This window comes from Limnohabitans sp. (genome assembly GCF_046052825.1).
In the GTDB taxonomy this organism is placed as follows: domain Bacteria; phylum Pseudomonadota; class Gammaproteobacteria; order Burkholderiales; family Burkholderiaceae_C; genus Limnohabitans.
This window is the reverse complement of the sequence record NZ_JAVLFP010000076.1, coordinates 1-43,746: the sequence shown is the minus strand read 5'-3', so window position 1 is coordinate 43,746 and position 43,746 is coordinate 1. Positions and strand designations below refer to the sequence as shown.

The 43,746-nt window shown below is 58.4% G+C and carries 39 protein-coding genes; 22 read left to right on the top strand and 17 right to left on the bottom strand.

Annotated elements, in window-relative coordinates:
• On the bottom strand, positions 1 to 2,359 hold a 2,359-nt coding region (gene xdhB / locus ACKWJN_RS12955), incomplete at its 3' end, for a xanthine dehydrogenase molybdopterin binding subunit (RefSeq protein ID WP_408597535.1).
• A complete protein-coding gene (gene xdhA / locus ACKWJN_RS12950; RefSeq protein ID WP_408597533.1) occupies positions 2,360 to 3,835 on the bottom strand; it encodes a xanthine dehydrogenase small subunit in 1,476 nt (491 codons plus the stop codon).
• Between the two features lie 141 nt (positions 3,836 to 3,976).
• Here xdhA and ACKWJN_RS12945 point away from each other — a divergent pair, with 141 nt between their 5' ends.
• Complete coding sequence (locus tag ACKWJN_RS12945) at positions 3,977 to 4,795, top strand: PPK2 family polyphosphate kinase (protein WP_408597531.1); 819 nt, start codon at positions 3,977 to 3,979, stop codon at positions 4,793 to 4,795.
• Positions 4,796 to 4,833: 38 nt separating this feature from the next.
• On the opposite strand, the gene uraH is transcribed toward ACKWJN_RS12945, so the two are convergent.
• Positions 4,834 to 5,187, bottom strand: coding sequence for a hydroxyisourate hydrolase (uraH, locus tag ACKWJN_RS12940; protein WP_108302393.1), 354 nt, complete (start codon positions 5,185 to 5,187; stop codon positions 4,834 to 4,836).
• Between the two features lie 107 nt (positions 5,188 to 5,294).
• On the opposite strand from uraH, the gene ACKWJN_RS12935 reads away from it, so the two are divergent.
• The 5 genes from ACKWJN_RS12935 to ACKWJN_RS12915 all read left to right on the top strand — a co-directional run bounded on the left by ACKWJN_RS12935 (position 5,295) and on the right by ACKWJN_RS12915 (position 11,767).
• Positions 5,295 to 5,963, top strand: coding sequence for a GntR family transcriptional regulator (locus ACKWJN_RS12935; protein WP_408597529.1), 669 nt, complete (start codon positions 5,295 to 5,297; stop codon positions 5,961 to 5,963).
• A 14-nt stretch (positions 5,964 to 5,977) separates the two neighbouring features.
• Entirely contained in the window at positions 5,978 to 6,952 is a 975-nt protein-coding gene (gene puuE / locus ACKWJN_RS12930) for an allantoinase PuuE (protein WP_408597527.1), read from the top strand.
• A gap of 20 nt (positions 6,953 to 6,972) precedes the next feature.
• Positions 6,973 to 8,754 carry a 2-oxo-4-hydroxy-4-carboxy-5-ureidoimidazoline decarboxylase gene (gene uraD, locus ACKWJN_RS12925; protein ID WP_408597526.1) on the top strand — a complete coding sequence of 594 codons (1,782 nt, stop codon included), beginning with the start codon at positions 6,973 to 6,975 and terminating at the stop codon, positions 8,752 to 8,754.
• A gap of 27 nt (positions 8,755 to 8,781) precedes the next feature.
• Entirely contained in the window at positions 8,782 to 10,074 is a 1,293-nt protein-coding gene (locus ACKWJN_RS12920) for a M20 family metallopeptidase (RefSeq protein ID WP_408597524.1), read from the top strand.
• 205 nt (positions 10,075 to 10,279) lie between these two features.
• Positions 10,280 to 11,767: a nucleobase:cation symporter-2 family protein gene (locus ACKWJN_RS12915; RefSeq protein ID WP_408597522.1), complete on the top strand. Its 1,488-nt coding sequence runs from the start codon at positions 10,280 to 10,282 to the stop codon at positions 11,765 to 11,767.
• An 87-nt stretch (positions 11,768 to 11,854) separates the two neighbouring features.
• Here the strand turns inward: ACKWJN_RS12915 and ACKWJN_RS12910 are convergent, their stop codons facing one another.
• Genes ACKWJN_RS12910 through ACKWJN_RS12900 form a run of 3 tightly spaced genes read right to left on the bottom strand, consistent with a single transcriptional unit; the run spans position 11,855 to position 14,111 of the window.
• Positions 11,855 to 12,676 carry a substrate-binding domain-containing protein gene (locus tag ACKWJN_RS12910; RefSeq protein WP_408597520.1) on the bottom strand — a complete coding sequence of 274 codons (822 nt, stop codon included), beginning with the start codon at positions 12,674 to 12,676 and terminating at the stop codon, positions 11,855 to 11,857.
• Complete coding sequence (locus tag ACKWJN_RS12905) at positions 12,673 to 13,377, bottom strand: ATP-binding cassette domain-containing protein (RefSeq protein WP_408597519.1); 705 nt, start codon at positions 13,375 to 13,377, stop codon at positions 12,673 to 12,675. Before ACKWJN_RS12905 ends, ACKWJN_RS12910 begins: the two co-directional genes overlap by 4 nt.
• On the bottom strand, positions 13,374 to 14,111 hold the full coding sequence (locus tag ACKWJN_RS12900) for an ABC transporter permease (RefSeq protein ID WP_408597517.1): 738 nt from the start codon (positions 14,109 to 14,111) through the stop codon (positions 13,374 to 13,376). Before ACKWJN_RS12900 ends, ACKWJN_RS12905 begins: the two co-directional genes overlap by 4 nt.
• A gap of 60 nt (positions 14,112 to 14,171) precedes the next feature.
• Here ACKWJN_RS12900 and ACKWJN_RS12895 point away from each other — a divergent pair, with 60 nt between their 5' ends.
• The 5 genes from ACKWJN_RS12895 to ACKWJN_RS12875 all read left to right on the top strand — a co-directional run bounded on the left by ACKWJN_RS12895 (position 14,172) and on the right by ACKWJN_RS12875 (position 19,167).
• On the top strand, positions 14,172 to 15,302 hold the full coding sequence (locus tag ACKWJN_RS12895) for a substrate-binding domain-containing protein (protein WP_408597515.1): 1,131 nt from the start codon (positions 14,172 to 14,174) through the stop codon (positions 15,300 to 15,302).
• Positions 15,303 to 15,309: 7 nt separating this feature from the next.
• Complete coding sequence (gene selD, locus ACKWJN_RS12890) at positions 15,310 to 16,389, top strand: selenide, water dikinase SelD (RefSeq protein WP_408597513.1); 1,080 nt, start codon at positions 15,310 to 15,312, stop codon at positions 16,387 to 16,389.
• A gap of 116 nt (positions 16,390 to 16,505) precedes the next feature.
• A complete protein-coding gene (locus ACKWJN_RS12885) occupies positions 16,506 to 17,045 on the top strand; it encodes a TRAP transporter small permease subunit (protein WP_408597511.1) in 540 nt (179 codons plus the stop codon).
• Between the two features lie 13 nt (positions 17,046 to 17,058).
• On the top strand, positions 17,059 to 18,579 hold the full coding sequence (locus ACKWJN_RS12880; RefSeq protein WP_408597509.1) for a TRAP transporter large permease subunit: 1,521 nt from the start codon (positions 17,059 to 17,061) through the stop codon (positions 18,577 to 18,579).
• Between the two features lie 60 nt (positions 18,580 to 18,639).
• Positions 18,640 to 19,167 carry a hypothetical protein gene (locus ACKWJN_RS12875; protein WP_408597508.1) on the top strand — a complete coding sequence of 176 codons (528 nt, stop codon included), beginning with the start codon at positions 18,640 to 18,642 and terminating at the stop codon, positions 19,165 to 19,167.
• A 73-nt stretch (positions 19,168 to 19,240) separates the two neighbouring features.
• Here ACKWJN_RS12875 and ACKWJN_RS12870 read toward each other — a convergent pair whose 3' ends face one another.
• From ACKWJN_RS12870 to ACKWJN_RS12855, 4 genes are all read right to left on the bottom strand, one after another.
• A complete protein-coding gene (locus tag ACKWJN_RS12870) occupies positions 19,241 to 20,320 on the bottom strand; it encodes a TRAP transporter substrate-binding protein (protein ID WP_408597506.1) in 1,080 nt (359 codons plus the stop codon).
• Between the two features lie 163 nt (positions 20,321 to 20,483).
• Positions 20,484 to 22,346 carry a 1-deoxy-D-xylulose-5-phosphate synthase gene (dxs, locus tag ACKWJN_RS12865; protein WP_408597504.1) on the bottom strand — a complete coding sequence of 621 codons (1,863 nt, stop codon included), beginning with the start codon at positions 22,344 to 22,346 and terminating at the stop codon, positions 20,484 to 20,486.
• A gap of 4 nt (positions 22,347 to 22,350) precedes the next feature.
• The gene (locus ACKWJN_RS12860) at positions 22,351 to 23,265 is read right to left on the bottom strand and encodes a polyprenyl synthetase family protein (protein WP_408597503.1); all 915 of its coding nucleotides are present in this window, start codon (positions 23,263 to 23,265) and stop codon (positions 22,351 to 22,353) included.
• Between the two features lie 11 nt (positions 23,266 to 23,276).
• Complete coding sequence (locus ACKWJN_RS12855; RefSeq protein ID WP_408597501.1) at positions 23,277 to 23,519, bottom strand: exodeoxyribonuclease VII small subunit; 243 nt, start codon at positions 23,517 to 23,519, stop codon at positions 23,277 to 23,279.
• Between the two features lie 169 nt (positions 23,520 to 23,688).
• Between ACKWJN_RS12855 and ACKWJN_RS12850 the strand changes: the two genes are divergently transcribed.
• Genes ACKWJN_RS12850 through ACKWJN_RS12840 form a run of 3 tightly spaced genes read left to right on the top strand, consistent with a single transcriptional unit; the run spans position 23,689 to position 26,598 of the window.
• Positions 23,689 to 24,822, top strand: coding sequence for an aromatic ring-hydroxylating oxygenase subunit alpha (locus ACKWJN_RS12850; protein ID WP_408597499.1), 1,134 nt, complete (start codon positions 23,689 to 23,691; stop codon positions 24,820 to 24,822).
• A gap of 3 nt (positions 24,823 to 24,825) precedes the next feature.
• Entirely contained in the window at positions 24,826 to 25,722 is an 897-nt protein-coding gene (locus tag ACKWJN_RS12845) for a DMT family transporter (RefSeq protein ID WP_408597497.1), read from the top strand.
• Positions 25,723 to 25,740: 18 nt separating this feature from the next.
• Complete coding sequence (locus ACKWJN_RS12840; RefSeq protein ID WP_408597495.1) at positions 25,741 to 26,598, top strand: sulfurtransferase; 858 nt, start codon at positions 25,741 to 25,743, stop codon at positions 26,596 to 26,598.
• Positions 26,599 to 26,657: 59 nt separating this feature from the next.
• Here ACKWJN_RS12840 and ACKWJN_RS12835 read toward each other — a convergent pair whose 3' ends face one another.
• Both ACKWJN_RS12835 and polA read right to left on the bottom strand, forming a co-directional pair.
• Positions 26,658 to 27,467 (bottom strand): ZIP family metal transporter, encoded by an 810-nt coding sequence (locus tag ACKWJN_RS12835; RefSeq protein ID WP_408597493.1) that lies wholly within the window; start codon positions 27,465 to 27,467, stop codon positions 26,658 to 26,660.
• A 21-nt stretch (positions 27,468 to 27,488) separates the two neighbouring features.
• Positions 27,489 to 30,293: a DNA polymerase I gene (polA, locus tag ACKWJN_RS12830; RefSeq protein WP_408597491.1), complete on the bottom strand. Its 2,805-nt coding sequence runs from the start codon at positions 30,291 to 30,293 to the stop codon at positions 27,489 to 27,491.
• A gap of 100 nt (positions 30,294 to 30,393) precedes the next feature.
• Here polA and ACKWJN_RS12825 point away from each other — a divergent pair, with 100 nt between their 5' ends.
• Positions 30,394 to 31,365, top strand: coding sequence for a homoserine kinase (locus ACKWJN_RS12825; RefSeq protein ID WP_408597490.1), 972 nt, complete (start codon positions 30,394 to 30,396; stop codon positions 31,363 to 31,365).
• Positions 31,366 to 31,367: 2 nt separating this feature from the next.
• Positions 31,368 to 32,144, top strand: coding sequence for a BPSS1780 family membrane protein (locus tag ACKWJN_RS12820; RefSeq protein ID WP_408597488.1), 777 nt, complete (start codon positions 31,368 to 31,370; stop codon positions 32,142 to 32,144).
• Positions 32,145 to 32,153: 9 nt separating this feature from the next.
• Here ACKWJN_RS12820 and ACKWJN_RS12815 read toward each other — a convergent pair whose 3' ends face one another.
• Positions 32,154 to 34,511, bottom strand: a complete 2,358-nt coding sequence (locus tag ACKWJN_RS12815; protein ID WP_408597486.1) for a UvrD-helicase domain-containing protein — start codon at positions 34,509 to 34,511, stop codon at positions 32,154 to 32,156.
• Positions 34,512 to 34,668: 157 nt separating this feature from the next.
• On the opposite strand from ACKWJN_RS12815, the gene ACKWJN_RS12810 reads away from it, so the two are divergent.
• The gene (locus ACKWJN_RS12810) at positions 34,669 to 35,646 is read left to right on the top strand and encodes a GMP reductase (RefSeq protein WP_408597484.1); all 978 of its coding nucleotides are present in this window, start codon (positions 34,669 to 34,671) and stop codon (positions 35,644 to 35,646) included.
• Positions 35,647 to 35,701: 55 nt separating this feature from the next.
• On the opposite strand, the gene ACKWJN_RS12805 is transcribed toward ACKWJN_RS12810, so the two are convergent.
• Both ACKWJN_RS12805 and ACKWJN_RS12800 read right to left on the bottom strand, forming a co-directional pair.
• Positions 35,702 to 36,565, bottom strand: a complete 864-nt coding sequence (locus tag ACKWJN_RS12805) for an alpha/beta hydrolase (RefSeq protein WP_408597482.1) — start codon at positions 36,563 to 36,565, stop codon at positions 35,702 to 35,704.
• Positions 36,562 to 38,724 carry a TonB-dependent receptor plug domain-containing protein gene (locus tag ACKWJN_RS12800; RefSeq protein WP_408597481.1) on the bottom strand — a complete coding sequence of 721 codons (2,163 nt, stop codon included), beginning with the start codon at positions 38,722 to 38,724 and terminating at the stop codon, positions 36,562 to 36,564. Before ACKWJN_RS12800 ends, ACKWJN_RS12805 begins: the two co-directional genes overlap by 4 nt.
• 73 nt (positions 38,725 to 38,797) lie before the next feature.
• Between ACKWJN_RS12800 and minC the strand changes: the two genes are divergently transcribed.
• From minC to minE, 3 genes are read left to right on the top strand one after another with little or no spacing between them, the layout of a single operon-like run.
• Positions 38,798 to 39,541: a septum site-determining protein MinC gene (gene minC, locus ACKWJN_RS12795; protein ID WP_408597479.1), complete on the top strand. Its 744-nt coding sequence runs from the start codon at positions 38,798 to 38,800 to the stop codon at positions 39,539 to 39,541.
• Between the two features lie 41 nt (positions 39,542 to 39,582).
• A complete protein-coding gene (gene minD, locus ACKWJN_RS12790; RefSeq protein ID WP_408597478.1) occupies positions 39,583 to 40,398 on the top strand; it encodes a septum site-determining protein MinD in 816 nt (271 codons plus the stop codon).
• Between the two features lie 7 nt (positions 40,399 to 40,405).
• Positions 40,406 to 40,660 carry a cell division topological specificity factor MinE gene (gene minE / locus ACKWJN_RS12785; RefSeq protein WP_100147037.1) on the top strand — a complete coding sequence of 85 codons (255 nt, stop codon included), beginning with the start codon at positions 40,406 to 40,408 and terminating at the stop codon, positions 40,658 to 40,660.
• Between the two features lie 81 nt (positions 40,661 to 40,741).
• Here the strand turns inward: minE and ACKWJN_RS12780 are convergent, their stop codons facing one another.
• Positions 40,742 to 40,912 carry a hypothetical protein gene (locus tag ACKWJN_RS12780; RefSeq protein ID WP_199172976.1) on the bottom strand — a complete coding sequence of 57 codons (171 nt, stop codon included), beginning with the start codon at positions 40,910 to 40,912 and terminating at the stop codon, positions 40,742 to 40,744.
• 99 nt (positions 40,913 to 41,011) lie between these two features.
• Here ACKWJN_RS12780 and ACKWJN_RS12775 point away from each other — a divergent pair, with 99 nt between their 5' ends.
• Positions 41,012 to 41,620 (top strand): hypothetical protein, encoded by a 609-nt coding sequence (locus ACKWJN_RS12775; RefSeq protein WP_408597476.1) that lies wholly within the window; start codon positions 41,012 to 41,014, stop codon positions 41,618 to 41,620.
• Complete coding sequence (locus tag ACKWJN_RS12770) at positions 41,617 to 41,742, top strand: hypothetical protein (RefSeq protein ID WP_408597475.1); 126 nt, start codon at positions 41,617 to 41,619, stop codon at positions 41,740 to 41,742. The genes ACKWJN_RS12775 and ACKWJN_RS12770 overlap by 4 nt, the downstream gene beginning before the upstream one ends.
• 57 nt (positions 41,743 to 41,799) lie before the next feature.
• Here the strand turns inward: ACKWJN_RS12770 and ACKWJN_RS12765 are convergent, their stop codons facing one another.
• Positions 41,800 to 43,593, bottom strand: coding sequence for a DEAD/DEAH box helicase (locus ACKWJN_RS12765; protein WP_408597474.1), 1,794 nt, complete (start codon positions 43,591 to 43,593; stop codon positions 41,800 to 41,802).
• Positions 43,594 to 43,746 lie beyond the last annotated feature (153 nt).

Sequence of the window (43,746 nt, the reverse complement as noted above, 5' to 3'; positions counted from 1 at the left end):
GATCTACACGAGCCTTATCGTCGGCAGCGTCAGATGTGTATAAGAGACAGGGCGTAGCCGGTGCGCTCATGTGAACCACGGTTTTGTGGTCGGCACTGGCACTGACCGCATCACGCAGCGCAAAGAACGTTGAGAGCGCCAACATCAAAGGTGGCTCGCCCACAGCTTTGGAGTTGAACGGTGTGGGCTTGAGGTTGCTGCCATCAAACAGCGTCACATTGAAGTGCTCTGGGATGTCGCCGGCCACCGGAATTTTGTAAGTGCTGGGGCCATGCGTGAGGAACTTGCCCTTCTTGTCCCAAATGCACTCTTCCATAGTCAGCCAGCCCATGCCTTGCACATAGCCACCTTCAATCTGGCCTTTGTCGATGGCAGGGTTGATGCTCTTGCCGGCATCGTGAACGATGTCGACGGCTTTGACCCAATACTCGCCTGTGCGGGTGTCAATTTCTACCTCACTGACAGATGCGCCGTAGCAGTAGTAGTAGAAGGCATGGCCAGTGAGCGTGGCAAAGTCGTACTTAATTTCGGGCGTCATGTAGAAGCCTGTGACAGACAAGCCAACACGGTCCATCCAAGCTTGCTTGGCCACAGCCGTCCACTCTACAGACTTGCCGCCGCCATGTGCCATGCTGTTGGCGAAGGTGACGTCGCTTTCTTGGCAACCCAAAATGTTGGCCGCCACCGGCGCTAAGCGTGCTCGCATTTGCGCAGTGGCATTCATGATGGCTGCACCATTGATGTCGGCGCCGCTTGAAGCAGATGTTGCAGATGCGTTAGGCACCTTCTGTGTGTCGGTGCCTGTCACGCGCACAAATTTAATGTCAATGCCCAAACCATCGGCACAGACTTGCGCCATCTTGGTGTTGAGGCCCTGGCCCATTTCGGTACCGCCATGGTTGCAACTGACTGAGCCGTCCATGTAGATGTTGAGCAAGGCGCCGCCTTGGTTGAGCATGGTGGCGGTGAAGCTGATGCCAAACTTCAAGGGCACCAAAGCCAAGCCGCGCTTGCGCTTGGTGTGGGCCTGGTTGAAAGCGTTCACGCTGGCACGGCGCTCGCGGTACTTGGATTCGGCTTCCACTTGGTTGACCACTTGGTCGCCCACCCAGTCTTCGATCAACTGGTTGTATTGCGTGGTCATGGTGGCAGGGTTGCCCGAAATGGCCGGGTCTTGGTACATGTTGAGCTTGCGCACATCCAGCGGGTCTTTGCCCAAGGTGTTGGCGATTTGCTCAATCACGGTCTCAATGCCAAACATGCCTTGCGGGCCACCAAACCCACGGAAAGCGGTGGCACTTTGGGTGTTGGTTTTGCAGCGGTGGCTGATGAGTTGCAGGTTGGGGATGTAGTAGCAGTTGTCGATGTGCAAACACGCACGGTCGTTCACCGGGCCGGAGTAGTCGGTGCTGTAACCGCAACGCGACAACAAGGCAATGTCGGCACCCAAGATGCGGCCATCGTTGTCAAAGCCCACGTGGTAATCGATGCGGAAGTCGTGACGCTTGCCAGTGATGGTCATGTCGTCGTCGCGGTTGACGCGCAGCTTGACGGGCTTTTGCAGCAAATGGGCGGCCAGCGCAGCGCTCTGGCTGAAGATGCTGGCATTGCCCTCTTTGCCACCAAACGCACCGCCCATGCGACGGCAAATCACTTCGACGTCGTTGGTGGTGAGGTTCAGTGCCGCAGCGGCTTCGCGCTGGTTGCCATCGGGGTGCTGGGTTGACGAATACAAGGTGAGCTGGCCGTCTTCACGGGGCACCGCATAGGTGATGTGGCCTTCGAGGTAGAACTGCTCTTGCTGACCGGTTTCGGTGCTGCCTTTGAGCTGGTGCGGTGCCTTGGCAATCGCATCCGCCGCGTTGCCACGGGTGATGCCCTTGGGCGGCATGACAAACGCTTGCGCGGCCATGGCCTCGTCGATGGTCAAGATGGGCGTGAGTTCTTTCACCTGCACCTTGGCTTTTTTGGCGGCTTCACGTGCGTACAACATGTCGCGCGCCACTACCACCGCCACGGCTTGGCCAATGAACTCGACCTTGCCCACGGCCAAGAACGGATCGTCGTGGTTGATGGGGCCGCAGTTGTTTTCACCCGGAATGTCTTTGGAGGTGTACACCGCCACCACGCCGTGTTCTTTCAAAATGGCGGCACGGTCAATGCCGTCGCCGATCAACTCGCCATGCGCCACCGGCGACAAGATGAGGGCGGCGTACAAGGTGCCCGCCAACTCAGGAATGTCGTCGGTGTAGGTGGCCGAGCCCGTGACGTGCAGGTGTGCCGACTCGTGGATGACGTCGGTGCCTTGTTGCACACCCGAGGCGGGCAACAGGTTTTTGAGGTTGATAGGAGCATTCATTTACGCCACCTCCGAGGTTTGTTCTTCGATGAAATCCAGCACCAAGTTGCGCGCCACCAGTGAGCGGTAAGCCCACGTGGCCCGCAAGCCGTCACGTGCCACAAAACTAGCCGCAATGGCAGCATCCAGTTCAGCAGCACTGACGCTGGCGGGTGTTTTGCCCTCCAGCACCGCTTCGAGCTTGGGCGCACGGCATGGCGAGGGTGCCAAGCCGTTGTAAGCCAGTTTGACGCCGCTGAGCTTGCCGTCTTTGAGGCTGTAGCTGATGGCAGCGCAGGTGGCCGAAATGTCTTGCTCAAAACGCTTGCTGACCTTGTGCGCACGGAACACTTGGCCTGCGACAGGCTTGGGCAAGTCAATGGCTTCGATGAACTCGCCCGGCTGCAACACGTTTTGCTTTTGCCCGGTGTAGAACTGGTCCAGCGCCACGTTGCGGGTTTTGTTGCCACGGCGCAGCACCAAGCTGGCACCCAGCGCCATCAAGCACGGCATGGTGTCGCCAATGGGTGACCCGTTGGCGATGTTGCCCGCCAAGGTGGCGGTAGAGCGAATGGGGGGCGAACCAAAGCGACGCAGCACCTCGGCAAAGTCGGGGTAAGCCTCGGCCACCAGGGTTTCAACCTGCGTCAGCGACACCGCAGCGCCAATGCGCCAGGCCTTGGGGGTGTCGGCCACTTGGCGCAGCTCTTGCACGTTGCCCAAGTACATGATGTGGTCCGGGCGGCTGAACTGTTTGTTCACCTGCAAACCCACCTCGGTGCTGCCTGCCAGCAAGGTGGTGGTGGGGTGCTTGACCAAGTAGTCGGACACCTCGGCCAAGGTGGCGGGCGAGACGAACTCGTTGCCCTTTTTGGTACGCACCACGGGCTGCACGATGATGTCGCCGTCCAGGCTCAAGGTGGGTGTGGCGGCGCGCTTGATCTCTTGCAACAACGGCACATCGGCGCTGTCGTCCACTTTCAAAGCGGTTTTCTTTTCACAGGCTTTGACCGTGGCGTCGATGATGGGGGTGTAACCCGTGCAGCGGCACAGGTTGCCACTGAGCGCATCGGTGATTTCTTGGCGTTTGGGGCTGGTGTTGGTTTGCACCAAATTGACCAAACTCATCACGATGCCAGGGGTACAGAACCCGCACTGAGAGCCATGACAGCCCACCATGGCTTCTTGCACCGGATGCAAGGAGCCGTCGGCTTTTTTCAGGCTCTCCACCGTCTTGACCGATTTGCCATCCAAAGCGGGCAACAACTGGATGCAGCTGTTGACGGGCACATAGTTCACGCCCGTGCCTGCGGCGTTGAGCTCGCCCACCATCACCACACAAGCGCCGCAATCGCCCTCGGCGCAGCCCTCTTTGGTGCCCTTGCGGTGCAGTTGCTCACGCAGGTAGTCCAGGACGGTGGTGGTGCGGCGCACACCTTGGGCTTCGACGATTTGGCCGTCGAGCACAAATCGCACGGTGTTGGTGACTTGGGTCATGGTGGGTGGGGAAGCTAAAAAAATATCGCCAGATTTTAGTGACCTGCACCCCGAATTCGGGGCAGGTATGCCGCTTGGTATACAAATAAATCAGATCCACAGCGCACTAAATAGCTAAATAGACCGCCCTACACTGATGCGATGGAACACAAAGACTATTCTTCTTGGCGCGTCAAACCCAACAGCAGTCTCAAGCTGCGCGATATCGAGACTTTGCCCGCGCCCACAGACTTGCCCACCGAGGAGGCATGGCAAAGCAGCATGCGCAAACTCGGGGACAAGCTCAACAAGCTACAAGGCACTTTGCATGCGGGCAAAAGCCAAGGTTTGTTGTTGGTTTTGCAAGGCATGGACACCGCAGGCAAAGACGGGGTGATTCGCAGTGTGTTCACCCACATCAGCCCTTTGGGCGTGCGTGCTGAGGCTTTTGGCGCGCCCAGCGACTTAGAAAAAAGCCACGACTTTTTGTGGCGGATTCATCCCAAGACACCTGCCTTGGGTGAGATGGTGATCTTCAACCGCAGCCATTACGAAGACGTGCTGGTCACACGCGTGCGCGGCTGGGTGAAAAAAGACACCTGCGAGAAACGGTTTGATGACATCAAGCACTTTGAGAGCCTGTTGGCTGATTCGGGCATCACGGTTTTGAAATGCTATTTGCACATTTCCAAAGCAGAGCAGAAAAAACGTTTGCAAGCTCGCCTGGACGACCCCCACAAACACTGGAAGTTGCAACCCTCAGACTTTGACGATCGCCAACTCTGGCCCAAGTTTGCCGAGGCCTATGAAGACGCGCTCTCAGCCACCAGCACACCCAACGCGCCTTGGTATGTGGTGCCTGCCGACTCCAAGCCCTACCGCGACTTGTTTGTGGCAGACCTGTTGGTACAAACCTTGGAAAGCATGAAGCTGGAAATGCCCAAGCCTTTGTTTGACCTCTCCAAAGTCAAGCTGGACTGAGCGATCGAAACAGAGCGGCCCAGTTGTCCCTTCCCGACTCAAGACCCCCGATACGTCGAGTAACTCCAGGGGCTGACCAACAAAGGCACGTGGTAATGCTGGTCGGTGTGGGCCACACCGAAGTCCAGAATCACTTGGTCTAGGAAGTTGGGTTCTGGCAAAGCCACGCCCTTGGAGGCGAAGTAACCCTTCACGTCAAACACCAGTCGGTAGGTGCCCTTCTTCAGGCTGTCGTTGTCATACAGCAGGCCATCTGGGTTGCGACCATCGTGGTTCAGGGTGAACGATTTCACCAAGCTGGCTTGGCCATTGGCAGTGGTAAACATTGACACCTGCATGCCTGCGGCGGGGCCACCGTGCATGGTGTCTAAAACGTGTGTGCTCAATCCCATGTGTCGCTCCAAAAAAGAGATGGCAACCAAAACGGTTGACTGAAAGTGTATACAGTTTTGGTGTTTGAAGCTATCATTGAACGACAACGACCTTGCCGGAGACTCTCATGGACAGCTCAACCGCCACCCGAAGCATCGTGGATGCGATGACCAAAGCCATCGTGGAACACCGCCTGCACCCAGGCACCAAACTGGCCGAGCAAAAGCTGGCCGATCACTTTGGCGTGTCACGCACCTTGGTGCGTCAGGCCTTGTTTCAGTTGGCACAAAAACGCCTGATCCGCATGGAGCCCGCACGCGGCGCCTTTGTGGCCACCCCTTCCTCTGAAGAAGCGCGCCAAGTGTTTGCGGTGCGCCGCATGCTTGAAGCCGAGATGACGCGCAACTTCGTGCGTCACGTCACGCCAGCCCAAATCAAAGCCCTCAAAGAACACGTGGCAAAAGAAAAAGCCGCGGTGAGCAGCGGCGATGTGCCGGGTCGCACCGACTTGCTGGGTGACTTTCATGTGCGCATGGCCGAATTGATGAACAACCAAGTGCTGGCCCAAATGCTGGGCGAGTTGATTTCACGCTGCGCGCTGATCACGCTGATGTACCAAAGCACCCATGCCGCGGAACACTCGGCCGAAGAGCACGCCGAGATCATCAAAGCCATTGCCGCCAAGGACGAGAAGTTGGCCGTGCGCTTGATGGACGAGCACCTGCGACACGTGGAAGAAAACCTCACCCTCGACCGCAAAGTGCCCAGCAACGACATTGCCATGGCCTTGGCTTGAACTGGAAGCTCCCTATGTCTAACCCCCACGCCGTTTACAACAGCACCGCCCCCTACCCTCGCGACTTGGTGGGCTATGGCCGCACCCCCCCGCACGCCCAATGGCCGGGCCAAGCCCGCGTGGCGGTGCAGTTTGTGTTGAATTACGAAGAAGGCGGCGAGAACGCCACGCTGCACGGCGACGCGGGCAGTGAGATGTTCTTGAGCGAGATGTTCAACCCACCGAGCTTTCCAGACCGCCACCTGAGCATGGAAGGTATTTACGAATACGGTTCACGCGTGGGCGTGTGGCGCATCTTGCGCGAGTTTGAAAAACGCGGCCTGCCCTTGACGGTGTTTGGCGTCAGCATGGCGTTAGAGCGCCATCCCGAACTCACGGCTGCACTGGTCGAGATGGGGCACGAGATTGCCTGCCATGGCTTGCGCTGGATCAATTACCAAACCATCGACGAGGCCACAGAGCGTGCGCACTTAGAGCAGGGCATTGCCATCATCGAGCGTTTGACGCACACCACCCACGGCAACTCGATCCACGGCGCAGGTTGGTACACCGGACGCGACAGCCCCAATACACGCCGGCTGGTGCTCGACCATGGCGGCTTTGCGTACGACAGCGACTACTACGGCGAAGACCTGCCGTTTTGGATGCAAGTGCAAAAAAGCAATGGCGACATTGCCCCCCACTTGGTGGTGCCTTACACCCTGGACTGCAACGACATGCGCTTTGCCTTGCCACAAGGCTTTAGTCAGGCAGAAGACTTCTTCATCTATTTGCGTGACACCTTTGATGCGCTCTACGCCGAAGGCGAAGACGCCCCCAAGATGATGAGCGTGGGCATGCACTGCCGCTTGCTGGGCAAGCCCGGGCGCATCGTGGCGCTGCAAAAGTTTTTAGACCACATCGCCAAACACGACCGTGTGTGGGTGGCGCGGCGCATCGACATTGCCCGCCACTGGAAGCAAGTGCACCCCTACCCAGCCCACGTCTAACCGCATCCGCAGGACACCCCATGAGCACCACGCACATCACGCTGAACCAGATCAACACCCTGCCCCGCGCAGAGGCTGCGGCCTTGCTGACGGGTTTGTACGAACATTCAGATTGGATAGCCGAACAAGCCCTCGACGCGCGCCCTTTTGCGTCTGCTGCCGCGCTCAAACACGCCATGGTCGAGGTGCTCAACCGCGCGGGCCGTGAGCCCCAAGTGGCCTTGGTGCGTGCCCACCCCGAATTGGCTGGCAAAGCCATGGTGACCCAAAGCCTCACCGCCGAATCGACTCACGAACAAAGCAAAGCGGGGTTGACCGACTGCACCCCCCAAGAATTTGCGCACATCCAACAGCTCAACGCCAGCTACAACGCCAAGTTTGGGTTTCCCTTCATCCTGGCGGTGCGTGGCCCACGCGGTGCGGGCTTGACGCGCCAGCAAATCATTCAAACCTTCGAACGTCGCTTGGACAACCACCCCGACTACGAATTGGCTGAGTGCTTGCGCAACATCCACCGCATTGTGGAGATTCGCCTCAACGACAAACTCGGCTACCAACCCACACTCGGCCACGAGGTGTGGGACTGGCACGAATGGCTGGCCCAATTCAGCGATGCAGACGACGCGCTGACCGTGACCTATCTGACCGATGCCCACCAGAAATGCGCCCGCACGATTGAACTGGGGCTTCAAGCCTGCGGCTTTGACGATGTGCGCATTGACGCGGTGGGCAACGTGGTCGGCATCTACAAAGCAGCCACCGAGAACGCCAAAACCTTGATGACCGGCTCGCACTACGACACGGTGCGCAACGGCGGTAAGTACGACGGACGCCTGGGCATTTTTGTGCCCATGGCCTGCGTGCGTGAACTGGCCCGCGCCAAGCAGCGCCTGCCCTTCAACCTGGAAGTGGTGGCCTTTGCAGAAGAGGAAGGACAACGCTACAAAGCCACCTTCTTGGGCTCGGGTGCGCTGGTGGGCGACTTCAAACATGAGTGGCTGGACCAAGCCGATGCCGACGGCGTGACCATGCGCCAAGCCATGCAACACGCGGGCTTGAAAGTGGCAGACATCCCCAAGCTGGCCCGCGATGCATCGAAGTACCTGGGGTTTGTGGAAGTGCACATCGAGCAAGGCCCGGTGCTCAACGAGCGCGACCTGCCACTGGGCGTGGTGACCTCGATCAACGGCAGCGTGCGCTTTGTGGGTGAAGTGGTGGGCGTGTCCTGCCACGCAGGCACCACCCCCATGGACCGCCGACGCGATGCCGCAGCAGCCGTGGCCGAACTGGCCCTGTACGTGGAGCAACGCGCTTTGCGCGACCGCGGTGCTGACGGCCAATGCAACGCCGTGGGTACCGTGGGTTTGCTGACGGTGCCCAATGGGTCCATCAACGTGGTGCCAGGACGCTGCCAGTTCAGCTTGGATTTGCGCGCCCCCACCAACGGCCAACGTGACTTGCTGATGCGCGATGTGCTTAACGCCTTGCAAACCATTTGCACCCGCCGTGGCGTGCACTACACGCTGGAAGAAACCATGCGTGCCAGCGCCGCGCCCAGCGCCCCAGCGTGGCAAGCGCGCTGGGAAGCCGCCGTGCAAGCGCTGGGCGTGCCCTTGTTTCATCTGCCCAGCGGCGCTGGCCACGACGCCATGAAGCTGCATGAGGTGATGCCCCAGGCCATGCTGTTTGTGCGCGGCCAAAACGCAGGCATCAGCCACAACCCACTAGAGAGCACCACCAGCGACGACATGCAGTTGGCCATCGACGCCTTCATGCACTTGTTGCACAACACCCGCGCCTGAGACCTCAGCCTGCACAACGAGACACCCATGACCGACCACAACCACAACGCCGCCTACGCCCAACTCGATGCTTGGATCGACGCCCACTTTGACGAACAGGTGAAGTTCTTGCAAGCCTTGGTGCAAGTGCCCACCGACACTCCACCCGGCAACAACGCGCCCCATGCAGAGCGCACCGCAGAGTTGCTGCAAGGCTTTGGCTACGTCGCCGAAAAACATGCCGTGCCCAGCGACGAGGTGAAGGCCTATGGCTTGGAGAGCCTCACCAACCTCATCGTGCGCCGCACCTTTGCCGAAGGCGGCAAAACCATTGCCCTCAACGCGCATGGCGATGTGGTGCCACCTGGCGAAGGCTGGACCCACAAGCCCTACGGCGGCGAAATTGAGAACGGTGCCATGTATGGCCGCGCCACCGCTGTGAGCAAAAGCGACTTCTCCACCTTCACTTTTGCCACACGCGCTTTGGAATCTCTCGGTCTGCCTCAAGAACCAGAAGGGCAGCCGCTGGTGCAGCTGCGTGGCGGCGTAGAACTGCACTTCACCTATGACGAAGAGTTTGGCGGCGAAAAAGGCCCCGGCTGGTTGCTGGCCCAAGGCCTCACCAAGCCAGACCTCATGATTGCCGCAGGCTTTAGCTACCAGGTGGTGACCGCGCACAACGGTTGCCTGCAAATGGAAGTCACTGTGCAAGGCGAAATGGCGCACGCCGCCATTCCCGACAGCGGCACCGACGCGCTGCAAGGCGCGGTGCACATCTTGAATGCGCTGCACGCACTCAACGCCGGTTACTTGAGCACCACCTCCAAGGTGGAAGGCATCACCCACCCCTACCTCAACGTGGGCCAAATCAGCGGCGGCACCAACACCAACGTGGTGCCGGGCAAAGTGGTGTTCAAACTTGACCGCCGCATGATTCCCGAAGAAAACCCCGTCGAGGTGGAAGCGTCGATTCGCCAAACCATCGAAGACGCAGCCGCTTCATTCAACCCACCGCGCGGCGGCAAACACCTCAAAGTGGACATCAAACGCCTGTTGCTGGCCAAAGCCATGGTGCCACTCGCAGGCAACCAACCTTTGGTGGACGCCATCCAAAAACACGGCGAACAACTGTTTGGCGAGCCCATCCCTGCGGTGGGCACACCGCTGTACACCGATGTGCGTTTGTATGTGGAGCGCGGCATTCCAGGCGTGATTTACGGCGCAGGCCCACGCACCGTGCTGGAGAGCCACGCCAAACGCAACGACGAACGTGTGATGCTGGAAGATGTGCGGCGCGCCACCAAAGTGGTGGCGCGGACGTTGTTGGATTTGCTGAGTTGAGCGATCAAACACCGCAAAAAAACACGGCCCTCATGGGCCGTATTTTTTTGAGCTTCGGTCGGCTTTTCGCAAAACCGCAACGAACGAATGATTGGTTACAAGCTCTCACTGCTCCATTTATTCTTTCCGTCTAGGGTTTTCAGCTAGCCAAATCACATACAAAACTGTATACAGTTTGCGCCACAACGACCTATCAGGAGTTTTTATGACCCAAACCACCCACCCCGTTGATGAACGCTTGCCCACCGGCAAGTTGGCAGCACTCGGGTTGCAACATGTGCTGGTGATGTACGCCGGTGCCGTGGCGGTGCCTCTCATCGTGGGCCGCGCTTTGAAGCTCAGCCCCGAGCAAGTGGCGATGTTGATCTCAGCCGACTTGTTTGTCTGCGGCTTGGTCACCCTCATTCAGTCTTGGGGAGCCACACAGTGGTTTGGCATTCGACTGCCGGTGATGATGGGCGTGACGTTTGCAGCGGTGGCACCCATGGTTTCCATGGCCAACGCCAACCCGGGTGACATAGGCGCGCAGTTGATTTTTGGCGCCATCATTGGCGCGGGTTTTATATCGATCTTGATTGCGCCCATCGTCAGCCGACTGTTGCGGTTTTTCCCGCCAGTGGTGACAGGCACCATCATTGCTGTGATTGGCATCAGCCTGATGCGCATTGGTATCAACTGGATTTTTGGCAACCCGTTTGGCCCCACAGCGCCTTCAATCGTCAACCCAGAGCACGCCAAATGGTTGGCCGATGCAGCCGCTGCTGCATCAGCACCGGGTTCTGTTGTGCCCGCTGTGCCCAAGGGCCTGGCCTTGGTGGCACAAGTGCCCAACCCCAAATATGCAGACCTCACAGGCGTGGGCATTGCCGCACTGGTGCTTGCTTCGATTTTGTTGATCGCCAAGTACGCACGCGGCTTCATTGCCAACATCTCGGTGCTGTTGGGCATCGTCATCGGTGGCGTGGTGGCCACGGCCTTGGGCCTGATGAATTTCGACAAGGTGGGCAAAGCTGCTTGGTTTGATGTGGTGCTGCCCTTCCAGTTCGGCATGCCCGTGTTTGACCCGGTGCTGATCTTGACCATGACGCTGGTGATGATCGTGGTGATGATCGAGTCGACCGGCATGTTCTTGGCCTTGGGCGAAATGACCGACCGTGACGTGGACCGCGCGGCACTGACGCGTGGTTTGCGCACCGACGGTTTGGGCACCTTGATCGGCGGCATCTTCAACACCTTCCCTTACACCAGCTTCTCGCAAAACGTAGGACTGGTTGCCGTCACGGGCGTGAAGAGTCGCTTTGTGTGCGTGGCCGGTGGCATCATCTTGATCGTCTTGGGTGTCATTCCCAAAATGGCGGCCTTGGTCGAGTCACTGCCAACCGTGGTGTTGGGTGGCGCAGGCTTGGTGATGTTTGGCATGGTGGCGGCCACCGGCATTCGCATCTTGGGCGGCGTGGACTTCAAGAACAACCGCTTCAACAGCTTGGTGGTGGCCATCTCGGTGGGCATTGGCATGATTCCGTTGATTGCACCCAACTTCAAGCAATGGATGCCGCACAACCTGCACCCGCTGATTGAGTCGGGCATCTTGTTGGCGTCTCTCTCGGCTGTGTTGTTGAACCTGTTCTTCAACGGGGCCAGCCAAGACGACTCAGCCGCCATCGAGGCTGCACGTCAAGCCGACAGCCATTGACCGTGTCGCGCAGCCGCCTCTGAGCGGCCTGCAAAAAAGCCCGCGATTTGATGCGGGCTTTTTAACTGGAGCGCTCACGCGCTGGCGTTACTTGTTGGCGTTGGGAAAGAACAAGGTTTCGCCCCCCACTTTGTAGCTGGCAATGTTGGCTTGGCCAGCAGGCGAGATCACCCAGTCGACAAATTTTTGCGCCAAGTCAGCTTTGACATGCGGGTACTTGGCGGGGTTGACCACCATCACCCCGTATTGGTTGAACAACTGTTTGTCGCCCTCGACCAAGATTTGCAAGTCTTGTCGGTTTTTGAAGCTCAACCAGGTGCCACGGTCGGTCAACACATAGGCCCCTAAGGACGACGCCATGTTGAGCGCAGGGCCCATGCCACAACCACATTCTTTGTAGCCCGCACCTTTGGCCTCAACCCCTGCTTGCTTCCAATAACGCAATTCGGCAGCGTGGGTGCCGCTTTTGTCGCCACGCGAAATAAAGGGCGCTTGCGCAGACGCCAATTTTTGCAAGGCCGAGGCAATGTCTTTGCCGCGTGTCTTGGCTGTGTCGTTGGCGGGGCCCACCAGCACGAAGTCGTTGTACATGACGGGCCAACGTTTGACAGAAAAACCATCGGCCACAAATTTTTCTTCGGCGGCTTGGTCGTGCACAAACAGCACGTCGGCGTCCCCCCGACGGCCCATGTCCAAGGCTTGCCCCGTGCCCAAGGCGACCACTTTGGCATCGATGCCCGTGGCTTGTTTGAAGGCCGGCAACACATGGGCAAACAAACCCGATTGCTCGGTAGAGGTGGTGGAGGCCATCACGATGGACGGCGCGCTTTGGGCCAAGGCTTGGCTTGCACACAGTGCGCCAGCCACGTAAAAGGCAATCCACCCTCTGAGATGTGAACGACGGGTCATACCAACTCTCCTTTTAAAAACAAATGGGCTTCGGGGTGGCTGTGCACCAGCGATTGGTTAAAAAAATGATCGACTGGCAAGTCGGCCAGAACTCGGCCAGCTTCAAGGTAAATCACGCGCGTGGCCAACCGTTTGACTTGGCCTAAGTTGTGGCTGCTGAACAGCAAAGTGGTGGAGGTGTTGGACACCCAATCGGCGATCAAGCGCTCGACATCGCGCTTGGCATGCGGGTCCAGGCTAGAGGTGGGTTCGTCCAACAACAACAGGTCCGGCTGCAAGGCCCAGGCCCTGGCCAAAGCCAAGCGCTGTTGCTGCCCGCCCGACAGGGTGCGGGCCGAGCGATGCGCCACGTCTTGCAAGCCCACCCGTTGCAAAGCTTGTGCAGCCAGTGTGTGGGCGGCGGTCCACGGGGTGCCTTTCAACCACAAGCCCCAGACCACAAAGCGCAACACACTGGTTCGAAGCATATGGGGTCGCTGGAACACCATGGCTTGACGGGCAGCAGCTTGTGCCTGCACTTGGCCCATGGAAGTAAGCAGCAAACCATGGGCCACACGCAACAAGGTGCTCTTGCCTGACCCATTGGCGCCGACCAAGGCCACGCGCTCGCCGGGTTGAACCGACAGGTGCACGTCACGCAACGCAGCATGCACACCAAACTGCACAGTGACATGGTGCAAAGACAAGACAGGATGGGTCACAGGGCCACCGCCTGGACTGGACTGCTGTGCGAACCGTCCACCGCTTGACGCCACCGCCGCAAGGCAGAAATCCCAAGGTTGAGCACCAGCACCACGGCCAGCAGCACCAGCCCCAAGGCCAAGGCCAGCGGCAAATCGCCTTTGCTGGTTTCGAGCGCAATGGCCGTGGTCATGACGCGGGTGAAGCCTTCGATGTTGCCGCCCACCACCATGACAGCACCGACCTCTGACACAGCACGACCGAATGCCGCAATCAGCACGGTAAGCAAGGCATAACGCTCGTCCCAAGCCAACAACAAACTCCGCAGCCAGGTTTGCGCCCCCAAGGATTGCAATTGTTCGCCGTGGTTGCGCTCGGCATCTTCCACGCATTGGCGCGTCAACGCGGTGACCACCGGCAGGACCAACACCGCTTGCGCCAGCACCATGGCTTTGAGGCTGAACAACCAACCCAAGAAACCCAAGGGCCCGCTGCGTGACAACAACAAATACACCAGCAAGCCCACCACCACCGACGGCAAAGCCAACAAGGTGTTGAGCACCGTCAGCAAGGTGTCCCGCCCAGCAAACCGCGCCACGCCCAACCAGGCGCCCAAGAACACACCGGCTGTGCAGGCCACGCTGCAAGCCAGCAGGCTGACCCACAGCGAGCGGCCCACGATGGACCACAGCACGGGGTCCCAATGAAAGAGGAGTTGCAGCGCAGATTCAACGCTGCCAGAGAAAGAATTCATATCGCTTTAAAAGTTGCGCTATCGTAGTGAGGCTCTTCAAACCTCGCCATATGTAGTCTCGTGCATAGCATCCAACTCCACTACACACTCAACCGCCGTGACGCAAACCCACAGGCACACGACAACGCTTTGCTGCGTCACCCTTTGATGGCGCTGCTGCAAGCGGTGGCCCAGCGTGGGTCTATTTCTGCAGCGGCGCGTGACCTGGGTTTGTCTTACCGCCATGTGTGGGGCGAGCTCAAGCGATGGGAAGAGGTGATGGGGCAAGAGCTGATTGTTTGGGAAAAAGGGCAGTCGGCCAAACTGACTGAATTTGGGGCCAAGTTGATGTGGGCCGAGCGCCAAACACAGGCCCGACTGGCCCCGCAAATTGAAGCACTGCGCGCCGATTTAGAACGCACGTTTGCGGTCGCGTTTGACCCCAAGGCCCATATGCTGACGCTGTATGCCAGCCATGACGATGCACTGCCCCGCTTGCGTGAACACGCCTCCAGCGCCGGGCTGCACTTGGACATTCGCTTTTGTGGCAGTGTGGACGCGATCCGCGCCCTCAATGAAGGGCGCTGCACGCTGGCAGGGTTTCACACCCAAACGCACATGGGCGTGGGCACGCACACACAGCAGGCCTACCAGCATCTGCTGCAACCCGGTTTACACAAGATCATCGGATTTGCCAGCCGCACCCAAGGCTTGGTGGTGCCCCCCGGCAACCCTTTGCACCTGCACAGCTTGGCCGATGTGGTGCGAACCCAAGCCCGCTTTGTGCAACGCAGTTTGGGCACCGGCACACGCGTGTTGTTGGATGATTTGTTGCAGAAAGCCCAGCTCGGCAGCGCACAACTCAATGCCCAGCCGGACGATGAGCCGTCGCACACGGCGCTGGCCGAAGCCATTGCAGCGGGTCGTGGCGATGTGGGCTTGGGGCTAGAGAGCACCGCGCGTGCCAGGGGCTTGGGGTTTGTGGCACTGACGCAAGAGCAATTTCATTTGGTGTGTTTGAAGTCGGCTTTAGACACACCTGCGACGCAGGCGCTGCGGCAGGTGCTGCAAACCACCGAGTGGTTGGCGCAGCTCAACACCTTGGCGGGGTATCAAAGCGAGCACAGTGGGGAGGTGCAGTCGCTGCGGGCCTTGCTGCCCTGGTGGACCTTCAAACGCGCCAAAAAGACGAGCCCAAAGCACGCCGGATAATTGGGGCATGGTTTCTTCCTTGCCCTCCCCCTCTATCCCTTCAGTTCCCCGCCTGAGTTCGCTGTCCCACGGCGGCGGCTGTGGCTGCAAGATTGCGCCCGCTGTGCTGCGCGACATCTTGCAAAGCATGCAACACAGCACCGGCTTTGTGATGCCACCGCAACTCTTGGTCGGCATTGAAACCGCCGACGATGCGGCGGTCTACCAACTCAACGACGAGCAAGCGCTGATTGCCACCACCGACTTCTTCATGCCCATCGTGGACGACCCGTATGACTTTGGGCGGATTGCTGCGACCAATGCCATCAGCGATGTGTATGCCATGGGCGGTACCCCCATCATGGCGCTTGGCTTGGTGGGCATGCCCGTCAATGTGTTGCCCGTCGCCACCATCGGGCGCATCTTGCAAGGCGGTCAAGATGTGTGTCACGCGGCTGGCATTCCGATTGCAGGCGGACACACCATTGACTCGGTGGAGCCGATTTACGGCTTGGTGGTGATGGGCTTGGTCCACCCCTCTCAGGTCAAGCGCAACAACGGCGCCCAAGTGGGCGATGTGTTGGTGCTGGGCAAGCCGCTGGGCGTGGGCATTTTGTCGGCAGCCCTAAAAAAAGAAGCGCTCAGCGAGGTGGGCTACCAAGACATGATCCGCCTGACCACACAGCTCAACCGCCCAGGCATTGCCTTGGCCAAACACCCAGGGGTGCACGCCCTGACCGATGTGACGGGTTTTGGCTTGGCCGGTCACGCGCTAGAGCTGGCACGTGGCGCACATGCCCAAGTTTGCATCGATTGGGCACACGTGCCCTTGGTTCACGGTGCGCGGGCGTTGGCGGAACAAGGCTTCATCACCGGCGCATCGGGGCGCAATTGGGCCAGCTATGGCCAAGAGGTGCGGGTCCCCGCTGGCTTTGGTGTGGTGGATCAAGCCCTGCTGACCGACCCCCAAACCTCTGGCGGCTTGCTGGTGAGTTGCGCCGCGGATGCGGTGCACGACGTGCTGGCACTGTTTGCACAAGGTGGCTTTGAACAAGCCTGTGTGATCGGCTCGGTGCAGTCCGGCACAGGCTTGCAAATCAACGGGTAAACCCGATTCTTGCTTGAAGTAATTTCACACAGACTGGGTGAATGTTCATCCTGAAGTATTCAGTTGCGCGCCTGAAATTGGTAGGATCGCAGGTTGCTTAAAAATGGAGACACGCGGTGTCAAAACTTCTTAAATTCGCCTTGGGCGTTGACAAAGCAAGTCAACAATTTGGCCACTTGGCCGCCTTTGCCGTATTGGCTGCGGCCTTGATTTCAGCAGGAAACGCTTTCATCCGCTACGGCCTGGACATCAGCTCCAATGGCTGGCTTGAAATTCAATGGTATTTATTTGCCGCCACAGTGATGTTGGGCGCGCCCTTGGTGCTCAAGCTCAACGAACACGTTCGGGTGGATATTTTTTACGGCCAACTCAAAGGCAACGCCCCGGTGTACATCGACTTATTGGGGCTGGTGGTGTTTTTGTTGCCTGTGATGGTGACTTTGACTTACCTGAGTTTTCCCTTGTTTTTGAAAATGTTGGTCACCAACGAAATGTCGAGCAATGCAGGGGGCCTGATCCGTTGGCCGGCCATGCTGCTGTTGCCGTTGGGCTTTGCATGGATGTTCCTGCAAGGGTTGAGCGAAATCATCAAGCGCGTGGCTTACTTGCAAGGCAAGTTTGAAATGGACACGCACTACGAAAAGCCGGTGCAATAAAGGACACACGATCATGCAAATGGAAAACTTCGCACCCATCATGTTCGTGGGCCTTGTGCTCACGATGCTCATTGGCTTCCCGGTCGCCTTCTCGCTGTCCTTTCTGGGCCTGGCTTGCGGCTTTTTTGCCATCAGCATGGACTGGTTCCCCGCCAGCTTCATGGCCAACCTGCCGCTGAACATTTTTGGCATTCTCAGCAACGATTTGCTGTTGGCCATTCCGTTCTTCACCTTCATGGGTGCCATTCTTGAAAAATGCGGCTTGGCCGAAGACATGCTCGACTCCATGGGCCAACTGTTTGGCCCCGTCAAAGGCGGCTTGGGTTACTCGGTGATCATCGTGGGCTTCATCTTGGGCGCCATCACCGGCACCGTGGCGGGTCAGGTGATTGCCATGGCCTTGATTTCATTGCCTGTGATGATTCGCTACGGCTACAACATGCGCTACGCCACGGGCGTGCTGGCGGCTTCGGGCACCATCACGCAGTTGGTCCCCCCCTCGTTGGTGCTGGTGGTGATGGCAGATCAGTTGGGTCGCTCGGTGGGCGACATGTACAAAGGCGCCTGGGGCCCATCGCTGATGCAAGTGGCTATCTTTGCGCTCTACACCTTTGCGCTGGGTCTTTTCAAGCCCGAGTTTGTGCCTGGTGTGCCCAAAGAAGCTCGCACCCTGAATGGCTGGGCCCTGTGGGCCAAATGCTTGCGCGGCATCATCCCTTCGGCTTTCTTGATCTTTGCCGTGTTGGGCTCCATGGGCGGCTTGCCCGGCATCAACACCGCGATTGCCACCCCCACTGAAGCAGGTGCCATGGGCTGTGTGGGCGCCTTGATTTTGGCGGCCATGCACAAGCGCTTGGACAAAGACCTGATTTGGGAAGCCATGCACAGCACCATGCGCTTGACGGCGATGGTGGTGTTCATCCTGATCGGCTCGCGCGTGTTCTCGATGGTGTTCCAAGGCGTCGATGGCGCCAAGTGGGTTGAGCATCTGCTGTCGGGTTTGCCAGGCGGTCAGGTGGGCTTTTTGGTGGTGGTGAACGTGTTCATCTTCTTCCTCGCCTTCTTCCTCGACTTCTTTGAAATCGCCTTCATCATCTTGCCCATGCTCGGCCCCGTGGCCGAGAAAATGGGCATCGACATGGTGTGGTTTGGCGTGCTCTTGTGCGTGAACATGCAAACCAGCTTCATGCACCCACCGTTTGGCTTTGCGCTGTTTTACTTGCGCGGCATTGCCGACACCTTGTTCAAAGAAGGGCGCATTGAAAAGCCGGTGCGCTCGAACGACATTTACATGGGTGCCATTCCTTGGGTGATCATGCAACTGATCTTGGTCGTGATCGTGATCTTTGTGCCTGAGACCGTCACCATGTTCTTGGACAAAGAAGAAAAGGTAGACCTCGACAAAGTGGTGATCGAGATGCCTTCTGAACAAGAAGTGCCAGAAGCCGAACTCAAGCTCGATGGCAGCCAACCCACGGCAGCAGAAAACGCCGCCGATGAGCAGAAAAAAATCGACGACTTGTTCAAAAAATAAATCGTCATTCCCTCTCCAGCCCCTCCGGTTCAACTGTGAGGGGCTTTTTCTTGGTGCACCATGAGCCTTGACTCCCCGACACACGCTGCGGTTGACCCTTCGCCCAAACCGGGCATTGCGCCTTTTCGCTTTCAACCCCAGCCCGAGGTGTTGGAGGGTGCGGCGTTTTCACGCAGCTTTCAAGCGATCACGGGCTTGATCGTGCTTGGATCGGCCTATTGGTTATTGCGCCTTTGGCAGCAAGGTAAATTTGGCGGCGACACAGGCATGGCTGGGTTGAAAGCCGCTGGCTGGTTCCTCGTGGCGTGGGCCTTGCTGGCATGGACTGCTTGGCATGTGTTGCAAAGCCGTGTGCGCATGGATGCACAAGGCATCCATCAAACCTGGATTTGGGACAAACACATGGCCTTTGATGACCTGGCATTTGCCAAGCTCATTCGCGTTCGCGGCTTGGAATGGCTCATGGCACCGCGTTTGTACGTGCGCACCTTGGTGGGCAAGTTTGCCGTGTTCTATGTGACGGATACCGCCGTCTTGGCCGAATGCGAACGCCTGTCGGCCGAGCTCAAGGCGTTTCGTCAGATGTGACGATTCTCACCACGCGCCCATGAAAAAACCGCGCCCAAGGGCGCGGTTTTTTGTTGCCAACACAAAGCGTGGGTTACAGCTTTTGCGCTTGCATGAAAGCGTCAAAACGTGCTTCTGTGAAGCGGAACCACAGGTTCTGCTCGCCACGGAATTTGGAATAGTCGGCGTAAACCTTCTTCCAGTTTTCGTTCTTGGCAGACAGTTCTTCGTAGAACGCCATGGCTTCTTTGAAACTGGCCGCCATCACGTCTTTGGGGAACTCGCGCAGCTTGGTGCCGGAACCCACCAATTGCTTCAAGGCAGCGGGGTTGCGCGCATCGTACTTGGCTTGCATGTCGGTGTGGGCTTGAGCCGCAGCGGCTTCGACAATGGCTTTGTACTCAGGGCTCAAGGCATTGAACGCTTTGTCGTTGATGAAGAAGTCAAGCTCTGGGCCACCTTCCCAGAAACCTGGGTAGTAGTAGAACGGGGCCACTTTGCTGAAGCCCAACTTCAGATCGTCATAAGGGCCAATCCACTCGGCAGAGTCGATGGTGCCTTTTTCCAGGGCGGGATAAATATCGCCGCCAGGGATATTTTGGGGCACCACGCCCAAGCGCTCGAGCACTTTGCCGCCAAAGCCACCGATGCGGAACTTCAAACCTTTGAGGTCAGCGACAGACTTGATTTCTTTGCGGAACCAGCCACCCATCTGAGCGCCGGTGTTGCCACCTGGAAAGTTGACGATGTTGTATTTGGCGTAGAACTCGCGCATCAGCTTCAAGCCGTTGCCTTCGTACATCCAGGCGGTCATCTGACGGCTGTTCAAGCCGAAAGGAATGGCACAACCCAAGGCAAAGGTCTCGTCCTTACCAAAGAAGTAGTAAGGGGCTGTGTGCGCCATTTCAATGGAGCCTTGTTGCACCCCGTCAACCACGCCAAAGGCGGGCATGATTTCACCAGCAGCGTGCACCGAAATTTCAAACTTGCCACCCGACATGTTTTTGACGGCACGAGCGAATGTGTCGGCAGCGCCGTGGATGGTGTCGAGCGACTTGGGAAAGCTTGATGCCAGACGCCAACGGATGGCGGCTTGTGCGTGCACGGCAGGGGCTGCACCTGCGGCCAAGATACCTGCAATGCCTGCGTTTTTGATAACGGAACGACGGTCCATGAAAGACTCCCAAGAGTTGTTGATACAAGTCCTGTGAATAGATCACTCAAAGAGTGCTCTCTCGCAGGGTGGTGGGATTGTATGCAGTCGCCCTAGCGACTTGGCGCGGGTTTCTACCAGCGGGCAGGGCGATTCAAAAAACTTCACGCTGCGTGAAAAGGCCTCAAACGCCTGCGAGGTCTTTGCCAAAGCGCTGGGTGATCGCGGCTTCAATGCCAGGCGCATCCAAGCCCAGTTCGGCCAGCAACTTCACAGGGTCGCCGTGCTCTGTGAAGACGTCGGCCACGCCCAGTGTCAAAACGGGTTTGAGCAAGCGCAGCTGCTGCAACGCCTCCAACACGGCAGAGCCTGCGCCGCCCATGAGCGCACCTTCTTCGACAGTGACCAGCGCATCGTGACTGGCCGCCACACTCGCCAGCAGCTCGACATCCAAAGGTTTGGCCCAGCGCATGTTGACCACGGTGGCGTCCAGCGCCTCACCCGCTTGAAGTGCGGGATACAGCAAGGTTCCAAAAGCCAAGATGGCAATGCGGTGGCCCTGGCGACGAATGTCCCCTTTGCCAAACGGCAAAGCATCCAAACCTTTTTGGACAGGCACACCGGCCCCTGCACCGCGCGGGTAACGCACGGCAACGCAGTGGTCTTGCTGGTACGCGGTGGTGAGCAACTGGCGGCATTCGTTTTCGTCCGCCGGGCAGGCGATGCTCACGTTGGGGACGCAACGCAAAAATGGGATGTCGTACAAGCCCGCATGGGTGGGACCATCTGCGCCCACAATGCCCGCGCGATCCAGCGCCAGCACCATGGGGAGTTTTTGCAAGGCCACATCATGGATCAACTGGTCATAGGCGCGCTGCAAAAAGGTGGAGTAAATCGCCACCACGGGCTTGACGCCTTCACAGGCCAAACCTGCTGCGAAGGTCAGGGCATGCTGTTCGGCAATGCCCACGTCGTAGTAGCGATCGGGGAAACGCTGGTGAAACGCCACCATGCCCGAGCCCTCGCGCATGGCAGGTGTGATGCCCACCAGCAACGGGTCGTGCTCGGCCATGTCGCACAACCACTGTCCAAACACCTGGGTGAAGGTGGTTTTGGCGGGTGTGGTGGGCGGGGTCAAACCAACCGCGGGGTCGAATTTGCCAGGGCCGTGGTAGGCCACGGGGTCGGCCTCGGCCAAGTCATAGCCTTGGCCTTTCTTGGTGACCACGTGCAGGAACTGCGGGCCTTCCAAGTGCTTGATGTTTTCCAGCGTGGGGATGAGCGAGTCCAGGTCATGGCCGTCGATCGGGCCGATGTAGTTGAACCCAAATTTTTCAAACAAGGTGGCGGGCACCACCATGCCTTTGGCATGTTCTTCAAACCGCTTGGCCAATTCGAACAGTGGGGGCGCACCTTTGAGGACTTGCTTGCCCACCTCTTTGGCGGCGGTATAAAAGCGCCCACTCATGAGTTGCGCCAAGTAGCGGTTCAGTGCGCCCACAGGCGGGCTGATGGACATGTCGTTGTCGTTCAAGATGACCAACAAACGCGCGTTGCTCACGCCTGCGTTGTTGAGCGCTTCGAACGCCATGCCCGCTGTCATGGCACCGTCGCCGATGACGGCAATGGCGTGGCGTGGCTCGCCTTTTTGCCGCGAGGCCAAGGCCATGCCCAAGGCAGCCGAGATGCTGGTGGAGGAATGCGCCGTGCCAAAAGCGTCGTAAACGCTTTCATCCCGCTTGGGAAAACCACTCAAGCCATGGCGCTGACGCAGGCTTGCCATCTGCGCGCGACGACCCGTCAAAATTTTGTGCGGATAGGTTTGGTGACCCACGTCCCACACCACGCGGTCATCGGGCGTGTTGAACACGTAATGCAATGCCACCGTCAACTCGACCGTGCCCAAGTTGGAGCTCAAGTGCCCACCGGTTTTGGCCACGCTGTGCAGCAAAAAAGTCCGCAACTCATCGGCCAACGGTCCCAACTGTTGTCGCGACAGAGCCCGCAAATCTGCTGGCGTTTGGATGGTGGGCAACAAAGAGGGCATAAGGTCAGGTGTTTCGGTTCACCACCCGCTGCGCGAGTGCAGTCAGCGCTTGGGTGTGGGTCAATGGGCTGTTGTGGAGCGAAGACAAGGCTTGGTCCAACAAAGCTTGTGCATAGTCACGCGCGGGCGCCAGGCCCAACAAAGAAACATAGGTGGGTTTGTCATTGGCGGCATCTTTGCCCGCTGTCTTACCCAGGACGGTCGAGTCGGCGGTGACATCCAAAATGTCATCCACCACTTGGAAGGCCAAGCCAATCGCCTGGCCGTAGCCTTGCAGAGCAGCCAAGGCTTCAGCACTGGTTGGACCACAGGCCGCGCCCATCATCACGCTGGCCTCCAGCAATGCGCCAGTTTTCAGGCGGTGCATGTGGCGCAACTGGTCTTCACTCAATTGCATGCCCACACTGGCCAAGTCGATGGCTTGACCTCCGGCCATGCCCGCATGGCCCGCAGAGCTGGCGAGCAAACGGCACAAACGGGCTTGCACATGGTCATCAATGGGCGACGCATCCGGTGTGAGCAACTCAAATGCCAAGGCCTGCAAAGCATCCCCGGCCAGCAGCGCTTGGGCTTGACCAAACTGAACGTGCACGGTGGGCTTGCCACGGCGCAGCACATCGTTGTCCATGCAAGGCATGTCGTCGTGCACCAAAGAATAAGCGTGGATCAATTCCACCGCACATGCGGCGCGCAAAGCGGCCTCATCCAGCACGTCATCTGGAGACGCCGCAGCCACCGCTTGGCGTGCAGCCCACACCAACAACGGACGCAAGCGTTTGCCACCATCCAAGACGGCATAACGCATGGCCTCCCCCAATCCTGCGGGAGCTTGTGGGTTGATCCAATCGGACAACGCTTTTTCCACGCGCGCCAACCATTGGTCGCTCCAGGAGTCCAGATCAAACGCGTTGGATGTCATCTGCGCGCTCCTCAAGCTGTTGTCCAAGGTTTCAAAACACCGTCGTCCAGCACTTTGATTTGCTGCTCAACGGCATCCAACTGGGCGCGACAGTAAGCCAAAAGTTCAGCGCCGCGTTGGTAGCCTGATAACAATTGATCCAAAGGCAGTTGCCCTGACTCCATCTGCTGGACCAAGCCCTCGAGCTCTTGCAGAGCAGCTTCATAGCTGGTGGGTGCAGTGTCTGGGCGGGGAGATGGATTTGCCTTAGGCATGAGATGCGGGCTTTCGAATGTGAGAAAGGTCTGACAGGCTTGTATTTTAGGCAGCTCTCAGAGAGCGCAAGAGCCCAAAAGGTACAATGGGCATCGTTCTATCGACCTTTGGGTCGATTTATTTTTGTCATACCCCCTCCCTGTGGGGAGTCTTTAGGTCAGGTCACCCATGTCTGATTTAAGTCTTCAACTGCAGCAGGCATCTAGCCAACTACCAGTTACCAGTTATTTCGATGAAGCGCTGTTTCAGCGTGAACTGGAGACCATCTTTCAGCTCGGACCCCGTTATGTGGGTCACCAACTTGCTGTGCCCGAATTGGGCGATTACTATGCCCTGCCCCACGAGGGCGAGGGGCGAGCTTTGGTGCGTTCAGCCAAAGGCGTTGAACTCATCTCCAACGTGTGCCGCCACCGACAAGCTGTGATGCTCAAAGGCCGCGGGTCACTCAATGCTCAAGGCCCAGGCACAGCCGGTGGCAACTTGGTGTGCCCACTTCACCGCTGGACCTATTCGCCCTCTGGCCAATTGCTGGGAGCGCCCCATTTCTCGCAAGACCCTTGTTTGAACCTCCAAAACTACAAACTGCGCGAGTGGAATGGCTTGCTGTTTGAAGACAACGGGGTCGATGTCCAAGCCGACTTGGCACACATGGGGCCACGCGCTGCGCTGGACTTCACCGGCTTTGCACTTGACCGTGTGGAGTTGCACAAGTGCAACTACAACTGGAAAACCTTCATTGAGGTGTATCTGGAGGACTACCACGTGGGGCCCTTCCACCCGGGGCTGGGCCAGTTTGTCACCTGTGATGATCTGAACTGGGAATTCCAAGACAACTACTCGGTGCAAACCGTGGGCGTGTCCAGCGGTTTTGGCAAACCCGGTTCGCCCACCTACCAAAAGTGGCACAACGTGCTGCTGAAATACCGCAACGGTCAGTTGCCTGAGCAAGGTGCCATTTGGCTCACCTACTACCCGCACATCATGGTCGAGTGGTACCCCCATGTGCTCACCGTCTCGACACTGCACCCCATCAGTCCGAGCAAAACCCTCAACATGGTGGAGTTTTACTACCCTGAAGAAATCGTCGCTTTTGAGCGTGAGTTTGTAGAGGCGCAACAAGCGGCCTACATGGAAACGTGCATCGAAGACGACGAAATTGCAGAACGCATGGACGCCGGACGCAAAGCCTTGATGCAACGCGGTGACAACGAAGTCGGCCCCTACCAAAGCCCCATGGAAGATGGCATGCAGCACTTCCACGAGTGGTACCGCGGCAAGCTGAATTTCGCCAGCACGTCTTAGCCCATGCAAGCTCTGTGGATGCTGCTGGGCGCGGCCTTCTTCGCCACCATGGGCGTGTGCGTGAAGTTTGCATCGGCCCACTTCAGCCCTGCGGAGTTGGTGTTTTACCGCGGCTTGGTCGGCATCGTGTTCTTGGCAGCGATTGCCAAACAACAAGGCATTTCGTTGCGCACGCGTTACCCGGGCATGCATGTTTGGCGATCGGCGGTGGGGGTGCTGTCGTTGGGGTCTTGGTTTTACGCCATTGCCCACCTGCCCTTGGCCACCGCCATGACCCTCAACTACATGAGCGGCGTGTGGGTCGCCGCATTTTTGGTAGGCGGCACCTTGCTCAACTGGAACCCTCAGGATGGACAAAGCGCAGCGTCCCAAGGCCCCCTGGCCATCACGGTGCTGACAGGCTTTGCTGGCGTGGTCATGATGCTGCGTCCCACGATCGAACAAAACCAAATTTTTGCTGGCCTGATTGGGCTGCTGTCAGGCTTTGTCGCGGCCTTTGCCTTCATGCAAGTCATGGCGCTGGGTCGGGTGGGTGAGCCAGAAGCACGGACCGTGTTTTACTTTGCGATTGGCACTGCGGTGGCGGGCGGCGCGGTGATGGTGTTTGACGGCGTATCGCCTTGGGACTGGCAACAGGCCATCTGGTTGCTGCCCGTGGGTGTGTTTGCTTCCCTGGGTCAGTTGTGTTTGACCCGTGCCTACAGCCAGGGCGCCACGTTGGTGGTGGCCAATTTGCAATACTCAGGCATTGTGTTTGCCGCGCTCTACAGCTTGTTGCTGTTTGGTGACGACATTGCGTGGATGGGCTGGGCTGGCATGGCCCTGATCGTACTCAGTGGCATGGCCTCCACCTTGCTGCGCGCACGGGCGGCCCCGAATGCACCTGCCGAAGAACACTGAAACCACCCAGGAGACACCATGTACACCACCCTCATCAGCGTGCCCCAACTGCAAACCTTGCAGGCGCAGCACACCCAAGTGCTGGTCATCGATTGCACGTGTGATTTGATGCAACCCGCCGTAGGACCGCAACAGTTTCATGAACAGCACATTGCAGGTGCTGTGTATGCCGATCTGAACGACAACCTCAGCGCACAAGACGCACACCAAGCCGTCAACGGGGGGCGCCACCCCCTGCCAAAGCGCGAGGTGTTTGTCCAATGGCTGGAACGCATTGGCTTGACCGATGACATGCAAGTGGTGGTCTACGACCGCAACGGCATGAATTACTGTGGCCGTTTGTGGTGGATGCTCAAATGGTGTGGCCATGAGGCTGTGGCGGTGCTCGACGGCGGCTGGCAAGCCTGGCTGGCTGCGGGTGGTGCCACGGCCTCTGGAGAGGCACCCTCCCGCGCGCCCTCGGGTTTTACGTTGAAGGCGCCGTTGGTGAGCTTGGTCGACACAGCCACCGTGGCAGCTCAACTGGGTCAGCCCCAGCAAACCTTGATCGATGCCCGGGGTGCGCCGCGATACCGCGGCGAGGTGGAGCCCATCGATCCCGTGGCAGGCCACATTCCGGGGGCACTGAACCGCCCCTTCAACAGCAACCTCACCGAACAAGGCTTCTTCAAAAGCCCCGAGGTGTTGCGTGCGGAGTTTCTCGAATTGTTGGATGGACGCACGCCCCAAAGCGTGGTTCACCACTGCGGCAGCGGTGTGAGCGCAGTGCCCAATGTGTTAGCGATGGAAGTGGCCGGACTGGGACGCAGCGGCTTGTATGCCGGGAGTTGGAGCGAGTGGTGCACCACCCCTGGCTTGCCCGTGGCCAAGGGCTAAGCCACTCAGGGTCCGTGCAGAGTCATCTGCGACAAACTTGCCTGCCGAAGCCGCAGCGATCAGTGCTGCGCCAACTCACCCAACAGGGCCACCAAGCCCATGCCTAAAAACAACCACGCCACTTGCGCGGCGGTTTGCGCAGGGCTCAGGCGCTTTTGCAATTGCGGGATCAAGTCGGCCAGTGCCACATAAATAAAGCTGCTGGCCGCCACCACCAAAAAGTACGGCAAGTACTCGTGCATGGCACCCACCAGCACATAGCCCACCACACCGCCGATGGCCGTCACACCACCGGCCAATGAGAGCTTGAACAAGGCCGCACGCGGTGTGTCCAAGGTTTGACGCAAGACCACCAAGTCGCCCACATGGTGCGGCACCTCATGGGCCATCACCGCCACCGCAGACGCCAAGCCCAAACGCCAATCGGCCACAAAAGCGGCCGCAATCAAAATGCCGTCGCCAAACGCATGCACGCTGTCGCCCAACAACACCGCCCACCCACCGCCGTGTGCGTGGTCATGGCCATGGTGTGCATCGTGGTGGTCATGGCTGTGCGCCCCATCGGGTGACTCAGCTTGGTGGTGTTCATGGCCGTGGTGCCACAACTCGGCTTTGTCGAGCAAAAAGAAAAACACCAGGCCCACCAGCAGCACCGCAAACAAGGCCTGTGCCGACACGCCAGCCGACACCGACTGCTCGAATGCCTCTGGCAACAAACGCATGAACGCGGTGGCCAGCAAAGCGCCCGCCGCCAAGCTCAACAAGTGTTGGGTGAAACGAGAAAGCAAGGCATAAGCCAGCAAAGCGGCCAGCCACACACTGCCCATGCCAGCGACCAGGGTGCCGACCAGAATAGAAAGCAACGTCATGGGTGAATCATAGGGCGTGGCTCAATGCGCCTCATCCCAGTTGCGACCCACGCCCACTTCCGCCAGCAAGGGCACTTTGAGCTGTGCCACCTCGGCCATCCAACGTGGCACTTCGGTCTTGAGCCAGTCCACTTCTGACTCGGGCACTTCAAACACCAGTTCGTCGTGCACTTGCATGATCACTTTGATCGAACGGTGTTGTGCGTCCAGTTCTTGTTGTACCTTGACCATGCTGAGCTTGATCAGATCGGCCGCCGTGCCTTGCATGGGCGCGTTGATGGCGGCGCGTTCTGCACCTGCACGGCGCGGGCCATTGGGACTGTTGATTTCAGGCAGGTACAAGCGACGGCCAAACACGGTCTCCACATAGCCCTGTGCTTTGGCTTGGGCACGGGTGTCGTCCATGTAGCGTTTGACACCGGCAAAGCGCTCGAAGTAACGGGTGATGTAGTTTTTGGCGGCGGTGTTGTCGATGCCCAGCGCTTTGGCCAAACCAAAGGCGCTCATGCCGTAGATCAAGCCGAAGTTGATGACTTTGGCATAGCGACGCTGCTCGGTGCTCACTTGGTCGACCGCCACACCAAACACCTCGGCGGCGGTGGCACGGTGAACATCCAAGCCATCGTGGAAGGCTTTGACCAAGGCCTCGTCGTCGCTCAAATGCGCCATGATGCGCAGCTCGATCTGGCTGTAGTCGGCGCTGGCAATCACGCTGCCCGCTGGGGCCACAAAGGCTTCGCGCACCTTGCGTCCTTCTGCGGTGCGGATGGGGATGTTCTGCAAATTAGGGTCGTTGCTGGACAAACGTCCCGTCACCGCCACCGCTTGCGCGTAATGGGTGTGCACGCGCCCGGTGCGCGGCAGCGCCATCTGCGCCAGCTTGTCGGTGTAGGTGCCTTTGAGCTTGCTCAAGGAGCGGTGCTCCAAAATCTTGGCAGGCAATGGGTAGTCTTCGGCGAGTTTTTCCAGCACCTCTTCGTCGGTGCTGCGCGCCCCGGTGGCGGTTTTTTTGATGACGGGCAAGCCCAGTTTGTCAAAGAAGATTTCGCCCAACTGCTTGGGACTGGCCAGGTTGAACGGTTGCCCAGCAATCTCATAGGCCTCGGACTCCAGTTGCACGATGCGCTGGCCCAGGGTGTGGCTTTGCGCTGCCAGGGTGGGACCGTCGATCAACACACCGTTGCGCTCGATGCGGTAGAGCGCTTCGCTGCTGGCAATTTCCAGTTCGTAGACGAAGCGCAGTTTGTCATCGGCTTGCAGACGTGGCCACAAGGCCTGGTGCACCTCCAGCGTCATGTCCGAGTCTTCGCACGAGTATTCGGTGGCTCGCGCCACATCCACTTGAGAAAACGAAATTTGGTGTGCACCTTTGCCACACAAGTCTTCGTAGCTCAAGCCTTTGCGGCCCACATGGCGTTCGGCCAAGCTGGCCAAGCCATGCGGCTTATGCACTTCCAGCACATAGCTTTGCAGCATGGTGTCGTGCACATAGCCCTGAACCTCGATGCCGTGGTTGGCCATGACGTGGCGGTCGTACTTGATGTGCTGGCCCAACTTTTTGGCAGCAGGGTTTTCAAACCAAGGTTTGAGTTTGGCCAGCACCTCGGCAAGAGGCAACTGTGTGGGCGCATCGCCATAGCTGTGCGCCAGCGGGATGTAACAGGCGGCACCTGGCTGCACAGAAAAGCTCAAGCCCACCACCTCGGCGCGCATGGCGTCGAGCGCCGTGGTTTCGGTGTCAAACGCCACCAAGTCAGCGGCTTGAATTTGTGTGAACCATGCGTCAAAGGCGTCCCACGTGAGCACGCAGTCATAGGTTTTGGTGGTGACTTGCGAGGGCGTGGGCGCTGGCTCGTCAAACAAACCCAGGTTGGCACTTGGCGGCTGATGGCCTGCGCCCGATGCGGGTGTGTCTGCCGCACTTGCCGAAGGGCTGCCCAGGGCCTCCCCCATCGCACGGGCCAAGCCTTTGAAGCCATAGGTTTCGTAAAAGGTTTTGAGCGCAGGCATGTCGGGCTCGGCCAAATGCAGGGCGTCCAGCGCCGGCAAGCCCGGCACATGGTCTGACAAATCGCAATCGGTTTTCATGGTCACCAGCTGTCGCCCCGTGACCAACCATTCGCGGGCCTGGCGCAAGTTCTCACCCGCCACCCCCTTGATGGCATCGGCGTTTTGCAGCAAGGCGTCGAGCGAGCCGTATTCCATCAACCACTTAGCAGCGGTTTTGGGGCCGACTTTGGGCACGCCGGGCACGTTGTCCACGGTGTCGCCCACCAGGGTTTGAAAGTCGATCATCAAACTTGGCGGCACACCAAACTCGGCCGTCACACCCGCCACGTCGCGTTTTTTGCCATTCATGGTGTCCATGATGGTGATGTGTTCGTTCACCAGTTGGCTCAGGTCTTTGTCGCCACTCGACACCACCACCGTCATGCCCTGCTCTGCCGCCGTCACTGCCAAGGTGGCGATGACGTCATCGGCCTCCACACCCGGGACATCGAGCACGGTCCAGCCCAACATGCGCACCATCTGGTGAATGGGCTCAATTTGGCTGCGCAAGTCGTCGGGCATGGGCGAGCGATGCGCTTTGTACTCGGGGTACATGACGTCGCGAAAGGTCGGGCCCTTGGCATCAAACACGCATGCAGCCCATTGGGTGGGCACTTCTTTGCGCAAGGCCTGCATCATGTTGATCATGCCGCGAATGGCCCCGGTGGCGGCACTGGTGGGGTCACCCGGCACAGCACGCAAGTCGGGCATGGCGTGGAAAGCACGGTAGAGGTAGCTGGAGCCGTCGACCAGCAGCAAGGTCTTGTTTTCTGACATGCTGCGATTGTGCCGTGCCCATGGCCTGTTCTTGTCATCCACGCAGGGGCGCGCAAGGGTGACCACTACAATTGAGACACTTTTCACCCCCCACCCCGTCATGGCAGTTTTCACCGAAGTTTCCGAGTCCACCGCGCAAGATCTGCTGACACAACTCAAGCTGGGTGATTTGGTGGAACTGCGGGGCATCCAAGGCGGGATTGAAAACACCAACTACTTCCTCACCAGCAGCCATGGCGCTTATGTGCTGACCCTGTTTGAGCGACTCACCCACGCACAACTGCCCTTCTATCTGTACTTGATGAAGCACTTGGCTGAACGTGGTATCCCGGTGCCAGACCCCGTGTCTGACCGTCACGGCGACATCTTGCTCACCGTGCAAGACAAGCCCGCTGCCGTGGTGAACCGATTGCGCGGCCAAAGCGAGCTGGCCCCCTCCCCCACCCACTGTGCCGCCGTGGGCGACATGCTGGCACGCATGCACCTGGCCGGACGCGACTTTGCGCGTGAGCAACCCAATTTGCGGGGGCTGGACTGGTGGGCACACACCGTGCCTGTGGTGCTGCCGTTTTTAGATGCCTCGCAGTCCACCTTGATCCAATCTGAATTGGCCTACCAGCACCACATGGCGGCCTCATCGGCCTACACGGCCTTGCCTCGTGGCCCAGTGCATGCCGACTTGTTTCGCGACAACGTGATGTTTGATGGCCCTGCAGAGTCGCCAGAGCTGACGGGATTTTTTGATTTTTATTTCGCAGGTGTGGACACCTGGTTGTTTGACTTGGCGGTGTGCATCAACGACTGGTGCATCGACCACGACGCTGCCACCGATGGCCGCCACAACCCGGCAAAGATGCAGGCTCTGGTTGACGCCTACCAAGCCGTGCGCCCCCTGATTGCCGCAGAGCGCCAGTTGTTCAACACCACCTTGCGCGCTGGCGCTTTGCGTTTTTGGGTCTCACGCTTGTGGGATTTCTACTTGCCACGTGAAGCTAGCATGCTCAAAGCCCATGACCCCACCCACTTCGAGCGCGTGTTGCGCGAACGCGTGACCCAACCCATCCAACTGTGACCATGAAACTGCACGTTGTCCCTGCTCGCACTGGCGCCCTTTGGGTGCGTCAAGGCATCCGCACCTTCTGGAAACAACCGATCGCGTTGAGCGGCCTGTTTTTCATGTTCATGGCCCTGATGTCGGTGTCTTCTTTGGTGCCTGTGGTGGGAAGCTTTGCCGCTTTGATGCTGTTGCCCGCAGCCTCATTGGGCCTGATGGCGGCTACCCGCGAGGTGGATTTAGGCAAATTCCCCATGCCCATGATTTTGATGAGCGGTTTTCGCGCCGGCAAAGAACGCAAGCGTGACATGCTGCTGTTGGGCCTGCTGTATGCGCTGGGCTTTGTGGGCGTGATGGGCTTGTCGATGTTGGTCGATGGCGGTGACTTTGCCAAGCTCTATTTGGTCGGGGGTGCACTCGACAGAGACACCCTGATGACCCCAGAATTTCAAAACGCCATGTGGTTGTCGTTGCTGTTGTACCTGCCTTTGTCGGCTGTGTTCTGGCATGCGCCAGCCTTGGTGCACTGGCATGGCGTGCCTGCCCTCAAAAGTTTGTTTTTCAGCACCGTGGCGTGCTTGAGCAACTGGCGCGCTTTTTTGGTGTTCGGTCTCTTGTGGTCGTTTGTTTTTCTGCTGACCGCCTTGGTGATCACGCTGGTGTCCAGCCTGATGGGCGACAGCGAGTTTGCATCCTTGGCCTTGCTGCCCGCCATGCTGATGCTGGCGGCCATGTTTTTTTGCTCGACCTATTACAGTTTTCGCGACAGCTTTGTGTCTGACGTGATTTACGCCTGATCGGGTCACTCACACCTGCGTGAGTTTGGCCACGCTGAGCGCCAGCCACTTGATGCCGTGGCGACCAAACTTCACCTGAGCGCGGGCATCATCTCCCAACCCCTCCAAGCTGATCACCGTGCCCTCACCGAACTTGGTGTGGAACACCTGCACCCCACTGCGCACCCAGGCATTGGGCCCGCTGGTGGGTGCCGCGCGTTGCACCACGGGTGCTGCGGCCGTGGCGGCACCACCTCCCCAGGGGTTGTTTTGCCATGCGGGGTTTTGCCAAGCGTCGCGCCTTGACGTTTGAGGGTCGGCAAAGGCCGAGCGTGCGGGCGTGATCCACTTCAGCGTGTGCTCGGGCAACTCTTCAAAGAATCGGCTCTTGATGTTGTAGCGGGTTTGGCCATGCAGCATGCGCGTTTGCGAATGGCTGAGGTACAGGCGCCTGCGCGCGCGCGTGATGGCCACGTACATCAGGCGACGTTCTTCCTCTAGCCCGTCGTAGTCGTTCATCGAATTTTCATGGGGGAACAAGCCCTCTTCCATGCCGGTGATGAACACGCAGTCAAACTCCAAACCTTTGGAGGCATGCACCGTCATCAGCTGCACCGCATCTTGCCCCGCTTGGGCTTGGTTGTCGCCCGACTCCAGCGCGGCATGGGTCAAAAATGCCGCCAAGGGCGACATGGTTTCGCCCGTGTCGGGGTTGATCATTTGGCCATCCACCGGCAAAGCCACGGCCTCGCGGCCAAAGCCCTCTTGGGTGACAAAGCTCTCCGCCGCGTTGACCAGTTCGGCCAAGTTCTCCAGTCGGTCGGCGCCTTCACGCTCGGCCTTGTAATGCTCGGTCAAGCCGGAGTGGTCCAGCAGCAACTCAATGATTTGGCGCAGGGTCTGGCCTTGGGTCTGCTCACGCAGCACATCCAGCTTGGCCACAAAAGCACTCAGGTTGGCACCGGCTTTGCCGGAGACCGCACTGACCGCGTCGTGCATGGCGCAGCCCATGGCACGCGCAGCGTCTTGCAATTGCTCGATGCTGCGTGCCCCAATGCCACGCGGCGGGAAATTGACCACGCGCATGAAGCTGGTGTCGTCACGCGGGTTCTCTAACAAACGCAAATAGGCCAAGGCATGTTTGATTTCGGCACGCTCAAAAAAGCGCAAACCGCCATACACCCGATACGGCATGCTGGCATTGAACAGCGCGGTTTCAATCACCCGGCTTTGCGCGTTGCTGCGGTAGAGCACCGCGATTTCGTGGCGATGCGCCACGCCTTGGCTGCCGTCGCCGTTTTGGCCGTCGCGCAACAATTGCTTCATCTCATCGACCATCCACTGCGCTTCGGCAAAGTCGGTGGGCGACTCGTACACGCGCACCGGTTCACCAGCACCTTGGGTGGTGTGCAGGTTTTTGCCAAGCCGAGTTTTGTTGTGGCTGATCAGGTGGTTGGCGCTGTCCAAGATGTTGCTGAAGCTGCGGTAGTTTTGCTCCAGCTTGATTTGGTGCTGCACCTGGTATTCGCGCACAAAGTCGGCCATGTTGCCCACGCGTGCGCCACGGAAGGCGTAAATGCTTTGGTCGTCGTCCCCCACCGCAAAGACGGCCCCGCCGCCTTGCCCCACAGGCCCAGCGAGTTGCTTGATCCAGGCGTATTGCAGCTTGTTGGTGTCTTGAAACTCGTCGATCAAGATGTGCTGAAAGCGACGCCGGTAGTGTTCACGCACGGCATCGTTGTCGCGCAACAGTTCGTAAGAACGCAACATGAGCTCGCCAAAATCGACCACGCCTTCGCGCTGGCACTGGGCTTCGTACAAGTCGTAGAGCTCTACTTTTTTGCGCGTTTCCTCGTCACGCACTTCCACATCTTTGGCGCGCAAGCCGTCTTCTTTGCAGCCCGCAATGAACCACATGGTTTGCTTCGGGGGAAAGCGCTCTTCGTCCACGTTGAATTGTTTGCTCAGGCGCTTGATGGCGCTGAGTTGGTCTTGGGTGTCCAAGATTTGAAACGTCTGCGGCAAGTTGGCCAACTTCCAGTGCGCGCGCAAAAAACGGTTGCACAAGCCGTGGAAGGTGCCCACCCACATGCCACGCACATTCACGGGCAGCATGGAGGTCAAACGGGTCAACATTTCTTTGGCGGCTTTGTTGGTGAAGGTGACTGCCAGCACACCGCCCGGTGACATTTGCCCGGTTTGCAACAACCAAGCGATGCGGGTGGTGAGCACCCGCGTCTTGCCCGAGCCTGCACCGGCCAAGATCAGCGCGTGTTCGGGTGGCAAGGTGACCGCCGAGGATTGCTCTGCGTTGAGGCCTTGCAGCAAGGGGGAAGTGTTGGGTGTGGCCGAGGCCGATTGGGTGTCAAACCCGGAAGAAACATGCATGGTGGAGATTTTAGAGAGGTCCATGCCAAGCGCTGCTAAAATCAGCCACCGGGCCCAAGATTCTTGCGCTCGGTTTTTTTTGGACTGCACTTGTGCGTCAGAAAAGCCGGCCAAGCCAAGCGCTCAATCTTCGAACGTTTTTTCTGGAGCTTGGGATATGGAAATTTTTGATTACGACAACATCTTGTTGTTGCCACGCAAGTGCCGCGTGGAGAGTCGCTCAGAGTGCGACGCTGGCGTAGAACTCGGCAACCGCAAATTCCGCTTGCCCGTGGTACCCGCCAACATGAAAACCGTGGTGGATGAAAGCATCTGCCTGTGGATGGCACAAAACAATTATTTCTACGTGATGCACCGCTTCGATCTGGACAATGTTCAGTTTGTGCGCGACATGCACGCCAAAGGCGTCTATGCCTCGATCTCTTTGGGCGTGAAAGCCCCTGACCGCGCCACGGTGGATGAACTGGCAGCCGCAGGCCTGGTGCCCGAGTACATCACCATCGACATTGCCCATGGCCACGCCGACAGCGTGCACGAGATGATTGTCTACATCAAGTCCAAGTTGCCCACCAGCTTTGTGATTGCTGGCAACGTGGCCACGCCTGAAGCGGTGATCGACCTGGAAAACTGGGGCGCCGACGCCACCAAGGTGGGTGTAGGCCCTGGCAAGGTGTGCATCACCAAGCTCAAAACGGGCTTTGGCACGGGCGGCTGGCAACTGTCAGCGCTCAAGTGGTGTGCACGCGTGGCGACCAAACCCATCATTGCCGATGGTGGCATTCGCAGCCACGGCGACATCGCCAAGAGCATCCGCTTTGGCGCCTCGATGGTGATGATTGGCTCACTGTTTGCCGGTCACGAAGAGTCCCCCGGCAAAACGGTTGAAGTGGACGGCGAGTTGTTCAAAGAGTACTACGGCTCAGCGTCAGACTTCAACAAGGGCGAGTACAAGCACGTGGAAGGCAAACGCATTTTGGAGCCCATCAAAGGCAAGCTGGCCAACACGCTGATTGAGATGGAGCAAGACGTGCAAAGCTCGATCAGCTATGCCGGTGGCACCAAGCTGATGGATGTGCGCAAAGTGAACTACGTCATCCTCGGCGGTGACAATGCGGGCGAACATCTGTTGATGTGATGGGCCCAGCGCCCCACAAGCAGCCTGCCGTGCCAACGCACCGCAGGCTGTTTTTTTAAGCCATCAGCTCCAGCGTGAGCTGGTGCAGGCGATGGCCGGGTTGCGCAAAAGCCTCGACGATGCTGAAGTGCTGCAAGCCGGGGATAGCCTCTGAAACAGGCACACGTTTTTTACCCCAAGCCTGTTGGATCAACAGGTTGTGACGCAAGAACTCGGCGCTCTCCAAAGCACCCGCCACGGTGTAGAAACGGCCCGCCTTGGGGGCGGGCATCCACGCAGGGCTGCATCGCAGCGCATCTTTGGGGGTGAGATGCAGGTCTGACAAAAACGGGGTCAAGCGCACCGACTCCAATTCAAACAGACCTGAGATCGACATGGCGCGTTGCACCACATCTGCGGGCAAGTCTTTGGCATAGGCTTGCCAATGACAGGCCATCAGCATGGCCGCCAAGTGCCCACCTGCCGAATGGCCCACCACGGTGATGCGGCGGGGATCGCCGCCAAAGCGCACGATATTGCGCCACACCCAAGCCAAAGCCTTGACCATTTGCAGGCTGATGTCTGGAATGGTCACCGCCGGGCACAGCGCGTAATTGGGCACCACCACACAGGCCCCTTGCGCTGCATAGGCTGGGGCCACAAACGAGTGGTCTACCTTGTCGAGCGAACGCCAATAACCGCCATGGATGAACACCAACACGGGCGCACCCTTTTTACCGTGTGACCCAGAGGCAGGAAAAATGTCTAAGTTTTCGTTGGGTCCGTGGCCATAGGCCACGTCTTGAAAACAGCGCAGGGTGCTACGCGCAACCTGCGACGCCTCAAGCCAATGTGCAAAGTGCGCGGCATGCTCAGGCACCAACGCACGGTTGTTGTACATGCTGTCTAACCAAACGCCATCGCGTGGGGTGGAAGTCATAATTTTTTCTCCAATCGAATTTGCACACTGGTCCAACTGCTGTCGCGTGTGCTGCTGCTTTCAACGCCACTGTAACTGCGGTCGGTGATGTAGTTGCGCGGATCGAGGTTACTGAGGGTCAAGCGCCATGAGGTGCTCGCATCGACCCGCCACAGGCCGTAGACGTCCATGACCCGTTTTTGCGACACGGTGATGAACTCGGGATCGCTCAGGTGGGTTTTGTAGCCCGGGTTGTAGTTGATGTTGCCGCCAATGGTGAGGGGTAGATTGCGCAAGCGGTAGTCGCCTCCGAGGTTGGCGGTCATGTCGGGTTGTTGGTCAAGTCGGTTGTTGGGCCCAAGCACACTGAGCACGCGTGAACGGTAGAAGCTCACGTTGCTGCGTAGATCCACGGGCGCAGCCCCTGCCACCCATTGGTCCAGACGAAATTTGGCTTCCAGCTCGAGGCCTTCGGTCGAGGCTTGGCTGAAGTTTTGTGGGGTAGACACCCAGCGGTTGCCATAGCTGGCGTCTTGGGCGGTCACATTGCGGATCAGGTTTTGAATCTCGCGATGAAACACACTGGCACTGAGCACGCCACCTTGGGGCAAATAACGCTCGACCGCGACGTCCAAGCCCGTGGCCAACTCTGGTTTGAGATTGGGGTTGCCCATGCGGTCAGGGTTGGTCGGGCCATTGCCGCCGCCCAAAGCATCGTCACGCGAACGCACGTAGCGCGCCAGAAGCGTTTGCATGGTGGGTGTTTTGAAACTGCGGGTGAGGCTCATGCGCACTTGGTCGCGGCTCTCAGGGTTGGGCTTCCACAGCGCATGCAACAAGGGCGTGAAGACGCTGTTGCGGTTGACCACGTCGCCACTGCTGGTGGTGCCTTGGGTGGTGAGTTGCTCATAGCGTGCACCCGCATGCGCAGACCAGTTGGGGTTGAGTTGCCATTCGTCTTGTGAATACATGGCAAACCGCATCGATTGCGCTTGCAAATCGGCATCGCCCTCGGCATAGGTGGCCGTGGCGTTTTGGGTCCGTCGTACGGCCTCGATTTCGGAACCACTGACCCACTGGTGACCACCACCCAAGACGTGCGTGTATTTGCCGTTCAAACTGGCTGAACGGTCTTTGGTGCGGGTGGCTTCCGCCAAGGCGGATGTGTAAACCTGGCCCGATCCTGTAGGCGTTTGCGTGTAGTTGGAGCGGCTGTCCCAACCGCCCAGGTTGAATTTCCACTCCATGTTGCTGTCGGGGCTGAGTTTGCGCCGCCACTGGCCATTCATGCGCGCCAAACCAAAGTGGTTGTCGTTCAAGGTGCTGGCACTGTCGTAGATGCGCGCCGCATTGTTGGTGCTTTGGTCCAAGGCAAAGTTGCCAGGGGTGGTGCCGTGCGACACCACCAAAAACGGCATCAAGGTCAAGCTCTCGCCGGGATCGCCCTTCCATTGAAGCCGCCCTGTGGTGTTGAGCCCTTCACGGATGTAATGGCTGTCGCTGACGCGGTTGCGCTGCAACGGTCCTGCATCGCGCTGTGTCGACACCTCGCTGTGGTCTGGTGCGGCATAGCGGTTGACCGACAAGGTGTAGTTGCTGCTCCACCGCTCGGTTTCTTGGTAGTGGGTGATCGACCCATTGGGCGAGGCGTAACCGCCTTGCCATGAAGAGCCCAGCTTGAGCTCATCTGGCACACCACGACGCCCCTCACGGGTGATGATGTTAATGGTGCCCGCAATCGCTTGCGCCCCAGTTTCTGCGGTGGGTGCCCGCAAAATTTCTATGCGCTCCACCATCTCTGGGGTCAAGGACTCCACAGAGAACCCAGGCGGAACGCGCTGCCCGTCCAGCAAAATTTGGGTGTAGCCGGCACTCAGTCCTCGCATGCGGATACCTGAACCCCGCCCTGGTGCTCCGCCCAAGGTGATACCGGGCATGCGCTTGAGCACCTCACCCAAATTGGCGTCACCTTGGCGTTCAATCTCCTCACGGCCAATGATGATTTTGCTGGCGGTGGATTCACGGCGCTGTTGCGTGTCGTTGTCTCGACCGCTGGAGATCTCGACCCGGCCCATGTCTGCGACAGGCGCCCCTGGGGCGGACTGCGCCTGCGCCAAACCGACAAGTGCCAGGAGGGAACAAGTCCCCCAGAAGTTTTGCGCGAAGTGATGTGTACTCATTACAAAAAGTTTACCGGGTACGCAAAGGCCTTGCCGTGTAAAGTCTGGGTTTTATTTTTCGTTTGTCTGCCCCATGAGCCACGCTGCTGCGCCCCACGCCTATGAGATCAAGAGCGCCTCGCTGCCTTTGGTTGCTTTTTTACTCAAAACTTATGACATCTCTGTGTTGCGCGCAGATTTGACACGCCGCTTAGGTGGCACGCCCGACTTCTTTGACAACGATCCCGTGGTGATTGACCTCAGCAGCTTGGACCAACCCACCGCCAGCTTGGACTTTGCAGCGATCTGCGCGCTGCTACGCAGCTACCGCATGGTGCCCGTGGCTGTGCGCGGTGGGCATACCCACAACATGGCCAGTGCCCAACGGGCAGGCTTGTTTGAAGCACGTGATTTGAGCTCGCAAAAAGCCAGCCCTTCGCGCGTGGAAACAGTGGTGCAAGAGGTGATTCGCGAAGTCGAGGTGGTGCGTGAGGTACCCGCCGAGCACTTGGGTGCGATGGTGATCGACAAGCCCTTGCGATCCGGCCAGCATGTGTATGCCAAGGGGCGCGACTTGGTGGTGTTGGCCATGGTCAATCCCGGGGCAGAAATCATGGCCGATGGGCACATTCACGTCTACGCCCCCTTGCGTGGCAAAGCGATTGCGGGTGCGCGCGGCAACGAAAGCGCGCGTATCTTCACCTTGTCCCTGGAAGCCGAATTGGTGGCGGTGGCGGGCATCTACCGCACCAGTGACACACCGCTGCCCCCAGAAGTCGCGGGCAAGCCGGCGCAAATCTCTTTGCTGGGTGATAAGTTGGTGATGCAGCGGCTGTAAAATCGACGATTGATTTTCAGAACAACCAAAGGCTTTATTTCATGGCAAAAATCGTTGTGGTGACCTCTGGCAAGGGTGGCGTGGGCAAAACCACCACCAGCGCCAGTTTTTCGTCTGGTCTGGCCTTGCGCGGCTTCAAAACGGTGGTGATTGACTTTGACGTCGGCCTGCGCAATTTGGACCTGATCATGGGCTGCGAACGTCGCGTGGTCTATGACTTCATCAACGTCATCAATGGCGAAGCCACGCTGAACCAGGCCTTGATCAAAGACAAGCAATGCGACAACTTGTTTGTATTGGCCGCGTCACAGACCCGCGACAAAGATGCGTTGACCAAAGAAGGGGTGGAGCGGGTTCTGACTGAACTCAAGGGCATGGGCTTTGACTACATCATCTGTGACTCCCCCGCTGGCATTGAAGTGGGCGCCATGATGGCCATGCACTTCGCAGACGAGGCCTTGGTGGTCACCAACCCAGAAGTCTCCTCGGTGCGCGACTCAGACCGGATCTTGGGGATGCTCAGCAGCAAAACCCTGCGCGCCATCGAAGGTGACACCCCCATCAAAGAACACTTGCTGATCACACGCTACAACCCCAGCCGTGTGGAAGAAGGTCAAATGCTCTCGCTGGAAGACATCCAAGACATTCTGCGTATCCCCTTGATCGGTGTGATTCCTGAATCAGAGACAGTTCTGACAGCCTCTAACCAAGGCCTACCTGCTGTCCACTTGGTGAACACGGATGTGTCCGAAGCCTACAAAGATGTGATCAGCCGCTTCTTGGGGGAAGATCTGCCCATGCGTTTCACAGAGCACGTGAAGCCCAGCTTTCTGAAACGCATTTTTGGTGGGAAGTAAGTAAGCCATGTCCCTCCTGTCATTTTTACTCGGTGAAAAGAAAAAAACTGCCAACGTGGCCAAAGAACGTTTGCAGTTCATCTTGACGCACGAGCGCACGGATCGCAACACCCAACCCGACTATTTGCCAGCCTTACAACGCGACTTGGTGGCCGTGCTGTCCAAATACGTCAAGATCAACCCCAGTGACATCAAAGTCAATGTGGAACGCCACGACAACCTGGAAGTGCTGGAAGTCAAGATCGAATTGCCTGACGCTTAAGTCATCCAAACTTTCTCATCTACCAAAAACAAAGCGTCCCTCGGGACGCTTTGTTTTTGGGGTGTCGGAGGCGACTGCGGATCAACCGCCTTTGCTTGAGCGCTTGCCTGGGTTTTTCTTGCTGCGAGTGGCAACACCGCGCTCCAGACTGATGCGTTGTCCACGACCGCCAGTGCGTGGCGTGGTGCCCGGCAAAGGGGTAGGTGCAGGGGTGCGCTTGCGGTCGGCTTCGGTGACGATTTTGTTGCCCATTTAATTTTCCAGAGAAAGGTTTAAAACCCTATATTAGGCCACAGGTTAGACCCGATTTACGACGATGCACACGCATAATCTCTTGAAACAAAGGTCTCTATGAATCCCAAAATCAGCGAACTGCTGGATCGCATCCGCGCCATCGAACATCAGATCGAGGATGAAACCAAGCTGCGACGTGCCGAGTTGCAGGCGGATTTTGACGACAAGCGCGTGCGCTTCGAGCGGGAAATCTTGGCGCAACACCGCCGACTCAAAACGGGTTTGCTGAAATACATGATCACCGCCAATTGGCTGAGTGTGCTGACTGCGCCCGTGATTTATTCGGTCTTGTTGCCTATGTTGTTGCTCGATGTGTTTGTGACGGTGTACCAGCGCATTTGCTTTCCGATTTATGGCATCGCGCGGGTCAAGCGCAGCGACTATTTTGTCTATGACCGCACCCACTTGGCTTATCTGAATGTGATCGAAAAAGTCAACTGTGCCTATTGCTCGTATGGCAACGGTTTGATGGGCTATGCACGGGAAATCGTGGCACGCACCGAGATGTATTGGTGTCCCATCAAGCATGCCCGCAAAGTGCTTCAAGCGCACCCTTATTACGCTGGCTTCTTGGACTACGGAGACCCGCACGGATACCAGCGTGATTTAGAACGACTGCGCACTGAATTGACCCAACTTGATCGGGACAAGGACCTCAAGCCTTGAGCGAGACACTGCCAGAAACGCAATGGCGAGAAGCCTTCACCGTGGTGGTGTATCGGTTGGCTGCTTATTCGGTGATCAACTTGATCGACGATGCGGCCATGCTCTCGTTGATTTTTGTCTGAAAAAAAGGCCAGTTGTCGAAACAACTGGCCTGCTTTTCTCCTGATGGAGGCTATGACTTAACGGTCAAAGCGCGGTTTAGGGCTGCGCTTCTTGGCGTCAAAGCCACCGCCGCCAAAGGGCTTGCCAGCGGGGCGCGCAGGTTTGTCAAAGGGCGTACGGCCGGCTTCAAAGCCCACTTGACGTGGACCCCGTGCAGGACGGTCGTCAAAGCTGCGGGGGCCAGCAGGCTGGGCAAAGCCCTGTCCACCACCGAAGCCTCCACGTCCTTGGCCCTGGCTTTCGCCAAAACCGCCACGAGGTGCGCCACCTTGACGGGCTTCGAACGAATGACCCGCTTTGCGGTTGTCGAAACGGTCGTTGCCGCCGAAACCACCACCGCCACCACCGAAGTTGCCACCACGGCGGCCGTCAAACTTGCCACCGCCTTTGCGCGGGGCAAAGTCACGGCCACGCTCGACGCGTTGGGTCGGCTCCATGCCTGGGATCACTTCAGCTGTGAACGGCTGGCGTGTGTAGGCTTCGATGTCAAAGATTTTGCGTTTGTCGCGGAACTCAGCCAAGGTCACGGCCAGGCCATCACGACCGGCACGGCCTGTGCGGCCAATGCGGTGGGTGTAGTCTTCCGACTTCATGGGCAAGCCAAAGTTGAACACGTGGGTGATGGTGGGCACGTCAATGCCACGCGCGGCCACGTCGGTAGCAACCAGGATTTGAACTTGACCTTGGCGCAGTGCCATCAAACGGCGATTGCGCAAACCTTGACTCAAAGCACCATGCAAGGCCACAGCGGAGAACCCATCTTGCTGCAAGTCATTGGCCAAGCCGTCGCATTCGATTTGAGTGCTGGCAAAGACAATGGCTTGGTCAATCGTGGTGTCGCGCAGCAGGTGATCCAGCAGGCGACGCTTGTGCGTGGCGTTGTCAGCCCAATGCAAAATTTGGCGGATGTTGTTGTGCTTTTCTTGAGGCGAGTCAATTTGAACGCGCTGGGGTTCACGCATCACACGTGTCGCCAGTTGCTGGATACGCGGCGCAAAGGTAGCGCTGAACATCATGGTCTGGCGACGTTGGATGGTCAGTTGGTTGATTTCGGCCAAGTCATCCGAGAAGCCCAAATCCAACATGCGGTCAGCTTCGTCGACCACCAAGAATTGCACTTGGTCGAGCTTGATTTGCATCGAACGCTGCAAGTCAAGCAAACGTCCGGGTGTGGCCACCACCAAATTGGCGTTTTGCAGCTTGGCAATTTGCAGCTGATAAGGCATGCCGCCCACCACGTTGGCCACGCGCAATCCACGGCAGTGGGTGACCAAGCCAATGGCATCGTGCGCCACTTGTTGCGCCAATTCGCGGGTTGGACAGACGATCAAGGCGCCAGGGGTTGGGGCTTTGAAATTGCGTGGGTTGGTCGGGTCTTTGCGACGAGCACGCTTAGGCGCAGGCTCACCTTTGGCAGCAGCTTCAGCCACCACGGCTTCCCATTCGGCAGTTTCCTGCGCGTCTTGGGCATGCATTTGTGCAATCAAGGTGTTGAGCACTGGCAACAAGAAAGCAGCTGTCTTGCCGCTACCGGTTTGGCTCGAGACCATCAGGTCATTGAACTTGCCAGCAGCGCCGTCGTTCATCGCCAAAGGAATGGTTTTGGATTGCACCGTGGTGGGCTGGGTGTATCCCAAATCCCCCACGGCGGCAATCAACTCAGGCGCGAGTCCCAAGAGTTGAAAGCCATTGGGTGCAGCAGGCGCAGCAACTTCGGCAACGACTTCCGTTTCGGGCGCAAAGCCCAATTCGTCAGAAGACATAGAAAGATCAGCTGGCACAGCAGTGCCCAGCTCAAAAGAGTCGGTCATTTTCACGTCCGCTCGCATTGACGCGGCGGCTCCGTCGAGGGTTGAACAACATCAACCATCAAACGAAGTTCTACGCCGTGCTCGGCGCGGGCGGCTCACTGTGTGAGCCCTTGTGTGTGAGGTAGATGTGCGATAAAGCGTACACATCATCGT

Coding starts and splice junctions, on each gene's coding strand:
- xdhA (WP_408597533.1), bottom strand. CDS start 3,835: ATGACCCAAGTCACCAACACCGTGCGATTTGTGCTCGACGGCCAAATC.
- ACKWJN_RS12945 (WP_408597531.1), top strand. CDS start 3,977: ATGGAACACAAAGACTATTCTTCTTGGCGCGTCAAACCCAACAGCAGT.
- uraH (WP_108302393.1), bottom strand. CDS start 5,187: ATGGGATTGAGCACACACGTTTTAGACACCATGCACGGTGGCCCCGCC.
- ACKWJN_RS12935 (WP_408597529.1), top strand. CDS start 5,295: ATGGACAGCTCAACCGCCACCCGAAGCATCGTGGATGCGATGACCAAA.
- puuE (WP_408597527.1), top strand. CDS start 5,978: ATGTCTAACCCCCACGCCGTTTACAACAGCACCGCCCCCTACCCTCGC.
- uraD (WP_408597526.1), top strand. CDS start 6,973: ATGAGCACCACGCACATCACGCTGAACCAGATCAACACCCTGCCCCGC.
- ACKWJN_RS12920 (WP_408597524.1), top strand. CDS start 8,782: ATGACCGACCACAACCACAACGCCGCCTACGCCCAACTCGATGCTTGG.
- ACKWJN_RS12915 (WP_408597522.1), top strand. CDS start 10,280: ATGACCCAAACCACCCACCCCGTTGATGAACGCTTGCCCACCGGCAAG.
- ACKWJN_RS12910 (WP_408597520.1), bottom strand. CDS start 12,676: ATGACCCGTCGTTCACATCTCAGAGGGTGGATTGCCTTTTACGTGGCT.
- ACKWJN_RS12900 (WP_408597517.1), bottom strand. CDS start 14,111: ATGAATTCTTTCTCTGGCAGCGTTGAATCTGCGCTGCAACTCCTCTTT.
- selD (WP_408597513.1), top strand. CDS start 15,310: ATGGTTTCTTCCTTGCCCTCCCCCTCTATCCCTTCAGTTCCCCGCCTG.
- ACKWJN_RS12880 (WP_408597509.1), top strand. CDS start 17,059: ATGCAAATGGAAAACTTCGCACCCATCATGTTCGTGGGCCTTGTGCTC.
- ACKWJN_RS12875 (WP_408597508.1), top strand. CDS start 18,640: ATGAGCCTTGACTCCCCGACACACGCTGCGGTTGACCCTTCGCCCAAA.
- ACKWJN_RS12870 (WP_408597506.1), bottom strand. CDS start 20,320: ATGGACCGTCGTTCCGTTATCAAAAACGCAGGCATTGCAGGTATCTTG.
- dxs (WP_408597504.1), bottom strand. CDS start 22,346: ATGCCCTCTTTGTTGCCCACCATCCAAACGCCAGCAGATTTGCGGGCT.
- ACKWJN_RS12860 (WP_408597503.1), bottom strand. CDS start 23,265: ATGACATCCAACGCGTTTGATCTGGACTCCTGGAGCGACCAATGGTTG.
- ACKWJN_RS12855 (WP_408597501.1), bottom strand. CDS start 23,519: ATGCCTAAGGCAAATCCATCTCCCCGCCCAGACACTGCACCCACCAGC.
- ACKWJN_RS12850 (WP_408597499.1), top strand. CDS start 23,689: ATGTCTGATTTAAGTCTTCAACTGCAGCAGGCATCTAGCCAACTACCA.
- ACKWJN_RS12845 (WP_408597497.1), top strand. CDS start 24,826: ATGCAAGCTCTGTGGATGCTGCTGGGCGCGGCCTTCTTCGCCACCATG.
- ACKWJN_RS12840 (WP_408597495.1), top strand. CDS start 25,741: ATGTACACCACCCTCATCAGCGTGCCCCAACTGCAAACCTTGCAGGCG.
- ACKWJN_RS12835 (WP_408597493.1), bottom strand. CDS start 27,467: ATGACGTTGCTTTCTATTCTGGTCGGCACCCTGGTCGCTGGCATGGGC.
- polA (WP_408597491.1), bottom strand. CDS start 30,293: ATGTCAGAAAACAAGACCTTGCTGCTGGTCGACGGCTCCAGCTACCTC.
- ACKWJN_RS12825 (WP_408597490.1), top strand. CDS start 30,394: ATGGCAGTTTTCACCGAAGTTTCCGAGTCCACCGCGCAAGATCTGCTG.
- ACKWJN_RS12820 (WP_408597488.1), top strand. CDS start 31,368: ATGAAACTGCACGTTGTCCCTGCTCGCACTGGCGCCCTTTGGGTGCGT.
- ACKWJN_RS12815 (WP_408597486.1), bottom strand. CDS start 34,511: ATGCATGTTTCTTCCGGGTTTGACACCCAATCGGCCTCGGCCACACCC.
- ACKWJN_RS12810 (WP_408597484.1), top strand. CDS start 34,669: ATGGAAATTTTTGATTACGACAACATCTTGTTGTTGCCACGCAAGTGC.
- ACKWJN_RS12805 (WP_408597482.1), bottom strand. CDS start 36,565: ATGACTTCCACCCCACGCGATGGCGTTTGGTTAGACAGCATGTACAAC.
- ACKWJN_RS12800 (WP_408597481.1), bottom strand. CDS start 38,724: ATGAGTACACATCACTTCGCGCAAAACTTCTGGGGGACTTGTTCCCTC.
- minC (WP_408597479.1), top strand. CDS start 38,798: ATGAGCCACGCTGCTGCGCCCCACGCCTATGAGATCAAGAGCGCCTCG.
- minD (WP_408597478.1), top strand. CDS start 39,583: ATGGCAAAAATCGTTGTGGTGACCTCTGGCAAGGGTGGCGTGGGCAAA.
- minE (WP_100147037.1), top strand. CDS start 40,406: ATGTCCCTCCTGTCATTTTTACTCGGTGAAAAGAAAAAAACTGCCAAC.
- ACKWJN_RS12780 (WP_199172976.1), bottom strand. CDS start 40,912: ATGGGCAACAAAATCGTCACCGAAGCCGACCGCAAGCGCACCCCTGCA.
- ACKWJN_RS12775 (WP_408597476.1), top strand. CDS start 41,012: ATGAATCCCAAAATCAGCGAACTGCTGGATCGCATCCGCGCCATCGAA.
- ACKWJN_RS12765 (WP_408597474.1), bottom strand. CDS start 43,593: ATGACCGACTCTTTTGAGCTGGGCACTGCTGTGCCAGCTGATCTTTCT.